Source organism: Lentzea kentuckyensis (genome assembly GCF_002150765.1).
Taxonomy (GTDB): Bacteria; Actinomycetota; Actinomycetes; order Mycobacteriales; family Pseudonocardiaceae; genus Lentzea; species Lentzea kentuckyensis.
On sequence record NZ_MUYM01000015.1, the window covers coordinates 167,034 to 224,704 of the forward strand.

Annotated in this window: 48 protein-coding genes and 1 tRNA gene (2 of these 49 cut by a window edge); 16 read left to right on the forward strand and 33 right to left on the reverse strand. The window is 69.7% G+C overall.

Features of this window, described 5'->3' with window-relative positions:
• The 6 genes from B0F77_RS09165 to B0F77_RS09195 all read right to left on the reverse strand — a co-directional run.
• Positions 1-87, reverse strand: partial view of a YbaB/EbfC family nucleoid-associated protein gene (locus B0F77_RS09165; protein WP_086662366.1) — the beginning only. It extends 315 nt beyond the left edge of the window; 87 of the gene's 402 nt are visible here — the first part of the coding sequence; its start codon is at positions 85-87; its stop codon lies off the left edge, out of view.
• 7 nt (positions 88-94) lie between these two features.
• Entirely contained in the window at positions 95-541 is a 447-nt protein-coding gene (locus tag B0F77_RS09170; RefSeq protein ID WP_086662367.1) for a hypothetical protein, read from the reverse strand.
• Entirely contained in the window at positions 538-1,467 is a 930-nt protein-coding gene (locus B0F77_RS09175) for a lipase family protein (RefSeq protein WP_143466649.1), read from the reverse strand. The genes B0F77_RS09170 and B0F77_RS09175 overlap by 4 nt, the downstream gene beginning before the upstream one ends.
• Positions 1,468-1,688: 221 nt before the next feature.
• A tRNA-Pro gene (locus tag B0F77_RS09185) sits at positions 1,689-1,762 on the reverse strand.
• A gap of 182 nt (positions 1,763-1,944) precedes the next feature.
• Positions 1,945-3,060 carry a sensor histidine kinase gene (locus tag B0F77_RS09190; protein ID WP_245847908.1) on the reverse strand — a complete coding sequence of 372 codons (1,116 nt, stop codon included), beginning with the start codon at positions 3,058-3,060 and terminating at the stop codon, positions 1,945-1,947.
• Positions 3,054-3,686 (reverse strand): response regulator, encoded by a 633-nt coding sequence (locus tag B0F77_RS09195; protein ID WP_169730906.1) that lies wholly within the window; start codon positions 3,684-3,686, stop codon positions 3,054-3,056. Before B0F77_RS09195 ends, B0F77_RS09190 begins: the two co-directional genes overlap by 7 nt.
• Positions 3,687-3,800: 114 nt before the next feature.
• Between B0F77_RS09195 and B0F77_RS09200 the strand changes: the two genes are divergently transcribed.
• The 3 genes from B0F77_RS09200 to B0F77_RS48945 are packed head-to-tail and all read left to right on the forward strand — an operon-like array spanning position 3,801 to position 6,704.
• A complete protein-coding gene (locus tag B0F77_RS09200) occupies positions 3,801-4,298 on the forward strand; it encodes a hypothetical protein (RefSeq protein ID WP_086662370.1) in 498 nt (165 codons plus the stop codon).
• Positions 4,295-5,278: a hypothetical protein gene (locus tag B0F77_RS09205; protein WP_086662371.1), complete on the forward strand. Its 984-nt coding sequence runs from the start codon at positions 4,295-4,297 to the stop codon at positions 5,276-5,278. The genes B0F77_RS09200 and B0F77_RS09205 overlap by 4 nt, the downstream gene beginning before the upstream one ends.
• 37 nt (positions 5,279-5,315) lie before the next feature.
• Positions 5,316-6,704: a toll/interleukin-1 receptor domain-containing protein gene (locus B0F77_RS48945; protein ID WP_086662372.1), complete on the forward strand. Its 1,389-nt coding sequence runs from the start codon at positions 5,316-5,318 to the stop codon at positions 6,702-6,704.
• A gap of 3 nt (positions 6,705-6,707) precedes the next feature.
• Here B0F77_RS48945 and B0F77_RS09215 read toward each other — a convergent pair whose 3' ends face one another.
• The 11 genes from B0F77_RS09215 to B0F77_RS09265 all read right to left on the reverse strand — a co-directional run bounded on the left by B0F77_RS09215 (position 6,708) and on the right by B0F77_RS09265 (position 25,265).
• The gene (locus B0F77_RS09215) at positions 6,708-9,335 is read right to left on the reverse strand and encodes a PKD domain-containing protein (protein WP_086662373.1); all 2,628 of its coding nucleotides are present in this window, start codon (positions 9,333-9,335) and stop codon (positions 6,708-6,710) included.
• A gap of 19 nt (positions 9,336-9,354) precedes the next feature.
• Positions 9,355-11,937, reverse strand: coding sequence for a PKD domain-containing protein (locus B0F77_RS09220; RefSeq protein ID WP_086662374.1), 2,583 nt, complete (start codon positions 11,935-11,937; stop codon positions 9,355-9,357).
• An 8-nt stretch (positions 11,938-11,945) separates the two neighbouring features.
• Positions 11,946-14,534 (reverse strand): PKD domain-containing protein, encoded by a 2,589-nt coding sequence (locus tag B0F77_RS09225; protein ID WP_086662375.1) that lies wholly within the window; start codon positions 14,532-14,534, stop codon positions 11,946-11,948.
• Positions 14,531-16,744, reverse strand: coding sequence for a transglutaminase TgpA family protein (locus tag B0F77_RS09230; protein WP_086662376.1), 2,214 nt, complete (start codon positions 16,742-16,744; stop codon positions 14,531-14,533). Before B0F77_RS09230 ends, B0F77_RS09225 begins: the two co-directional genes overlap by 4 nt.
• A complete protein-coding gene (locus tag B0F77_RS09235) occupies positions 16,741-17,868 on the reverse strand; it encodes a DUF58 domain-containing protein (RefSeq protein ID WP_086662377.1) in 1,128 nt (375 codons plus the stop codon). The genes B0F77_RS09230 and B0F77_RS09235 overlap by 4 nt, the downstream gene beginning before the upstream one ends.
• Positions 17,869-17,874: 6 nt before the next feature.
• Entirely contained in the window at positions 17,875-18,831 is a 957-nt protein-coding gene (locus B0F77_RS09240) for an AAA family ATPase (protein WP_086662378.1), read from the reverse strand.
• Between the two features lie 75 nt (positions 18,832-18,906).
• Positions 18,907-20,208: a helix-turn-helix domain-containing protein gene (locus B0F77_RS09245; RefSeq protein WP_086662379.1), complete on the reverse strand. Its 1,302-nt coding sequence runs from the start codon at positions 20,206-20,208 to the stop codon at positions 18,907-18,909.
• A gap of 381 nt (positions 20,209-20,589) precedes the next feature.
• Positions 20,590-21,480 carry a dioxygenase gene (locus tag B0F77_RS09250; RefSeq protein WP_086662380.1) on the reverse strand — a complete coding sequence of 297 codons (891 nt, stop codon included), beginning with the start codon at positions 21,478-21,480 and terminating at the stop codon, positions 20,590-20,592.
• The gene (locus tag B0F77_RS09255; protein ID WP_086662381.1) at positions 21,477-22,487 is read right to left on the reverse strand and encodes a maleylacetate reductase; all 1,011 of its coding nucleotides are present in this window, start codon (positions 22,485-22,487) and stop codon (positions 21,477-21,479) included. The genes B0F77_RS09250 and B0F77_RS09255 overlap by 4 nt, the downstream gene beginning before the upstream one ends.
• Positions 22,484-24,286 carry an FAD-dependent oxidoreductase gene (locus B0F77_RS09260; RefSeq protein ID WP_086662382.1) on the reverse strand — a complete coding sequence of 601 codons (1,803 nt, stop codon included), beginning with the start codon at positions 24,284-24,286 and terminating at the stop codon, positions 22,484-22,486. Before B0F77_RS09260 ends, B0F77_RS09255 begins: the two co-directional genes overlap by 4 nt.
• Before the next feature lie 73 nt (positions 24,287-24,359).
• Positions 24,360-25,265 (reverse strand): helix-turn-helix transcriptional regulator, encoded by a 906-nt coding sequence (locus B0F77_RS09265; protein ID WP_169730907.1) that lies wholly within the window; start codon positions 25,263-25,265, stop codon positions 24,360-24,362.
• Positions 25,266-25,785: 520 nt separating this feature from the next.
• On the opposite strand from B0F77_RS09265, the gene B0F77_RS09270 reads away from it, so the two are divergent.
• The 4 genes from B0F77_RS09270 to B0F77_RS09285 are packed head-to-tail and all read left to right on the forward strand — an operon-like array spanning position 25,786 to position 29,521.
• A complete protein-coding gene (locus B0F77_RS09270) occupies positions 25,786-28,104 on the forward strand; it encodes a sensor histidine kinase (protein ID WP_086662478.1) in 2,319 nt (772 codons plus the stop codon).
• 28 nt (positions 28,105-28,132) lie between these two features.
• Positions 28,133-28,573, forward strand: coding sequence for a roadblock/LC7 domain-containing protein (locus B0F77_RS09275; protein WP_211293729.1), 441 nt, complete (start codon positions 28,133-28,135; stop codon positions 28,571-28,573).
• Positions 28,570-28,944 carry a DUF742 domain-containing protein gene (locus tag B0F77_RS09280; RefSeq protein ID WP_086662384.1) on the forward strand — a complete coding sequence of 125 codons (375 nt, stop codon included), beginning with the start codon at positions 28,570-28,572 and terminating at the stop codon, positions 28,942-28,944. The genes B0F77_RS09275 and B0F77_RS09280 overlap by 4 nt, the downstream gene beginning before the upstream one ends.
• Entirely contained in the window at positions 28,925-29,521 is a 597-nt protein-coding gene (locus B0F77_RS09285) for a GTP-binding protein (protein WP_086662385.1), read from the forward strand. The genes B0F77_RS09280 and B0F77_RS09285 overlap by 20 nt, the downstream gene beginning before the upstream one ends.
• 154 nt (positions 29,522-29,675) lie before the next feature.
• Here B0F77_RS09285 and B0F77_RS09290 read toward each other — a convergent pair whose 3' ends face one another.
• The 5 genes from B0F77_RS09290 to B0F77_RS09310 all read right to left on the reverse strand — a co-directional run bounded on the left by B0F77_RS09290 (position 29,676) and on the right by B0F77_RS09310 (position 35,594).
• The gene (locus B0F77_RS09290; protein ID WP_086662386.1) at positions 29,676-31,034 is read right to left on the reverse strand and encodes a tryptophanase; all 1,359 of its coding nucleotides are present in this window, start codon (positions 31,032-31,034) and stop codon (positions 29,676-29,678) included.
• Positions 31,035-31,046: 12 nt separating this feature from the next.
• Entirely contained in the window at positions 31,047-32,141 is a 1,095-nt protein-coding gene (locus B0F77_RS09295) for a tryptophan dimethylallyltransferase family protein (RefSeq protein ID WP_342746783.1), read from the reverse strand.
• Positions 32,142-32,491: 350 nt separating this feature from the next.
• Positions 32,492-33,448, reverse strand: a complete 957-nt coding sequence (locus B0F77_RS09300; RefSeq protein ID WP_086662388.1) for a lysyl oxidase family protein — start codon at positions 33,446-33,448, stop codon at positions 32,492-32,494.
• Positions 33,424-34,770 (reverse strand): NAD(P)/FAD-dependent oxidoreductase, encoded by a 1,347-nt coding sequence (locus tag B0F77_RS09305; RefSeq protein ID WP_086662389.1) that lies wholly within the window; start codon positions 34,768-34,770, stop codon positions 33,424-33,426. The genes B0F77_RS09300 and B0F77_RS09305 overlap by 25 nt, the downstream gene beginning before the upstream one ends.
• Positions 34,770-35,594, reverse strand: a complete 825-nt coding sequence (locus B0F77_RS09310) for a glycosyltransferase (RefSeq protein WP_086662390.1) — start codon at positions 35,592-35,594, stop codon at positions 34,770-34,772. The genes B0F77_RS09305 and B0F77_RS09310 overlap by 1 nt, the downstream gene beginning before the upstream one ends.
• A gap of 237 nt (positions 35,595-35,831) precedes the next feature.
• Between B0F77_RS09310 and B0F77_RS09315 the strand changes: the two genes are divergently transcribed.
• Both B0F77_RS09315 and B0F77_RS09320 read left to right on the forward strand, forming a co-directional pair.
• Complete coding sequence (locus B0F77_RS09315) at positions 35,832-37,280, forward strand: sugar transferase (protein WP_086662391.1); 1,449 nt, start codon at positions 35,832-35,834, stop codon at positions 37,278-37,280.
• A complete protein-coding gene (locus B0F77_RS09320; RefSeq protein ID WP_245847910.1) occupies positions 37,262-38,494 on the forward strand; it encodes a putative glycoside hydrolase family 15 protein in 1,233 nt (410 codons plus the stop codon). Before B0F77_RS09315 ends, B0F77_RS09320 begins: the two co-directional genes overlap by 19 nt.
• Here the strand turns inward: B0F77_RS09320 and B0F77_RS09325 are convergent.
• From B0F77_RS09325 to B0F77_RS09365, 9 genes are read right to left on the reverse strand one after another with little or no spacing between them, the layout of a single operon-like run.
• The gene (locus B0F77_RS09325) at positions 38,475-39,572 is read right to left on the reverse strand and encodes a glycosyltransferase family 4 protein (protein WP_086662393.1); all 1,098 of its coding nucleotides are present in this window, start codon (positions 39,570-39,572) and stop codon (positions 38,475-38,477) included. The genes B0F77_RS09320 and B0F77_RS09325 overlap by 20 nt on opposite strands.
• Positions 39,569-40,633, reverse strand: coding sequence for a glycosyltransferase (locus B0F77_RS09330; protein ID WP_086662394.1), 1,065 nt, complete (start codon positions 40,631-40,633; stop codon positions 39,569-39,571). The genes B0F77_RS09325 and B0F77_RS09330 overlap by 4 nt, the downstream gene beginning before the upstream one ends.
• Complete coding sequence (locus tag B0F77_RS09335) at positions 40,630-42,030, reverse strand: oligosaccharide flippase family protein (RefSeq protein ID WP_086662395.1); 1,401 nt, start codon at positions 42,028-42,030, stop codon at positions 40,630-40,632. Before B0F77_RS09335 ends, B0F77_RS09330 begins: the two co-directional genes overlap by 4 nt.
• On the reverse strand, positions 42,027-43,277 hold the full coding sequence (locus B0F77_RS09340; protein ID WP_245847911.1) for a glycosyltransferase 87 family protein: 1,251 nt from the start codon (positions 43,275-43,277) through the stop codon (positions 42,027-42,029). Before B0F77_RS09340 ends, B0F77_RS09335 begins: the two co-directional genes overlap by 4 nt.
• Positions 43,274-44,128: a hypothetical protein gene (locus tag B0F77_RS09345; RefSeq protein WP_086662396.1), complete on the reverse strand. Its 855-nt coding sequence runs from the start codon at positions 44,126-44,128 to the stop codon at positions 43,274-43,276. Before B0F77_RS09345 ends, B0F77_RS09340 begins: the two co-directional genes overlap by 4 nt.
• Positions 44,125-45,159, reverse strand: a complete 1,035-nt coding sequence (locus tag B0F77_RS09350; RefSeq protein ID WP_086662397.1) for a glycosyltransferase — start codon at positions 45,157-45,159, stop codon at positions 44,125-44,127. The genes B0F77_RS09345 and B0F77_RS09350 overlap by 4 nt, the downstream gene beginning before the upstream one ends.
• Entirely contained in the window at positions 45,141-46,328 is a 1,188-nt protein-coding gene (locus B0F77_RS09355) for an O-antigen ligase family protein (RefSeq protein WP_086662398.1), read from the reverse strand. Before B0F77_RS09355 ends, B0F77_RS09350 begins: the two co-directional genes overlap by 19 nt.
• Positions 46,319-47,263 (reverse strand): polysaccharide deacetylase family protein, encoded by a 945-nt coding sequence (locus B0F77_RS09360; RefSeq protein ID WP_086662399.1) that lies wholly within the window; start codon positions 47,261-47,263, stop codon positions 46,319-46,321. Before B0F77_RS09360 ends, B0F77_RS09355 begins: the two co-directional genes overlap by 10 nt.
• Complete coding sequence (locus tag B0F77_RS09365; protein ID WP_086662400.1) at positions 47,260-48,078, reverse strand: hypothetical protein; 819 nt, start codon at positions 48,076-48,078, stop codon at positions 47,260-47,262. Before B0F77_RS09365 ends, B0F77_RS09360 begins: the two co-directional genes overlap by 4 nt.
• A 93-nt stretch (positions 48,079-48,171) precedes the next feature.
• Here B0F77_RS09365 and wecB point away from each other — a divergent pair, with 93 nt between their 5' ends.
• Positions 48,172-49,281 (forward strand): non-hydrolyzing UDP-N-acetylglucosamine 2-epimerase, encoded by a 1,110-nt coding sequence (gene wecB / locus B0F77_RS09370; RefSeq protein WP_086662401.1) that lies wholly within the window; start codon positions 48,172-48,174, stop codon positions 49,279-49,281.
• Here the strand turns inward: wecB and B0F77_RS09375 are convergent, their stop codons facing one another.
• Entirely contained in the window at positions 49,282-51,741 is a 2,460-nt protein-coding gene (locus tag B0F77_RS09375; protein ID WP_086662402.1) for a tetratricopeptide repeat protein, read from the reverse strand. It abuts the gene before it with no gap.
• Between the two features lie 181 nt (positions 51,742-51,922).
• Between B0F77_RS09375 and B0F77_RS47780 the strand changes: the two genes are divergently transcribed.
• From B0F77_RS47780 to B0F77_RS09390, 4 genes are read left to right on the forward strand one after another with little or no spacing between them, the layout of a single operon-like run.
• Entirely contained in the window at positions 51,923-52,084 is a 162-nt protein-coding gene (locus B0F77_RS47780; RefSeq protein ID WP_158102653.1) for a hypothetical protein, read from the forward strand.
• A gap of 56 nt (positions 52,085-52,140) precedes the next feature.
• Complete coding sequence (locus B0F77_RS09380) at positions 52,141-53,070, forward strand: MauE/DoxX family redox-associated membrane protein (protein ID WP_086662403.1); 930 nt, start codon at positions 52,141-52,143, stop codon at positions 53,068-53,070.
• On the forward strand, positions 53,067-54,848 hold the full coding sequence (locus tag B0F77_RS09385) for an ABC transporter ATP-binding protein (protein ID WP_086662404.1): 1,782 nt from the start codon (positions 53,067-53,069) through the stop codon (positions 54,846-54,848). The genes B0F77_RS09380 and B0F77_RS09385 overlap by 4 nt, the downstream gene beginning before the upstream one ends.
• Positions 54,848-55,180 (forward strand): S26 family signal peptidase, encoded by a 333-nt coding sequence (locus B0F77_RS09390; protein WP_086662405.1) that lies wholly within the window; start codon positions 54,848-54,850, stop codon positions 55,178-55,180. The genes B0F77_RS09385 and B0F77_RS09390 overlap by 1 nt, the downstream gene beginning before the upstream one ends.
• On the opposite strand, the gene B0F77_RS09395 is transcribed toward B0F77_RS09390, so the two are convergent.
• Positions 55,112-55,414: a helix-turn-helix domain-containing protein gene (locus B0F77_RS09395; RefSeq protein WP_086662406.1), complete on the reverse strand. Its 303-nt coding sequence runs from the start codon at positions 55,412-55,414 to the stop codon at positions 55,112-55,114. The two genes, B0F77_RS09390 and B0F77_RS09395, sit on opposite strands and share 69 nt — an antisense overlap.
• A gap of 52 nt (positions 55,415-55,466) precedes the next feature.
• On the opposite strand from B0F77_RS09395, the gene B0F77_RS47785 reads away from it, so the two are divergent.
• Both B0F77_RS47785 and B0F77_RS09400 read left to right on the forward strand, forming a co-directional pair.
• Complete coding sequence (locus B0F77_RS47785; protein ID WP_158102654.1) at positions 55,467-55,604, forward strand: hypothetical protein; 138 nt, start codon at positions 55,467-55,469, stop codon at positions 55,602-55,604.
• 132 nt (positions 55,605-55,736) lie between these two features.
• Positions 55,737-57,671: the 5' portion of an NACHT domain-containing protein gene (locus B0F77_RS09400; protein ID WP_086662407.1), read on the forward strand. Its footprint extends 1,272 nt past the window's final position; the window shows 1,935 of its 3,207 coding nt (coding positions 1-1,935); it begins with the start codon at positions 55,737-55,739; the stop codon falls past the right edge of the window.

Genomic DNA, 57,671 nt, shown 5'->3' on the forward strand with positions numbered 1-57,671 from the left:
CTCCAAGTGGCGGCGGAACGCGACCGCGTTGCGCTGCAGTTCCGCGGCCTTGGCCTCAAAATCGGCCAGCCATTCGTCCGGAGTCATCGTCCATTCACCTCGTCGGCCTCGGCCCGTACTTCTCCAACCCGACTTCCTTGGAAACACCGAGCCCGGCACGGTGTATCGCCGTATCAGGCCCTGATTGAGTCGGCGGAGGGTTGTCCGAGGAATAAGCGGCGAACCGCAAAGGCATGCTGCCGCGGTCGTAGGCGGTGCTCTGCCAGTAGTCACGGCTCCCGATGTCCTTCAGCTTGTCGATGAGCTCGTCCGAGACCGACTCAGCACGGATGACAACCTCGAAGTCCAGCTGCTGCCCCGAGTCGATGCCATGCTGGTAGCGGTAGCTGGCGTCGGTGACTTCGGGCAACTCCTTCCAGTCCGCCACGATCTTCTTGCCGAGGTCGTCGACGTCCTCGTAGTACTGCACGACGCTGTTGCACCCGGTCAGCAGCCCGACCAGGAGCACGACCAGAGCCGCCGCCCTCGTGGCCGCACTCATTTCACGCCTTCCCTCGACACTCGATAACGCAGCAACTGCGACTCATCGCTACCTTGAGTGAATGCGCCAGTGCTGTCCATGAACCGCCGCACCGATGGATCCGGTCCCTCGTCCAGCTGCTTGGCCACGGCGACGTAGTTCTGATCGACTCGAGGCTTGTTCGGATCATTCTCGTCGTACCGGTAGCCGCCAATGCTGTGGTTGTCGCCGAAGTTTCCGGTCTGGTTGTCGAAGGTGACCGTCGTGCGGTTATCAGTGTTCGGGTTGTCGGTGGCATCGAGGTGCGGAACGATGTCGCCCTTGTTCTCCAGCGACAGCATCTGCACATTGTCGGGAATGTCGATCCGGCCCACCGGGGAACCGGCGGTGACCACGTGCGTCACGTTGTACCCACCCGAGACGAGGTCGTTGGTCGACTGGGCGGCCACGATGCCGCCCTGGCTGTGGCCGACCAGCATCACGGGGACACCGCTACCCTGTGCACCGGCCTCATGCAGTGCCTTCTCGATGCCTTGCTGAAGCACGGTTCGGTTGCCCGCCATCGCGTCGATGTTGACACCGGAGTCGTTGGCGCTCTTGGGATCCCACGGTGCGTTCCAGTCCTTGGTGCCGGGAATGTCCACCACATAGCCCGTCACCTTGCCGCTGGCGTCCTTGATGACTCGCACATCGATGTTGCTCTGGTCGCCGTCGTCACGTGGCCTGTTGCGTTCATCGAGGCCCAGCATGATGTCGCGCAAGCTGTGCGGGCCGGTGTCCGGCAGAGGATCGAAAGAGGTGACGACCGCCGTGCCGTCCGCGTACGTCGCGGCCAGCAGGTCCAACGTGGTAGCCAGGTCGACAGGCAGCTTCGTGTCGGTCCTGTCTGCGTCTGGTGTGAAGATTGAGGACATCGCTCGACTGGTCGGCCACAGCAGCACAAACATCACGGAGACGGTCTACCGGCACCAAATCCGGCCCGTCCTGCTGGAGGCAGCGACAGCGATGGACGACCTGTTCCCGCTCGCTGGCTAGGCCGTAGTCACTCAATTAGTCACTCAGGTCCACAAATGGCCCTCGGCAAGATCACGAGCATGATCGAACCGCTGACATGCGAAAAGCCCTCTGATCAGGCGTTATGCCACGATCAGAGGGCCTTTCTAGACCGTCGGGACGACAGGATTTGAACCTGCGACCCCTTGACCCCCAGTCAAGTGCGCTACCAAACTGCGCCACGTCCCGGCCACACTTCCGGTCTCCCGGCGTGCAGAAAGAATCCTACAGCACCCCGGACGGAGATCAAAAACGGCCCCTCGCACAGCGGTCTAGCTGCGGAAACTCGGGAAATACGGCGGGGACCCGGCGTACGGGTCCCCGCGTCCCTCGGTCCGACCGATCCCCCGATCCTCGACCGACAGCTAGAACTATGCGTTGGCCGAGGATCGGGCACCACCTCCGAAAGTCGAGTCTTGTCCGTCAACCTTCGACTTACCGGGCGGTAGGACGGCGGACACGCTGAAGCCGCCGTCCGCGCGGTACGAGGTGGTCAGGGTGCCGCCGGCCAGGCGGACTCGTTCGGACAGGCCGTGCAGGCCGGCGCCGCCTCCGTCACCCAGGGGTGGGAGCTCGGCCGGGCCGTTCACGACCGACACCCGGACTGGGGAGGTTCGGTCGACGGTCACCGTCACGGTGGCGCCTGGGGCGTGTTTTGTCACATTGGTCAGGGCTTCTTGGACTACGCGGAACAACGCCCTGGAGACCGCGGGGGAGAGGGCTGTGTCGCCCGTTTCCGACAGGGTTACGGACACGCCTGCGACGCGGGCGCGGTCGATCAGTTCCTGCAGGGACGGGTAGGAGGTGTCGGAGTTCAGCAGGCCCAGGGCGGCGCGCATTTCTGCCAGGGATTCCTTTGCCAGGGCCCGTAGACGCAACGCTGTTTCGCGTACGGAGGGGTCTGGGGCGGTTGCGGCCAGGGCGGCGGACTCGACGGCGATCAGGGTGGCGTGATGGCCCACGGCGTCGTGGATTTCGCGGGCGATTCTGGCTCGTTCCGCGGCTCTGGCTGAGGTTTCTTGGGCTTCCAGTTCGGCGGCTCGGGCTCGGCGGGCCTCGTAGAGCGACTGGGTCAGTTCCTTGCGGGTGGTGACTAGGGCGCCGAGTGCGGTGGGGGCGGCGGCCAGGCCGAAGACGAAGGCGGTGGTCAGGAGCAGGGGGCCGAGTGGGATGGACTCGGTCAGCAGGACCGGGGCTACCGCGGCGACCGTCATGAGGAGCACCCAGAAGACCTGGACCGGAATGGACTTCTCCTTGCGCCCCAAGTGGTACTGGGCCACCAGGGCGGGGGCCCAGCCCAGGCCGCCGGCGATGGCCGGGATGCAGAGCAGGGAGGCGAGCCACGGCCAGCGCAGGCGGACGGACAGCAGCAAGGAGGCGCCCACGGCGGTCCAGAGGGACCACGGGAACGGGCGGTCCTGGGTCAGCAGGACGACGCCGGTGGTGATGCCGACGGTGAGGATTTCGCGGTAGAGCGGCTTCACCACACACCGACCTGGTGCGCGACGAGAGCCGCCTGCACCCGATTTTCCACGCCCAGCTTGGTCAGGACGGTGGAGACGTAGCTCTTCACGGTCGCCTCGGACAGGCAGAGTTCCTCGGCGATCGAGTGGTTCGAACGGCCGCCGGCCACCAGTTCCAGCACCTGGCGTTCGCGCGCTGAGAGGGAGTCCAGTTGCCGGTTGGCGCGGAAGCCGCGCAGGCGGGGGAGCAGGCGGGCGGTGATGCGCGGGTCCAGGACGGCGCCGCCGGCCGCGAGATCGACCACGGCGCGGACCAGGGTGTCGGGTTCGGCGTCCTTCAACAGGAAGCCCTGTGCGCCCAGGTCCAGGGCGGTGGCCACGTAGTCGTCGAGGTCGAACGTGGTCAGCACGGCGATGGCGGGCGGGGTGGCCCACTGGCGCAGGCGGCGGACCGCTTCCAGGCCGTCCACGCCGGGCATCTGCACGTCCACCAGCACCACGTCCGGTAGATGGGCCAGCACTTCGTCGACCAGTTCAGCGCCGTCGGCCGCCTCGCCGACCACCTCAACCCGTCCGTCGGCCTCCAGGAGGACCTTCAGACCCCGCCGCAGCAGGGCCTCGTCATCGGCTAGCACCACTCGTACGGCCACTACTCCAACCAACCGCACCCCATGCCAAAGGGCAACCAGATCACCCGTGCGCGCGCCCGATGCCCGGTTCGTTCGGGCTGTAACGCTCTGTGCGGCCGGGTGGATGAACGTGCCATGGATCTGGTCACCGTCGAGGGCAACCAAGTCAGGTTCAGCGAGGCGGTGTCGCGGGTCGCCGACTCGCTGGGCCCGCTCGGTCCCGCCGCCCAGTGCGTCGCCGAGTCGTACGCGCTGGCCACCGAGATCGACCGGGTCGGGCAGGCGCGGGGCTCGCACGACCGGGAGATCAAGCTGGCGGTGCTGGACCAGCGCCGCCGGGAGTCCTCCGCGACGTTGCGCAGCATGCAGAAGGAGCTGGGCCGCGCCGACAAGAGTGCGGTGGCGTTGCGGGAGTGCATGGTCAACATGCAGCGCGCGACCGTGAAGCCGGGGCTGGAGCTCGCCGAACGCCGCGCGTACATCGACCTGACCCGGCACTTCACCACGATGCTCGTTCAGCACCACACGGAGCTCACCGGCGGCGTCGCGAACGTCATCGACAAGGTGCTCAACGGGTCCGGCGCGACCGCTCTCGCACCCAAGCGGAACACGAGCCGCGGCCGGCGCCGGTGAGTCGCAACCGTGGCGGCCGCGGAGGCTGCGCGCTCGCGTTTCTCGCGCTGTTCTTCGGGATGCCGCTGGCGATGGTGCTGGTGTCACCGGCGATCGCGGCGCGCATCGTGGCCGACGGCCTGCCCGAACACGCCGCCTACCTGTCGGAATGGTTGTGGGGCGCGGCCGTCTCGGTGCCGCTGGGCGTGCTGTCGTCCCGGTTCGCGTTGAAGAGGAACGGTCGCGTTCGCCGGGCGGCGCCGTTGCGGCGGTGGCTGGGGCTGCTGGTGCGGGGCCTCACGCTGCTCGCCGTCATGAACGTGTTCGTGTTCGTCACGAAGAAGCCGGCCGTTCCCGGTGAACACGTCATCGACGACGGCATGGGGCTCTTCGTCAACGCGGCGCTGATCGGCGCCGCCGTCCTCGTCGCGATGAGGTTGTGGGACCGTCGCGCGCGTCGCGTCACCGTCGAGGAAGTGCGCGCGGCGGCCGCGGAGGCCGACCGGACGGTGAAACGCGTCCGGGCCCAGAACGAGCGAGTGCGCCGCCAGGCCGAACAGGTGCGGGCGCGCCTGGTGACGCTCCAGGCCCGGTCCGACGTGGAGTTCCACGGCCTGCGCGTCTTCCATCGCGAGTCCTACCAGTGCGCCGACACCGCGCACATCGCCTACCACTCCGCGCAGACGTCGTTGCACATGATGTCGAGCCTGGTCCGCCGGGCCCGGCGCGCGCCGCACCAACTGGTCGCGAGCAGGAAGGCGCGAGCCGAGATGCACGCCGCCGCGACCCATCTGGCCCGGTCCCAGGGGGAACTGCGGGAGCAGGTCGACCAGGGGCTGAGCATGGTGCGCACGTTGAACGCCAACACCTCCGAACTCAAGCACGAGATCCGCGACAGCTGCGGCCGGCCGGGGCGGGAGTGGTTCGAGGCGCTGGAGGAACGCATCGAGCAGGCCCGTGAGGAACGCCGGGTTGGAAACCGCGTTGGCGGTGGTCAGTAATCTCCACGCAGAGCCTCACCATGAGAGGGTTTGGGCGATGCCTGGCGTGTTCGTCAACTACCGCACCGGTGACGGTGAGTGGGCCGCTGCCCTGGTCAAGCGGGAGTTGAGCGCGCGCTTCGGAGCTGACCAGGTCTTCTACGCCAGCCAGTCGATCCGTCTGGGCGAGGACTTCTCCCGCGAGATCCTGAGCGGGCTGCGCCGGTGCGAGGTGTTGCTGGCGCTCATCGGACCCCGTTGGGTGCACGCGGTCGACCGCGAGGGCGTGCGCAGGCTCGACAAGCCCGACGACTGGGTGCGTCGCGAGATCACCGAGGCCTTCCAGTGCGGGCTGCGGGTGATCCCGGTGTTGATGGACGGCATCGACCCGCTCACCGAGGCGGACCTGCCGGACGTGTTGAAGCGCCTTGCCCGGTGCCAGTACCTGCGGATTCACCACCGCAGCGACGACCTCGACCTGCCGCGGCTGGTCGACGAGCTGGTCGAGCTGGTGCCCGAACTGGTCGCCGCCAGGCCTGCCGCGCCGGTCCAGCGTCCGGACCGGCCGGCCGAGGGCGAGCTGCGGAGCACCGTCACCGAGTTCCGGCAGGCGCTGGCCGAGCCGGTGGGGCAGACGGTGCACGAGCGCGTGCAGGCCTCGGCCTCGGCGGTGCTCGAACTGCTGACGGAATCGCGCTACCCCACCTCCGGGCATCTGGACGAGAGTGATCTGCCTGCCGCGCTGGAGAAGCGGCTCACGGGCTACGAACACGACATGGCGCCGTTGCTGCGGCTGGTCGCCATCGGCGTGCGGTCCGGCGACCGGCGCCACGACGAGCTGTGGACCGCTCTCGTCGAACGCTTCCTGCGCCCCGAGTCGTGGCACCGCGGCGCCCAGGACGTGTGGGTCAACGCTTCGGCGTACCCGGCGTTGCTGCTGACCTACGTGATCGGCGTCGCGGGCGTGGCCGCGGGTCGCGAAGATCTGCTGCACCGGCTGTTGTGCCGTACCGCGGCCACCGGTGCCGACGGACGGTCGACGCTCGTGTTGCGGGCGCTGGCTTTGCGCAACGTGGTCGACCCGCGGCACGCAGCGGCGCTTCCCGCGTGGGGCGGTACGCCTCCTCATCAGGCCTTGAGTGTGCAACTGCGGCAGGTGCTCAGCCGCGTGTTCTTCAACGTCGTCGACGGCGCCGCGTTCGAGTGGGCGTTCGCGGACTACGAATTCCTGCGCAGCCTGCTCGAACTGCACGACGCGCCGTTCTCGTCGCTTGGCGAGTTCGCCGTGCGGCTCGAGCACGACGACTCCGTCATCTACCAACGCAACGCGGCGCGGTTGGACGCCGACTCGGCACTGCTGCGCGCGGGGGCGTTCGGTGGTGAACCCGGCCAGGTCGCGGCGGCCTGGCGCGAGCTGCGCCAGGCCACCCGAGCCCGCTACTCGTAGCCGTCACTCGGGGGCCGAGTCCAGCAGGACCACGCTGAAGCCGTCACCGACGGAGACGGCTCGCGCGCCGGAGCCGTACTGGGGTGGTACTGACGCCTCGCCGCTGGCGTTGTGACCCCACCCGATGACCGACCCGTCCGCCTTCAGGGCCAGGACGTGCCGATCCCTCGCATCGATCGCGACGACGCCGCTCTTCGCCGAGTCCGGTACGTCCGGCGTTCCCCATCTCGGGTTGCCCCAGCCGAAGACCGAGCCGTTCGTCCTCAACACGAAGGAACATTCGAACCCCGCGGCAACGGCCTGCACACCGCCAACGGTCGCCTCGGCCGGTATCGACTGCTCGCCCGCGCGGTTCTCACTGCCCCAGGCGAGGACGGAACCGTCCGACTTCACCGCCAAGGTGTGCGCGGTACCGGTCACGATCGACCTGACACCGCTGCTCGCCGCCGGCGGCGGTATCGACCTCCCCTCGTCCTCGTTGCCCCAGCCGATGACGGACCCGTTCGCTGTCAGCACCTGGCTGTACGCCGTTCCGGCGGCGATCGCGATCACGTCACGGGGGGCGGAAGGCGGGGCCGACGCCTCGCCGTTGTCGTTGAAGCCCCAGCCGATGACGGTCCCGTCCGCCTTCAGCGCCAGGCTGTACGCACCCCCGGCGGAGATCGCGACGACGCCGCTGGACGCCTCCGGAGGTACTGCTGTCTGCGCGTAGTCGTTGGCCCCCCAGGCGAGGACGGAGCCGTCCGACTTCAGCGCCAGGACGTGGTGGAATCCCGCGTCGATCGCGATCACCCCGCTCGCGGCACCTGCCGGAACCTCCAGCGCACCGTGGGTGTTGGAACCCCAGGCCTTCACCGCACCCTGCGCGACGGTGACCTGTCGTGAGGACTGCGCGGTCCGGATCCCCTTGGTGATGGTGAGTGAGACGGTGTACACGCCCGGCGTGCGGAAGGAGTGGTCGAACTCGGAGGTTCGCGCGGTGACCTCCGGAGCCGGCGCGCCCGGTTTGGTGACGGTCCAGGTCCAGCTGTCCGGCTCCGCGGTGGTGTCGGCGCTGAAGTGCACCGACTCACCGATCACGGGCTTCGGCCGTCGGACGACGAGCTGCGCTATGGACGGAGGCGCGTTCGCCGCATCCACGGTGATCGTGGTCTCCGCGCGCGTCTTCGCCCCGGTGCCGAGGACGGCCTCGGCGCGGACGGTGAACAGGCCCGGCTGGTGCCAGCGGTGGTGGACGGTGGTGCCGGTCGCCTCGGTCCCGTCGCCGAATGCCCAGCGGACCGTGGCGGGACCGGGCTGTCGCAGTGCCATCGTCAGCTCGAACTCGGTCCCGGCCTCACCGCGGTTGCCGGGACTGACCGAGATGGAGGCCGCGGGGGTCGGTGCCGGTGGTGGCGGGTTCGGCTGTGACGTCCGCTTCGGTTGCCAGGGAAGTCCCACACCGGGTGGCAGGTCGCGCTGACCGGCTGTCGCCACCTGATCCGTCTGGACACCGGGAACAGGGGTGGGCGGTACGTCGCCCTCAAGCCCTCCGGTGTACTTGGTGATCGTCCGGACGTCTCCGGCGAGGTTCAGCACGCCGGCGATGTTCCCGTTGGGGTCGTTGAAGAAGACGATGCCGTCGCGAACGACGATCTCGAACCGGGTCGGCCGGCCGAAGAGTTCGTGCTCGGCGACGACTCGCGCGGTGGCGAGGTCGACGACGACGGCCCGTCCGGTGGAGTGGTCGGGGACGACGGCGTAGGCGCCGATCTCCAGCGGCGTTCCCAGTTCGGCGCCCGGCGCGGAGATCCGCACGGGAGCGGAACAGGAGCCGGTGTCGAACGTGCACGTGATCAGCTCACCGCGGGTGCTGGACGCGATCAGCAGTCTCGGCCGATCGGCGGAACCACCCACGAGCACGGTGTGGTCGTCCTTCAGACCGGTCTCGACGGAACGGGTGACGGCGCCGGTCTCCGGAGAGAGCAGCTCGGCCGTGCCTCGCCCAGGATCGACGATGGCCGGCCGGTCTCCGGTGATCGCGAGGCGGGCGGTCCCGGTCGCGGCCGGACGCGTCCGCCGCTCGGCGCCGCTCAGCCAGACCAGGTCACCGGTCTTCTCGTCGATCGCCCACAACCGGCCGTGGCTGTCCACCGCGAGGTCCTCCGGCCTGATCGACTCGGCCAGCCGGACCGGTTCGCCCCGTGCCTCCAGCGTGCCGGCGTCGACCGAGGTGACCAGTCCACTGTGGACGTCGGCGCCGTAGATCACGTCTGGCGCGGCTTTCAGCACGGTCACTGTGTTCCTGGGCAGGGAAACAGGCGCCCGGGAGACCTTCAGGGTGGCGCTGTCGACACGGCTCAGCGCACCGGTCAGCTGGTTCAGGACCAAGGCCGCGTCGCCGTGCTGGGCGATGCTCAGCGGGCCGGGCGACTCACCGAGCGGCACCTTGGCGGCCACCTCGGCGGAGGCGCCGTCGACCAGCGTCGCCTCGCCGGTCAGGTTGGACGCGAGCCACGCCGTGCCGGAGTGCATCCGCATCCGCGCGGAGTGGTAGCCCGGCTCGGCCACGAGCACGACCGCGACGGACGCGGTTGCGGCGACCACCGCGATCAGCAGCTGTGCGCGCCTCGTCAGCGGTGTCACCGGCATCGGCCCCCATTCTCCTGTCTCACAACAGAACCATGCTGTAGCGCGCGCCGGCGGCGACGGCGAGCACGCCGGTGCTGTACTCGGGAGGCACAGCCGGCCCGCCGTTTCCGCCCCAGCCGATCACCGAGCCGTCCGCCTTCAACGCCAGCACGTGCCTCTCCAAGCTGACGGCGACGACGCCGCTCATCGCGTTGCCCGGTACCGGGAGCACCTGATCACGGCTGCTGCCCCAGCCGATGACCGAGCCGTCGGACTTCACCGCCATGCCGACGTACCACCCCGCCGCGATCGCGACCACACCGCTCCCGGGCCCCACCGGTACTGGCGGCACGTTCGGTTCGGCACGCCCCCAGAGAACGACGGAGCCGTCCGCCTTCAACGCCATGCTGTGCAGCCTCCCGGCGGCGATCGCGGTGACGCCGCTCATCGCCTCCGGCGGCACCCTGGACTGATAGCTCCCGTTGCCGCCCCAGGCGACCACCGAGCCGTCCTTGCGCAACGCCAGACTGTGGTCGTGACCGGCGGCGATCGCGATGACGTCGTGCTCGGCAGACAGTGGCACGTCGGTTTGCGACGCGTCGTTGGCACCCCAGGCGACCACGGAGCCATCGGCCTTCAACGCCAGGCTGTGGAAGGTGCCGGCGGAGATCGCGATGACCCCCGAGGTGGCCCGTTGAGGCACCACGGCCTGTCCGCGTTCGTCGCTGCCCCAGCCGATCACGGAGCCGTCCGACTTCAACGCCAGGCAGTGCATGGCGCCGGCCGCGATCGCGACGACCCCGCTTCCCGCTGACGACGGCACCGCCGTCTGACCGTGGGTGTCCGTGCCCCAGGCTTTGACCGCGCCTCTCGCGACGGTGAAATGTCCGGTGGAACTAGTCGTCCGCGCGCCCTTGGTGACGGTGAGCGTGACGGTGTAGGTGCCCGGAGTGCCGAAGGCGTGCCTGAACTCGGGCGCCTGCGAGGTGACCTCGGGCGTCGACCTGCCTGGCTTGGTCACGGTCCACGCCCAGCTGTCCGGCTGCCCCGTCGAGGTGGCGCTGAAGCGGACCGACTCGCCGACCACGGGCTTGGGTCGCTGGACGGTGAGCGCGGTGATGCGGGGCGGCGCCTCCGGCAGTTCGACCGTCACCACGGCCTCCGCCAACACCCTCGCTCCGGTGGCGAAGTCGGCGGTCGCTTGGACGGTGAAGACGCCCGGCTGCCGCCAGCGATGGCGGATGGTCGTGCCGGACAGCTCGGTGCCGTCACCGAGCCGCCACCGCGCGTTCCACCCGCCCGCCGGCGACCGGAGCACGACGGTCAGCTCGAACTCTTCCCCGACCACGCCGTGGCTGTCCGGGCTGATCGCGATGGACGCCCCGGAGGCGGGCAACGGGGGCGCCGGGCTGGTCGTGGCGGGCTGGACGGCCGGCCGGGCGATCCCCAGTCCCGGCGGCTGTACGCGCTGACCGGTCTTCGGCACCTGAATCGCCAGCGCGCGGGGGTCCGGTGTCGGCGGCGCCTCGGCGTCGGCGGGTCCGTCCGCGTACTTGACGATCGTCCGCACGCCACCCGTGAGGTCCAGCACTCCGGCGGTGTCCCCGTTGGGGTCGTTGAAGAAGACGATGCCGTCGCGGGTGAACAGCTCGAACCGGGTCGGCCGGGCGAAGAGCTCGCGCTGGGCGACGACCCGTGCGGTGGCGAGGTCGACGACGGTGGCCTGCCCGGTGGAGTGGTCGGGGACGACCGCGTGGTTGTCGATCTCGACCGGGTTCCCGAACTCGGCGCCGGGCGTGCCGACCCGCACGGGCTCGGCGCAGGTGCCGGTGTCGAACGTGCAGGTGATCAGCTCGCCGCGGGTGCTGTTCGCGATGAGCACCCGTGACCGTTCGGTAGAGCCGATGACGGTCACGGCGTCGTTCGGCCGCAGGCCCACCGGCGAACTCCGCACGACAGCACCGGATTCGGGGGAGAGCAGGTCGACCCTGCCGTGCTCGGGATCCACCACCACCGGCTGGTCCAAGGTGATCGCCAGGCGGCCGTGCTCGCCGGCGGCCGAACTCCTGCGCCGCTCACCCTCTGCCAGCCAGACGAGGTCGCCGGCCTCGTCGAGCGCCCACAGCCGACCGCGGCCGTCCACCACGACATCGTCCGGCTTGACGGCCCTGGCCAGCCGCCGGGATTCGCCTCGCGACGCGAGGGTGTTCAGGTCGGCCGAGGCGATCGTTCCACTGTGGACGTCGAGCACGTGCAGTGCGTCCGGCGCGGGTTTCACGATGAGCCCGTCGCTCGCGGGCAGCACGGACACCGGTCGTGACGCCTGTTCGGCGGCGCTGTCGACGCGGCTCAGCCGGCCGGTCCGCTGGTTCAGCGCGTAGGCGGTGCTGCCCTGCTGGACGACGCTCAGCGCGGTACCCGGCTCGGCGACCTGCACCTTGGTCCTCACCTCGGCGGTCGCACCGTCCATCAGCGTGAGCTGTCCGGTGTGGACGGAGGCCAGCCAGATCCCCCCGGAGTGCATGCGCACCCGCGCGGCGTCATATCCCGGCCCCGCCACGAGAACGGCAGCGGCGGCCACGGTCGCGGCGACGGCCAGCGCGGTCAGCGTTCTCGGCGTCATCCGTTGCCTCACACCAGGACCATGGTGTACCCGCGGCCCGCCGAGACGCTCAGGACACCGCTGCTGTACCGCGGCGGCACCGTCACCGGTCCGAGACCGTCCTCGCCCCAGGCGATGACGGCGCCGTTCGACTTCAGTGCCACGCTGTGCTGGATGGAGGCGTCGATCGCGATCACGCCGCTCTTGGCCTCCTGCGGTATCGAGGCCTGACCCCAGTCGTTGTCACCCCAGCCGATGACCGAGCCGTCGGACTTCAACGCCAGCGAAATCCAGCCCCCCGCGGCAATGGCGACCACATCCGCGCGGGCCTCGAGCGGTGGCTTGAGCAAGTCTTCGATCCAGCTTTCGCCGGGCGTCCAGACGATGACCGAGCCGTCCGCTTTCAGCGCCGCGCAATGGATCATCCCACCCCTGATCGCGATCACACCGGACCTGGCCGCCGCCGGCACCTCCACCTGCCCCGTCGAGCCGCCCCAGGTGACCACGGAACCGTCCTTCTTCAACGCCATGCTGAAGTCGTGACCGGCGTCGATCGCGATCACATCGCGCTGGGCGGCAGGCGGTACCACGTCCAGCCCTGCTATGTCCTTGCCGCCCCAGGTGATGACGGTGCCGTCCGCTTTCAGCGCCAGGCTGTGCACGAACCCGGCATCGATGGCGACCACGCCGCTGGACGCCTCCGGCGGCACCTGCAGCTGTCCCGAGGAGCTCTCACCCCAGGCGATCACGGAGCCGTCGGCCTTCAACGCCAGAGCGTGCGAGCCTCCCGCCGCGACCGCGATCACGCCGCTCGTCGCCGCCGCCGGTATGCCCAGCACCCCGGACCTGTCCCGGCCCCAGCCCTCCACGGCTCCGCGTGCGACCGTGAGCTCCTGCGAGGAGGTGGCCGTCGCCGTGCCTCTCGTGACGGTGAGCGAGACGGTGTACTGGCCCGCTGCGGGGAAGCTGTGGCTGAACTCGGCTGTGCCGGCGGTGGCCTCTGGCCGGCTCCTGCCTGACCTGGTGACGGTCCACGCCCACGTGTCCGGACGACCTGAGGTGCCCGCGCTGAATCGCACGAGCTCCCCGACGACCGGCTTGGGACGCTGGACGGAGAGTCCGGTGATCTGCGGGGGTGCTCCGACGGGATCCACGATGACCGTGGTCTTCGCCGTCACGCGCCTGCCAGAGCCGAGGACGGCGACGGCTTCGACGGTGTGCACGCCGGGTTGCTGCCACCTGTGGCGGACCGTCGCCCCGTGGCCGGCGGTTCCGTCGCCGAACTGCCAGTCGGCCTCGGCGTTCACCTCCGGCTGGAGCGTCATGGTCAGCTCGAGCTCGTCGCCGACCTCGGCCCGGTTGCCGGGTTTGACCACGATGGACGCCTTCGGCTCCAGCGCAGGGGCGTCCGGTCGTCTCGTGAGTCCGGGGGCCAGGACGCGCTCCGGCTGATCGATCTTCGTCACCTGCTGGGCCCGCTGTGCCCGTGGATCGGATTGCTGCGGGATGTCGTCGTCCCCGGTGGGAGCATCGGTGTGCTTGGTGATCGTCATGACGTCACCGGTCAGCTTCAGCACTCCGGCCGCGTTGCCACCGGGGTCGTTGAAGAAGACGACGTCGTCGTGAACGACCAGCTCGAACCGGATCGGCTCGGCGAAGAGCAGGCGTTGCGAGACCACGCTCCCGTCGGTGAGATCGACGATGACGGCTTCTCCGGTGGAGTAGTCCGGCACCACCGCGTGGTCGCCGACCTCGACCGGCGTCCCGAGGTCGGCGCCCGGGGTGGTGACCTTCACCGGTGCCGCGCAGGAGCGGGTGTCGAACGCGCACACGACCAGTTCGCCGCGGGTGCTGTTCGCGATGAGCACTCTCGACCGGTCGGCGGAGCCGCTGACGGTGACCACGTCGCCCGCGTTCAGGCCCGGCCGCACGGTGGTGGCGACGACTCCGGTTCCGGGGTGGAGGAGTTCGGCGACGTCCCGTTCGGGATCCACGAGTGCCGGCCGGCCCGTGGTGACTGTCAGGCGGCTGTTCCCGGCTTTGGCGGGACGGGACCGTCGTTGCCCGTCAGCGAGCCAGACCAGGTCACCGGTGCCGGCGTCGATCGCCCACAGCCGGCCCCTGCCGTCCACGACCACGCTGTCCGGCTGAAGCCGCTCGGCCAGCCGTGTCCGGTCACCGGACGATCGCATCGTGTGCGGGTCGACCGACACGACCGTTCCACTGTGGACGTCGACGCCGTAGACGACGTTCGGAGCGGTCTTCACCACGAGCCCGTTGCTCGCGGGAAGGTCGGCCCCCGACGGGGTGAGCTTCTCGGTGGCGCTGTCGATGCGGCTGAGCTGCCCGGTCTTCTGGTTCGCGAGGTAGGCGGCGGAGTTCTGCTGGGAGACGCTCAGCGCGGTTCCGGGCTCGGCGACTTTGGTGTGCGCCCGGACTTCGCCGGTGGTGCCGTCGACCAGTGACATCTCGCCGGTCCGGGTGGACGCGAGCCAGACCGCGCCGGAGTGCATGCGCACCCGCGCGGCGTCATATCCCGGCCCCGCCACGAGAACGGCAGCGGTGATCGACGCGGCGGCCATCGTCGCGACGAGTGCGCTGGTACGTCGCCGGGTCATCGATATCTCCCCACTTCCAGGCGTTCGCCGGCCTGACGTCGTTGCCGCGCGGTGCTCCAGACCGTCCACAGTGGACGTGGATCCACCGTCGCGCGCAGCCGGGTCACGGACACGCGCCGGCGGTGGAGCCGGGTGTGCAGCTGGGCCACCAGGCGCCAGGCCTCGTCGGCGTCGGACTCGTCGACGTGTTCCGGCGCGTAGATCGCCGTGGTCGCCAGTTCCGCCGACGCCTCGACCAGCCCGGCGGCGTCGCCGAGGACGCCGCGGACCTGCTGGGCGACCTCGTGGAACGTCAGCGACACCGGCGCCGCGATGCCCCGTTCGGTGAGCCGGTCGATCTGTTCCTGCCACGCGCCGAGCACGCGTGCCGCGGGATCGGGGTGCCGCCGCCGTCGTCTGCGGCGGTGGGCCTTGACGACCGCGACGAACCCGCAGGCCAGCAGGACCAACAGGATCGCGGCGAGCACGACCGGCACGGTGCTGTCGCGGACGCTGTGCCAGCCGAACCCCCGCCCGTCCGCGGCCTCGGCACGTCGTGACTCGGCCGGCGGTGCGGTGGTCGGCGGGGCTGGTTGCGGCGGAACCACCCGGGGTGCCTCCGCCTGCTGGTTCTGCGAAGGGGTGTAGTCCGCGCTGGTGGGCTCGAACGCCACCCAGCCGTAGCCGGCGAAGTGCACCTCCGGCCAGGCGTGGGCGTCGGCGGTGCTGACCTGGAAAGCGCCACCCCGGTAGGTGCGCAGGCGATAACCGACGGCGACCCTGGCCGGGAACCCCATCGACCTGGCGACCACGGTGAACGCGGCGGCGTGCTGTTCGGCGTAGCCACCGTTGGTGTTCGAGCCGGACAGCAGGCGGCTGATGGCGGCGTAGGAGTGTCCTGGCGGCCCGTCCGGGTCGGTCCCGAGCCCCCGGAAGCTGTTCTCGAGGTCGACGAGCTTTTCGTAACTGGTGAGACCCTCGCGATCGGTGGCCATCGCGCGGACGGCTTCCGGCAGACCGTCCGGAAGGGACCGCGAGTGCCCGGACGTCGCGGTGGCCTGTGCCAGGCCCTCGTCCCGGACGCCGATCTCACCCGTCACGTCGTAGCTGAGCCCCTGCAGTTTCGGCGCGGTGCTGATGAGCACGCCCGAGTTCGGGGCGAACCCGAGCAGGCCCCGGTTGCCGCCGGTCGCCTCCAGCCGGGACGGCCAGCCGATGACGGGCAGGTACGGGCCGGCGAGGTCTTTCAGTTCGATGTGGGCCTTCACCTGCTTGCCGTTGGTCAGCGCGGCGTCGCCGGTGAGGTGGCTGCCCGCCACGCGATAGGTGTCCTCGGAGGTCCAGATGGTGCCGTCGAACACGTCCAGCGCGGCGGTGCGGATGCGGTCGACCTGGGTGTAGGACTCGACGTCGAGGCGCACGGTGAACAGCTCGCGGGCGGGTTTGTCGTTGAGCTGGCTCTTCAACCGCGCCAGCGGGGTGAGGGTGTCGGTGCCCGTGACCGGTGGCGCGAGCAGGTCGCGGATGTCGAAGCGGTGCTGGCCTGACGCGATCGGCAGCACCTGACCGCCCACGATTCCGAACAACACGCTGGCGGCGACCACCAGGCCCGCGACGCCGAAGGCGCCGGCGGATCGGGGTGACCGCCGTTCGGTCCGGACGGTGCCGGTGCCGGCGGAGCGCTGCGCGCGGACGGCGATCAGCGACAGGGCCGCTGCCAGGAACACGACAGTGGCGATCGCGTGCCCGCCCGCCTGGTTGCCGACGACGAACACGGCGAACAGGAAACCGGCCAGGGACGGCGCCAGTGGTGCCAGCACGGTCCGCGTTCGCCGGGCGAGCGCGACCGATGTGAACGCCGCCGCCCACATCACCAGGGTGGGGACCACCAGCAGTTCGCCCCACGGGTCCGCCGGCACCACCACGGCGAGCAGGCGGTTCCAGCTGCCGCGCGTGCCGTCGAGGACCTCGGAGCCCGCGCCGCGGAACACCCCGAAGACCAGGACCAGTGCCAGCCCCGCGACGGCCAGCACCGGGGTGGTCCACGCACGCCGGCTCGGCACCGCCGTCACGCCGCCGACGAGGCACGCCAGCCCCAGTGTCAGCAGGTAGCCCGGCGTGGCGAAGAACTCGTGGTACACGAGTGCCCCGGCGGCGGACGCGGCGAGCGCCAGCGTCACCTCGACGACGGCCGTGCCCGGAGCGAACGCGCTCAGCTTCAGCCGGCTCATCGCAGCACCAGCCGGTTCCAGCCGGCGGCGAACTGGTCGCTGGTCGGCGCGGCGACGGCGAGCACGCCGCGTGGGCGCGGCACCGGGTCCGCGGTGGTCAGCTGGGCGAGGCTGATCGAGAGGAAGCGGGGGCGCAGCAACATCAGCAGCTGGGCGATCTCGGCGTCCACTCGACCGGTGACCACGGTCAGGGCGATGCCCTGGGTGTCGGAGACCACGTCGTGCAGCTGTGCGGGGAGCGTCGCGAGACCGAGGCCGGAAGTGTCTACTGTGGACAGGAACTCCAGGGCTGTGCTGCTCGACTCCCGTTTCAGGGCACCGGTTGTGCGGAGCTGGAACGGGAGACCCGTGGATTCGGCCGCGACGCAGAACGACGCGGCGACGCGGACGGCGTCCTCGAACGACGAACCGGCGTAGGGGGCGGCGCTCGTGTCGAGGACGACCAGCTGGCGCGGTTCGTCGGGCACGACCACCTGGCGGGCCATCACCGTGCCGGTGCGGGCGGTGGCGCCCCAGTGGATGCGGCGCCAGTCGTCGCCCGGCACGTACTCCCGCAGGCTGTGGAACGCCGCGCCGCCCAGAGGGGCGCTGCTGTTCGTCGGGCCTTCGGCGTCCTGCGGGCCGCCGGTCGCGATCAGGGCGAGCGGGTGCACGCGCGGGTAGACGTGCACGACGAGTTCGCTGCCGCGGGGCCGGCCGCGGTGCAGGAGGCGCAGCGGGTCGGAGTGGCCCAGTTCCACCGGGGGGATCAGGTAACGGCCGCGTTTGGTGGCCGGCAGCGCGTAGCCCACCGTGCAGCTGTCGCCGGTGGCGAGGGCGGGCACCGGCACGGTGGTGCGGTGGCCGCCGACGGTTTCGGTGACCAGCAGCGGTGGGCTGCGGCGGCGGCCGATGTTCGTGACGGTCAGGGTGCCTTGGGCGGCGCTGCCCTCGAAGACGCGGTGTGGCCGGACCTCGCGCACGACGGTCAGGCGGGGTGCGGCCACCAGCCACACGGCCGCGAGCAGCAGGGTCGCCGCGGCGGCGAGGCCCAGGGTCACCAGCTCGGGGTAGTCGGCCCAGACGCCGAGGGCCACCAGGGCGACGGCGGTGCAGGCCATCGCCGCGCCGGTTCTGGTCAGCACCTCGGATCACCCACCGGCCGGCACCGGCGCGGCGGCGAGGACCTCGGTGAGGATCGACTCGGCGGTGCGTTGCTGGATGCGGGCTTCTGGCGTGAGCAGCAGACGGTGGTTGAGGACCGGGACCGCGACCGCCTTGACGTCGTCGGCGGTCACGAACGGGCGGCCGGCGGCCAGCGCGTAGGCCTGCGCGGCGGTCACCAGTGCGATGCCGCCGCGGGGGCTCACGCCCAGTTCGACGTCGGGGTGCACCCTGGTCGCCCGGATCAGCCGGGCGACGTACTCGCGGAGGTTGTCGGCCACCCGCTGGTCGCGCACCGCGCGGATCATGAGACGCAGGTCGTCGAGCTCCATCACGGACTTGAGTTCGTCCGGGCGGCGCCGGGTGACGCCGTAGGACAGGATGCTGACCTCGTCGTCCAGGTTCTCGGGATAGCCGATGCTGATGCGCATCATGAACCTGTCCAGCTGCGCTTCCGGCAGGGCGTAGGTGCCCTGGTGTTCCACCGGGTTCTGGGTGGCGATGCACAGGAACGGGTACGGGACCGGGACGGGGCGGCCGTCCACGGTCACCTGGCCCTCGGCCATCACCTCGAGCAGCGCGGACTGGGTTTTGGGGGAGGCGCGGTTGATCTCGTCGCCGAGCAGGATGTGGGTGAAGACCGGGCCTTGGCGGAACTCGAAGCGCGAGCGGCCCTGGTCGTAGACCTGCACGCCGGTCACGTCGGACGGCAGCAGGTCCGGGGTGAACTGGATCCGCTTGACCTCCGCGCCCGCCACCGAGCGGGCGATGGCCTTGGCCAGCGAGGTCTTCGCGACGCCCGGTACGTCCTCGATCAGCAGGTGGCCCTCGGCGAGCAGGCACACCAGTGCCAGCCGGACCACCTCGGGCTTGCCCCGGATGAAGTCCTCGACGTTCGCGGCCAGCGCCTCGAACCGACGCTGGAAAATGGCCGCATCGGACACTTCAAAGCCCCCATCGTGCGTGCATCAGCGGTTTTCTCGCCCCCGCCGAAATGAATCAGGCCAGAGTGAATCAGGTCAGTGAATCGGGCTGCGCAGGGCGGCGTTGAGCCGGGGGTACACGTCGCGGACGGCGGCGTGGTCGCGTTCGCGGCCGAGCAGGCGGGCCAGGCGCTTCAGGTCCTGCCGGACGGTGGCCGAGTCGACCAGGTCGGCGGCGTCGAGGACCTTCGTGGCCAGGGCGCTCGCGTGGTCGATGTCGCCGGCGGCGGCGTAGGCGAGGGCGCGGCGGGCACCGAAGCGCGCGTGGGTGCGGTGGGCGGTGTCGGGCACCAGGGACAGCTGCCGGTCGAAGACGTCCGCCGCCTCGCGGGACCGGCCCAGGTCGTGCATGCACCAGGCGGCGACCAGGCTGTTCAGGTCGGCGCCGCTGACCGAGGCCGAGCCGATCGTCATGCCGCTGGCGGCGTCGGCCTTGTCGAGCAGGGCGGCGGCGCGGTCGAGTGCGCGCTGGCAGTTGTCGTAGTCGCAGGCCAGGGCGTGTCCCTGTGCCTCGCGCAACGCGGCGAGTCCCTGGACCCGCGGCGACGTGCCGGGCGCGGCCTGCGCCTGCTGGGCCAGGTCGACGGTGCCCACGGCGTCGTCGCGGTAGAGCGTGATCAACGCCTGCCTGATCAGCGAGTACGTGGCCAGTTCGGTGTCACCGGCCGCGGCGCCCATCTCGACGGCGTTGCGGGTCCACCACATCGCGGCCCGGTCGTCGCCCGCCTCCTGGGCCATCCACCCCGCGTACTCGCTGTAGCGGGCGGCCAGGCCGAGCAACTGCTCACGGACCGGCGTGGGCGCGCCGTTCGCCATCCCGCGCAGGGTGTGGGTGTGCACGGTGACCATCGGCAGCACGACGCTGGGGCTCGTGGTCTGTCCGAGCTGCCTGACCTGGGCGAACAGTGAACGGAACGCCGCGAGCGTGCCGTCGTGCGCCGCCGACGCCGAAGCGCTGCGGGGAGCGCCCAGGGTCAGCCCGAGCAACGAGGCCGCGCCCGTCGCGATCGCCTCGCGCCGAGGCATCGGAACCATCCAGCTCGAACCATCCGGAGCCATGCTCATCACCCACACTTCGCCGTCGCCGTCGGCCGCGACGGCTGCCGGCGGGCTCGCGGGTGTGGGCTGGTCCACGAGGCAGGCCAGCCGTCCACCGGCTCCGAGAACCGCGTCACAGCGCCGGGCCAGATCAACACCTGGTTGCTTCAGTCCAGTCTCGATCTTGCCCAGATAGCCCTTGCTGTAGTGGACCTGCTGCGCCAGCGTCGCCAGCGACAGGCCCGCCGCGGTGCGCAGGCGCCGCAGTTCCACACCAAAGACATCCGACTGCTCAGCCATGAGTCCCCGCCCCCACACCCCTCAGCACCCGCCTGACCACCAGCGGCGGTCGTTGCAGACTACTGAGCCGGTTGTCGCAGGCCCAGTCCCGAGGGCGTCGGTGCGGGCAGACGTCTGGCTGCACAGTTCGAAGTCTGCTGGGCCGCCCGGCCGATTCCCAGGCGTCTCCCGTCGCCTGCCCGATCGGGAGACGGGAGACCCCTGCCGTGCTGCTCCTGGCGGCGCGATGCTGGTTCCAGACGGGGACTTGGTCGGTCACCGTCGGGTTCTGGGGGGTTGTGGCGGCAGGACGGGGCTGGGGGCCTGGTCCTGCCGTCACAAGTAACTGGTGAAGGGGGAGTGGCAACGTGAACAGGGACTGGACGGGCGCGCCCTCCTGAGTCAGCGGGGTGCCAGCACGACGTCGAAGCGGGTACGGGTCCACGCCAGGTCGGCGAGGGCCCTGCCGTCGGGAGCGGGGGTTCCCGGTGGCTGTTCGGCGAACCGCTTGACGAGGGATTCCTTCACGCCGAACACGGAGTCGCCGATCTCCAACTGCGGATCGCCCTCGACGAAGACGTGCGTGACGAGGGTGCGGAAGCCGTCCGCGGTGACCATGAAGTGCAGGTGGGCGGCGCGCATCGGGGACCGGCGCGTCGCCTCCAGCAGGGTGCCGACCGGGCCGTCGTCCGGGATCGGGTACGGCGTCGGGGTCACGCCCCAGAACGCGAACGTGCCGTCGGGCTCGGAGAACAGGTGGCCGCGGCCGGACACGCGGTCGTCGGGGTACTGCACGTCGTAGCGGCCGTCCTCGTCGGCCTCCCACGCCTCGATCCGGGCGCCCGCGATCGGGTTCCCGTCGGTGTCGCGGACCGATCCCTCGACCCAGCACGGGGTTCCGGGGGCGCCCGCGGCGATGTTGCCGCCGTTGCCCACCAGTGGCGACCGCTCCACGAAGAACGGCCCGAAGACGGTCGCCTCGGTGGCGTTCCCGTGCGCCTCGTTGTTCACCGCGATCGTCTGCATCGACGCGCCGAGCACGTCGGACAGCAGGATGAACTCCTGCCGCTTCTCGTCGGTGATGTGGCCGGCCGCGGTCAGGAACTCGATGGCCCGAGTCCATTCTTCTTCCGTCAGGCGCACTTCGCGGATGAACGCGTGCAGGTGCCGCGTCAACGACTCCAGCAGTTCCTTCAGCCGCGGGTCCGGGGTCCGGGAGAACGACGCGACGACCTCAGCGGTGAGGCGTTCCTCGATCTGTTGCTGCGCCTGAACTTCGGCAGAGACGGTCATGCTCGGCTCCACGGGTTCCGGCCCGCCTGCGCGGCGGCGAGCAGTGCGGTCAGGTCGTCCTCGGTGACCGGGCGGGGGTTCGACGGGGGCACGGACGGCAGGATCAGCCGGGCGGCTTCGGCGACGTCGGGCACACCGCGCAGCACGTGGGAGGCGCCGATGTCGTCGTAGAAGGAGATCAGGTCGGTGCCGAGCGCTTCGGCGATCCGGCCGGCTGCCTGTGGTGCCGCGGAAGCGTTGAACGCCAGCACGTACGGGAGAATCGCCGTGTGGGTCGCGGCGTGCGGGAGGTCGTAGGCGCCGCCCAGGACGTGGCAGATCTTGTGGTGCAGCCCGGATCCCGCGGAGGCGAACGCCACGGCGGACAGGTAGGCGCCGTAAAGGGTCTGCTCGCGGCCGTCCGGGGTGGTGATCCGCCGAAGCCCGCTGCTCAACGCGCGAATGCCTTCCACCGCAAGGGCTTGGTTGATCGGGTCGGTGCGTGGAGCCCACATCGAGTCGACGCAGTGCGCGAGCGCGTTGCAGCCGGAGGCGATCGCCATGTCGCCGGGCAACGACTCGGTGAGCGCCGCGTCGTAGATGACGGTCACGGGCAGCACTCGGTCGTCGGTGCCGGTGGTCTTGCGCGCGGACTCGGTCAGGCCCCAGACGTTGGTCGCCTCGGAACCCGCGTAGGTGGTGGGCACGGCGACGATCGGCAGGCCGGTGGTCAGCGCGACGGCTTTGGCCAGTCCGGTCGTGGATCCGCCACCGACGCTCACCAGCAGGTCCGCGCCGGACGAGGCGGCCTGTGCCCGAGCGCGTTCGGCGTTGGCGACGGGGACGTGCGGCGCCACGTCCGCGCAGTGCGCCACCACGTCGATCTTCGAGGTCACCTCGTGCGCGTCCTCGGCGATCAGCAGGACGCGCCGGGCACCCAGCCGTTCGACCTCCGCGGCGAGGTTCGCGGCCGCCTCGCCCGTGCCGAACAGGACGCGCTGGCCGAGGGTGGTGTGCTCGAACTTCACGCGCTCTCCTCCCGGCTGAGGATCGTGGTCAGAACGGACATCAGTTCGGCTTCGGGATCGGTGGGCAGCGCCTGGCTGCGCCAGGCGACGTGCTTGTCCGGACGCACCAGCACCGCCCCGTCCTCGTCCACACCGGACAGTCGCGACCAGTCGAAGTAGAGGTCCGTCACCGCGCGTCCGGGACCGATGACCACGGCCCGCACCGGCACGCCGAGCCGGTCGGCCGCCTTCTGCGCCGCGTCGGCCCACGCCTCGCCGGTGATCCCGGTCAGCAACGTGAACTCGCCGTACGGCACCAGGTCGTGCGTGGAGTGCTTGCGCGTGCTGTCACCGACCCAGGCGTGCGGCAACCGGGCTCCCGGCCACGTCGACGGCTCGTAGTAGAGCTCCGGATCGCGCTCCGGTTCCGGGCGGGTCGTGCCGTCGGGAACCACGGCGCTGGACCGGTAGCTCTGGCCCATCTCCACGCCGTGGGCGTTGAACTCGTAGTTCTTCAGCTCCATGGCCTCCCGCACGGCGGCGCGCTTGGCGGCACCGGCCGGGCTGACGTCCTTGCGCTCCTCGATCTGCGCGTGCATCTGCTCGGCCGACTGGGCCGCGTCGAGACCGAGCGCCTCGAACAACGCGCCGAACTCGCGAGCGGACTTGTTGGCGCGCAACACGATCTGCTGTGCCACCGGAGCACGCTCCGCGGAGTAGGTGTCGAGCAACGACGGCCCCGCCTGTCCGTTGAGGACGGTCGCCAGCTTCCACGCCAGGTTGTAGGAGTCCTGGATCGAGGTGTTGGAGCCGAGCCCGTTGCTCGGCGGGTGCTTGTGCACCGCGTCGCCGGCGCAGAACACCCGCCCCTGCTGCAACCGGGTGGCGTACTGCTCGTTGTTGCCCCACAACGAGATCCCGGTGATCTCCGCGTCGAGGGCGGGATCGCCGACGAGGTTGCGCACGATCCGCAGCGCGTCGTCCTCGGTCACCTCGGGAACGCCCTGTGCGAGGTCGAAGCCCCAGACGATCAGCCATTCGTTCCACGGCCGCACCATCCGCACGAGGCCCGCGCCGATGCCGCCGACGTTCGCGCCGGGCTGGATCACCCAGTACAGCACCGAAGGACGGTGCCGGCAGAGGTCGGAGAGGTCCGCTTTGAAGGTGATGTTCATCGACCCGGCGACGTCCATCCGTCCCTCGTAAGGCAGGTCCAGATCGGCCGCCACCGCGGACCGGGCGCCGTCCGCACCGATGAGGTACTTCGCGCGGATCGTGTACTCGGCGCCGGTGAGCCGGTTCAGCACTCGCACGCTCACGCCGTCGGCGTCCTGCGAGTGGCCCAGGTACTCGGTGCTGAACTGCGTCTGCGTGCCGCGCGCCGTCGCGTTGCGGACGAGGATCGGTTCCAGGTAGGTCTGTGGGATGTCGCAGTTGAGCGACGGTGACGCGAGCGCGTGGTCGGCGTGCCGGGCGGGGTGGTTGCCCCACGTCAGGATGCGGCCGATCTCCTCGCCGGTGATCGAGGTGCAGAACACCGTGTCGCCGATCAGGTGGTGCGGCGTGGCGTCCGCGAGCACCTGGTCCTCGATGCCGACGTCGCGGAAGATCTCCATCGTGCGCTGGTTGGTGATGTGCGCGCGAGGGGTGTTGGCCGTCCACCGGTACTTCGTGATCATGATGTTCGGGACGCCGAGCGTCGACAGGAAGAGCGCCGCGGAGGCCCCTGCCGGGCCCGATCCCACGATCAGCACATCGGTCTCGACCACGGTGTGCGTCGGCGGGGACGTGTCGGCGAGACCGTCGTGGAAAGTCACCATGCCGCACACCGTGACAGCCCGGCGCCGCCGTGAGGGCCCCTGACGCCGGACGTGGCGGAAACAGGCAAAAACCCTAGTCGCGGCGGTCCTTGCACGGCGGGGTGCCGAACCGCGCCCGGTAGGTCCGCGAGAAGTGGGCCTGCGAGGCGAAACCGCTGCGGGAGGCGATCTCGGCCAGCGAGATCGGCTCGGCGAGCAGGCACCGGGCGGCGTCGAGCCGGGCCGTGAGCACCGCCTGCGGGACGCTCTGCCCGGACCGCGCGAACAACCGCGAGAGATGCCGTTCGGAGTACCCGATCGCGGCGGCGATCCGGCTCGCGGACAGGTCCTGGTCGGCCAGATGAGCGGCGATGTACGCGTGCGCCGCGGCCAGGTCGCCGGTGTCCGAGCGGTCACCGCCGAGCAACGTGCCGAGCAGGCTCGTCGCGACGTGGTCGAGGCCGTCCCAGTCCGCCGGGCCGCCGCGCAGGGCTGCGGACAGCGCGGTGACGAGCGCCTGCGCGTGCGCGTTGTCCTGGAAGCTGAACACCTGTGGCCGAACGGGCCTGGTCCGGCGCACAAGGGTGCGCGGCGCCTTCAGCACGAGTTCGGTCAGGCCGTGGGAGAAGGCCCGCTGGAACGGCTGGTCGCCGTCCACCACGAGCCCCTGCCCCGGCACGACCAGCTCACGGCCACCGCGGTGCTCGAACTCGCTCGCACCGGCCAGCGCGAAGTAGACGACCACGCCGTCGGCCGGGTGTTCGGCGATCTGCCGGACGTCCCGTTCGACGGCGTGCGGCGATCCGCTCACCCGCGCCAGTTGCAGCCGGGGCAGGGTGAGGTTGACCTCCGTGCCGTCGAACGGCCGGTCGCCGAAGGGGCGCGCCCGCAGGCCGACCAGCGCGCGGGCGTTGTGCTCCTCCCACCCGGCGAGCCGGCGCGAGCCCGGGAGGTCGTGCGTCCGGAACCTCGTCAGGCCGGGCGGGTGCACGGATGCCATTCCTCCACGATAAACCGAGGTCGGCTCGACTCCGACGACCTGCCGCACGGCGCACGCACGTTCGAATGTGTGGAAAGCCACCGGTGACGGAACGCGACACTCGGTTGCAATGCGTTATTGCGATAGAAGATTTCGCTCGGAATGTCAAGTTGGCTGCCAATAACACCGTGTTTGTCGAGTTCGGTTCGAGAAAGCCCAGTTGGCATCGTGCGTGCCCGAACAAGCATTGGTGACCGTTCTACCTGCGAGAGCGTGTTCACGCGCGACAAGAGCAGGTCAGGGATGAGGCCAGACCCGACGCCAGGGGGTGTTGCGGTGGTCATCCGACTGAGTACTCTCTACGCCAACCCCAAGATCATCGCCTGTTGATCGAGTTGATCTTGCAGTGCTATCTTTCCGTCGCCAATTCGGGTGGTCGTGGAGCGTTGTGAAGCTGAAGACTGCGCCTGATACGAATTACAAGACAATTCGTTCACGGCTCACTGGTGTGGTGGTCGTTCCCAGCATCGTCCTTCTGGCCATGTGGGCACTGTTCTCGTCCTACACCGTGTTCGAGGGTCTCTACCTGCAGCTGGTCGCCTCCGGTGTGCGAGACGCGTCGATCCCGGCGGTCCAGTCGTTCGCGTCGCTGCAGAAGGAACGCGAGCTCAGCATGACCAGCCTGAGCAAGCCCGGTTCCAGCACCACGGCGCTGATCAAGCAGCAGCAGGACACCGACGTGGACCTCGGCAAGATGAAGGCCGCCTTCGCCGAGCTCGCCTCCCAGGCGCCGCAGGAGGTCGTCGACGGGATCGGCAAGCTCAACGGGCTGCTGGACCAGCTTCCGCAGCAGCGGGCCGCGCTCGAGGCCGGTACCGCGTCCAAGCCCGAGATCTACCGCTACTACAACAGCGTGCTCGACGCCGGTGCGGCGCTGTTCAACACGCAGGCCCGCATCGTGCCGGACGCCGAGACGGTGCAGGGCGCGCTGGCCGCGGTGCAGTACTTCCAGGCCGCCGACTCGATGTCGCGCGCCGGTTCGGTCGCCGCGGGCGCGCTGGCGGTGGGCAGGTTCACGCCGGAGGAGCACCGCGAGTTCGTCTATCTCGTTGGCGCGTACCGGTCTTCGCTCAACTCGATCGAGCCCTACGCCCTGCCGAACGTGCGCGAGCACTTCAAGTCGGTCGTCGCCAGCGCCCAGTGGCAGCAGCTGGTGACCCTCGAGAACCGCCTGCTGCAGAACGCGGAACGACCCATCGGGCAGTCCGTCGGGGTGACCGACTGGGAGAACGCCGACCGCGCGGTGTCCGCCGAGCTGACCAAGCTGGTGCAGGAGCAGTCCGACGGCGCCGTGAACGTGGCCATGGCCAACGGCAAGAACAAGTTCACCACGGTGATGATCGGCAGTCTGATCGCGCTGATCGCCGTGATCGCGGGCATCTTCGTCGCCGTGCGGGTGTCCAGCCGGCTGGTCAACAAGGCGTTGATCGTCCGGCTCACCAGCCTGAAGAGCGACTCGCTCAAGCTCGCGCACGAACGGCTGCCGGACATCGTCGAGCGGTTGCGCGAGGGCAAGCACGTCGACGTCGCCGCCGAGGTTCCCGCGCTCGACTACGGCAACGACGAGATCGGTCAGGTGGCCGACGCGTTCAACGCCGCGCAGTACACCGCCGTCGCCGCGGCGGTGAAGGAGAGCCAGACCCGTGAGGGCGTCAACCGGGTCTTCCTCGACATCGCGCGCCGCAACCAGGGCCTGGTGCACCGCCAGCTCAAGATCCTCGACAAGCTGGAGCGCGAGGAGGAGAACCCCGACCACCTCGACGCGTTCTTCCAGCTCGACCACCTCGCCACCCGTGCGCGGCGCAACGCCGAGAACCTGATCATCCTGACCGGCGAGCAGCCGGGACGGCAGTGGCGCAAGCCCGTGCGCATGCTCGACGTCGTGCGCGCCGCGGTCGCCGAGACCGAGCAGTACGCCCGCGTGAAGGTGCACCCGGTGCCGGAGGTGGCGCTGGTCGGTGCCGCCGTCGCGGACACGATCCACCTGATCGCCGAGCTGGTCGACAACGCGACCTCGTTCTCCTCACCGCGGTCGCAGGTCGAGGTGCACAGCAGCGAGGTGCCGCAGGGTCTCGTCCTGGAGATCGAGGACCACGGTCTCGGCATCAAGCCCGATGACCGCGAGCAGCACAACAAGATGCTGGCCGCGCCGCCGGACTTCGAGGCGATGCGCCTGCGCGGCGAGTCCCGCCTCGGCCTGTTCGTCGTCGCCCGGCTGGCGGCCCGCCGCGGCATCCACGTCGAGCTGCGCGACTGCCCGTCCGGCGGCACGATCGCGCTGGTGCTGGTCCCGTCCGACCTGATCGTCGGCGACGCGGGCGTGGTCGACCCCGCGGAACCCGTGCAGATGCCCAAGCCGACGTTCCGGCAGCAGACGCTCGCGCAGACCGCGCTCCCGCAGGCCGAGGACGTCGTGCTCGACGCCAGGTCCACCCCGGGACTGGACGAGTTCTGGGCAGGGGGAGGAGTGGGAAACGTCCCGGACTCCCGCCGGGCCGAGGACCACGGCAGCGGCAGCATCGTCGGCGTGCTGCCCGTACCAGACCGCCAGCCCGACCCCTGGCCCGCCGAGGCCCCCCAGGCAGGTGAAGCGCCGCGTCAGGACACCCGGCCGGAGCTGCCTCGCCGCCGCCGGCAGCAGCACCTGGTGCCGCAGCTGGCGAACGACGACCACCGGCCGGAGCCCGACTTCACCGAGGTCAACACCGAGGAACGGGCGGAACGAACTCGCGACGGCATGTCGGCCTTCCAGCAGGGCACCCGTACTGCCCGCCAGGCCGACGACGCCGTCGAACCGTGATCACACCCACGACTGAAAGGCTGCTTCCGTGGACGACGACCTGACCGGCGGGCACCCCGAGCTCAACTGGCTGCTGGACGACCTCGTCGCAAGAGTGATCGGCGCAAGGCACGCGGTGGTGCTCTCCGCGGACGGCCTGTTGCTCGCCCGCTCTCCCGAACTGTCCAAGGACGACTCCGACCACCTCTCGGCGATGGCGTCGGCGTTCCAGTCGCTCGCCCGCGGCACCGGCCGGCACTTCGGCGGCGGCCAGGTCCGCCAGACCATCGTCGAGATGGAGCACGCGCACCTGTTCGTCACCGCGGCCGGGCAGGGCGCCTGCCTCGCCGTCGTCGGTGATGAGGACGCGGACATGGGCATGATCGCCTACGAGATGAACATGCTCGTGAAGCGCGTGGGCAGCTACCTGTCCTCGGCGCCGCGAACCATGGCTTCGCCGCGCGTCCCCGGCCACATCGGGTTGTCATGAGCCCGCGTTCCTCGGACTGGTGGTACGACGAGGCCGCGGGCCCGCTGGTTCGCCCCTACGCGTTGGTGAGCGGCCGCACCAGGCCGACGTGGGGCCGGCTGAACCTCGCCACCCAGGTCCGGTCGATCCGCACGTCGACCGAGACCAGCTCGCTGTCCGTCGAGCACCTCGAGATCATCAGACTGTGCCGGAAACCGTTGTCCGTGGCCGAAGTCGCCGCGTACCTGCACGCGCCGCTCGTCGTGGCGAAGGTGCTGCTGAGTGACCTGATCCAACGTGGCGACGTCATCACCAGCGATCCGTCCCGCTTGGCGACCGCGCCGGACCTGAACCTACTCCAGAAGGTGCTTGATGGTGTCCGTGCAATCTGAGCAGCCGAGAGAAGAGCTGCTCGTCCCGTCCTCCGTCAAGATCGTGGTGGCGGGCGGGTTCGGCGTCGGCAAGACGACGATGGTCGGCGCGGTCAGCGAGATCACGCCGCTGCGGACCGAGGAACTGCTCACCGAGGCGGGCACGCAGATCGACGACCTCGCCGGCGTCGAGGGCAAGACCACGACGACGGTCGCGCTGGACTTCGGCCGCATCACGATCAACCCCGAGGTCGTGCTGTACCTGTTCGGCACGCCGGGCCAGGACCGCTTCTGGTTCATGTGGGACGAGCTGTCCTACGGGGCGATCGGCGCGGTCGTGCTCGTGGACACCCGCAGGCTGGACGGCGGGTTCGGGGCGATCGACTTCTTCGAACGCCGCGGGATCCCGTTCGTGGTCGCGGTGAACTGCTTCGAGGGCGGCCACTCCTACAGCGAGGACGAGGTGCGGCACGCGCTCGACGTCGGCGACAACGTGCCGCTGGTGCTGTGCGACGCCCGCGACCGCGAGTCGTGCAAGACGGTTCTGGCCCGCGTGATCGAGCATGCGATGAGCAAGCTCGACCACGCGGTCGCCTGAAAGCGTCTGCAAGTACCACCAACTCTTGATCGAAACGCCGCTGACTACACCCAACTCGCTCTCCCGGTGGAGCGAGTTGGGTGTAGTCAGCGGCTTGTTGATGTTGGGTTGGTGGTACTTGCAGACGCCAAACGCCAACAGGGCGGTCGCTTAGTTACTTGACCTGTTCCAACCGGCAGCGGAACGGTCGCAGCATGACGGGTGCCTCGGTGAGCCGGTAACCGGGGACCCGCTCGGGATTCTTGGCGATCCCCGCGAGCGTCTCGGCCACGTACTCCAGGTGGCTGCGGGTGTAGACGCGGCGCGGGATCGCCAGGCGCACCAGTTCGAACGGCGCGGGCGTGATCAGCTCGCCGTCCTCGGTGATCTCCCCCAGGTAGAGCGAACCCAGTTCGGCACAACGGATCCCGCCCGCGAGGTACAGCTCCGAGGCCAACGCGTGGCCGGTGAACCGGTGCGGCGGGATGTGCGGCAACAGCTTGCCCGCGTTGAGGTACACGGCGTGCACGCCGGTCGGCTGCACACTGTCCACTCCGGCCTGTCGCGCGCACTCGGCGAGGTACGCGGTGGCGTCCGCGCGCTCGCGCAGGTACAGCGGGTCGGTGACCTCCATCAGGCCCTGCGCGCACATGTCGAGGTCGCGGCCGGAAAGCCCGCCGTAGGTGCGGAACCCCTCGGTGGCGATCAGCAGCAGCTCGCACTGCTTGGCCAGCTCGGTGTTGTTGAGGGCGAGCAACCCTCCGATGTGGACGATGCCGTCCTTCTTCAGGCTGACCACGCATCCGTCGGCCAGCCGGAACGCCTTCTTCGCGATGTCACGCGGGCTGTGGCCGCGGTACTTCTCTTCGCGTTGTGTGACGAGCCAGGCGTTCTCGGCGAACCGCGCCGCGTCGAGGATGAACGGCACCCCGTACTTGCGGCACAACTTGCTCGCCTTCTTGAGGTTCGCCATCGAGACGGGCTGCCCGCCGCCGCCGTTGTTGGTGATCGTCATGAGCACCAGGCCGACGTCGTCCGGTCCGCTCAACGCGTCTTCGAGCGCGACGAGGTCGATGTTGCCCTTGAACGGCTCGTCGCTCTCGAGGTCCTTGGCCTCCGGGCAGGGGAGGTCCCGCACCACGCCGCCCGCGATCTCGACGTTGGCGCGGGTCGTGTCGAAATGTGTGTTGCTGATGGAGATCTGGCCGGGCTTGAGCAGCGCGGTGAACAGGATCCGTTCCGCCGCACGGCCCTGGTGCACCGGGAAGATGTGTTCGAAGCCGGTGAGCTCCGCGACCACCTCGCGGAACCGGAACCACGACCGCGCACCGGCGTAGGTCTCGTCGCCGCGCATGCCGGCCGCCTGCTGCTCCGCCGAGAGGGCACCCGTGCCGGAGTCGCTCAGCAGGTCGATCGTGACGTCGTCCGCGGTGAGGTTGAACTGGTTGTACCCGCCTTCGGCGTACCTGCGTTCCCGGTAGTCGCGGGTGGTGATGGGGATGGGCTCGACGACCTTGATCCGGTAGGGCTCCACGGCGCGCCTTTCCTAACTCGACATGGCTTTTGTTCGTGGTGGTGTGACGTCGTACGCCTCCGACGACAGGTACACCGTCACTCCAGGTCGAGGTTTGCCCAGGCGCAGCGACACATGGGCGATCAGACCGACCCCCTCGCCCAGTGGCCGGCGGACGATGCTCGCCAGTGCCAGCACGAAAGGAGTCGTGTCGAGCCCGCACCTGGTCATGATCGTGAGAACCCTCTCACACGCTTCCAGGTCGTCCTGCACGTAGTCCCGCACGGGGATGTAGAGCGAGTAGCCGCTCGGCCGGTCGCTGTCGCCGGCCAGGAAGTTGTAGCTGGACATGAGCGGGCGGCGGGTGAACGGTCCCGTGCTGCCGCACGCCAGCTTGACCACGTCCGCCAGGAGGTCCAGATCCACGTCGGGTGCCGCGGAGGCCGCGTGCACCACGTCCGCGGTCTCGGCGTTGTCATGCGACACGTAGGTCTTCACGCGCGCCCGCTGCTCGTCCATGAGGTCGAGGGCGAAGAAGGAGAACCGGTCGAGCCCCTCGCGCCGCAACGCGTGCTCGGCCACGGTGGCGTAGGCCGCGCCGAGCCCGAGCCGGTCGAGTGCCTCGCGGACCAGCCCGGTCGCGTGCTCAGGGCCGCGCACCTCGGGGTTGAGATAGACCTTGATCGCGGGCGCCACGTCCGGCTGGACGATCAGTGCGTACCAGAACGCGAAGTCGCCTTGGGGGTCTGCCGGCAGGAACAGGTCACGCACCATGTCGAGCCGTCGGACGTCCAGCTGGTACTGCTCGCTGAGCCGGTCGAGGACGCCCAGTGCCGCGGCGAGGTTGGCCCGCCGGTCCGGCTCGTCCGCGATCGACTCGACGATCATGCGGACGGCGGGGGGTTCGTTCTGGGCCAAAGCAACCGAGAATTCAACGGGAGTGTGATCGTCGGCCACGTTCGACGGCCAATGGGGAACTGCCGAAAGCGGACGTAAACACCCTGGTCCCAATGCCTCACCCAGCAACTTTGTGGACCTGTCCGCCGACTTTGCCAATCCAACGGCGCGCAATAGGTTGTTTAGTTGGCCGACAGCGAAATCGCGTAATGAGACGCTTGTGGCACTCAAGTGGGGGTCTCCTGTTTGGCAGGGGAAACAGGTTGATCCCTGTCCTGTTGGGGTGGAATCGCGACGTGAATTCTCTCAACTCGATACCTGGCCTGGTCAAGAGCCAGTGGGGTTGCGTGCGGCACCTCGCGCTGTGATCAATATTGCACCGCTCGGCCTATTGACATGATTGAAAATTTGATGTTCCCGAGGGGGAATTGCGCGATTGCCCGCACGCGTGCTATGCGTGATCGCTTTCGGTTCCGCAGAGTTAGGATTGTGTCTTTAGTTACCTGCGTGCTAAAGGCCCCATACGAACAAGAGGGGTACTCGTCGTACGAGTACCCCTCTTGTTCGTATAGTGAATTGCGCTAACCAAGCGACTCCGCGCAGCGGACCTTGCCCGGACAGCTGCGGATCAGGCGCACGGTCGGCGGGGCCTCGATCGGCGAGGGCGCTTCCGTCGCGCCTCGCGGCCACTGGAGGTGGATCGCGATCGACGACGCGTTGTTGTCGTAGTTCTTCTCCAGCAACATCCGGTCGGAGTTCACGATGTTGACCACGTCGTACACACCGGACGGCACATGGGTCAGCTCCAGCCACTGGAAGTCGACCTCGCGCTTGTAGTCGTCACCGGACCCGACGGAGATCCCGAACATCACGTTCAGCGCGGCCGGGTTGTGGTGCTCGCACATGTGACCGTCCAGGCTCTGCGCGAGGAGACCGGCCGGGCTCGCCGGATCGTCCGGCCGGTGGTCGAGCTCGTCGTCCAGGACGTAGCGGTCGCCGAGGCAGAAGCCGTTCTTGCGGTCCGTCACCACGGTTTCGCCGTCCGGCTTGCGCAGCTGGAAGTACTCGAACCCGAGCAGGTGCCAGTGCTCGTGGGTCTCGGCCGGTTCGTAGTAGGCGCCGGCCGGGGTGTCGCGCTGCGCCAGGTCGAACGAGCGCGGGATCGATCCGTCCACACCGGACTGGATGGCCTGCCGGACCCTCATCGTCGGCTCGTTGACGCTCGAACGGCGGGCCTGCAGCAGCAACGGGCCGTCGCCGATGTTGTCGATCGACGTGGTGAACCGGAGGCGGACCGAGCTGATCGGGCCGCCGGAGTGCACGCACCCGCCACGGGTCTGCGTGCTGTCCTGCACCATGCAGACGTCCCAGGCGCGGCACGTGAGCGGGTTGCCGGAGAAGCCTCCGGGGCAGCCGACGGGTGCCTGCCGGAGATCGGGCAGCAGCGGCGCCGGGTCGGCCTGAACGGCTTGGGAGGAAACGAGGTTGACCGCAGTGATCGTGAGTGCTGCGATCACCGCGCCGATTCTGCTGACCATGCGGTGTGCTCCTGAGTCGATGATCTGCTGATGTCGTGCAGGAGGCGGGCCGTCACCGTGCCGGCGAGCTCGACGCTCGAGTTCCAGCTCGTGACGTTCGGGTAGACGTGGGCCGTGGTGGCGAGCAGCAGCCGGGTGCCGGGCACCTCGACGGCGGGCCGCTCGGTGAGGTAGCCGAGCGGGTAGACCGGTTCGACGAACGGCGCCTTGAACACGCGGACCTCGTCGACGTCGGCGCGCGTCAGTCCTTTGTGGAGGCTGAGCAGCTGGTCGGTCCACCTGGCGGCGATCGCGTCGTCGTCCTCGCGGTACAGCGCGGACTCGCGGTCGGTGTAGTGCATGACGTACACGAGGTACCGGCCGTCGTAGCGCTCGGTGCCGGTGAGCGCGGACATCTCGATCACGCCGTCGAACTCCGTGCTCGACCGCAGCACCGGCGCCCAGTAGTGGCCGGACAACGGCTTGCGGAGGAAGAACAGCGTGTTGACGACACCCTGGTAGGGCAGGCGCACGTCGGGCAGCCGCGGCGCGAGGTCGGGGTCCGCGATGGCCCGCAACGCCGGCAGCGGGACCGTGGAGACCACGTGGTCCGCCTCGATCGTCTCGCCGTCGGCCAGCGTGACGAGCGCGCGGTCAGGTCCGGCCTCCAGCAGCCGCACGGGCGCGCAGGTGCGGACCTCGCCACCGCCGGCCTCGATGGACGCGCGCAGGGCGTCGATCACGCTCTGGTAGCCGCCGCCGGGGTAACCGCGGACGGACTTGTTGCTCTCCCGGCCGAGCCGCTCCCAGAGGTACAGCGCGGGCACGTCGCCGAACGCCGAACCGAACTTGGCGCCGAACATCGGGGCGAGCAGCAGGCTCCAGACCTTGTCGCCGTACAGGCCGCGCAACCAGTCCTCGGTGCGCATCCGGTCGAGGTCCTTGCCCTTGCCGAGCCTGCGCAGCAGCAACGAGATCACGCCGAACCGGATCCGGTTCGCCAGGCTCAGCGGGCGGAACCGCAGCAGGTCCAGCGCGGAGTTGAACGGGCGGTGGACGCCGTCGACGATCATGCCCATCCGGGTCGGGCGCCAGTCGACGCTCTCGCGCACGCCGACCTCGTCCAGCAGCGCGAGCAGGGCCGAGTCGGTCGGCATCACGCAGTGGTAGAAGCGTTCCACCGAGCGACCCCGCGAGGAGAAGAACGTGCCGAGGCCGCCGAGCTGGTCGCCGGCTTCGAGCAGGGTGACGGCCACGCCGGCGCGGACGAGCCGGTGCGCGGTGGCGAGGCCGCAGATGCCCCCGCCGATGACGGTGACGCGGGCGGGGACGCGGGGTGTCATCAGAGCTTCCGGTAGGGGACGGGCGTGAGTCGGTCACGCGTGAGCAGGCGCAGGTACTGCGCGAGCGTGCGGCCGAGCTTGAGCTTGCTGGGGCTGGGCTTGCGGTCGTAGCGCAGCTTCAGCGGGATCTCGGTGACCACCGGCGCGCAGTGCCGGAGCTTCATCAGCAGCTCGACCATGCAGGCGAACCCGCGTTCCTCGACCAGGCGCTCGCCCCAGTGCGCGGCGGCCCGGTTGAGCAGGCTCACCCGGTAGGCGCGGAACCCGCTGGTGAAGTCCTGGATGCCCTCGAACCGCACCACGCGGCTGAAGACGGCGGTGGCGCCGCGGGAGAGCACCCGGCGCCAGCGCGGTGCCGTCGAGTCGTCGCCGCCCTCGACGAACCGGGAGCAGATCACGACGTCCGCGCCGTTCGAGATCTCCTTGAGCAGAGCGGGAATCACCGCCGGATCGTGCGTGTCGTCGGCGTCCATGACGATGGCGACGTGGTCGGGCGCGGCCTCGGCGAGCACCGCCCGCAGTCCTGATTGGACGGCCTGGCCGAGCCCGAGGTTCACCGGGTGGCGCACCAGCCGGACGTCGAGCCCGCGCGCCCCGGCCACGCAGTCGCCGGTGCCGTCGGACGAGCCGTCGTCGACCACCCAGACCGTGATCCGGTCGGCGAGCTCGACTTCGGCGATGCGCCGCAGCAACGGCGGGAGCGCCGCCGCCTCGTTGTAGGCGGGGAGGACGACGTGGATGTCGCCGCACGTGCGGACGTCGTGCTGCACGGCTGTCGCCGGGGCCCCGGCAGAATGCCGGACGCCGTGTTCGTCGACTCTCACTCAATACCCCCCACTTCGGTGGTCCACGGTTGGTGGAGGGAATTATTGACACGGCGTGATAAAGCTTTGAGGCGGCCCTGGCAAGTTCAGGGCGGGAACCACGTCGAAACCTCACCAACCGCGTTCGTCTGGAACACCAAAGGGGGAATGTTGGCACTCGAAATGATGGTTTCACTGTTCAAGTTCACTCTTTCGCGCAGTTCCACTGTCAAAACTCCTTCGATCGGATGATCTTCAATGAGGCGATTCTCGGCGGTGGCCGTTCAGACCGCACCAGTGCAGGCGGACGACGTGCCGGAGGTCGGCCACCGACGACCGCCGCTGCCCCACCACCGGCCGCGCCGGGCTCGCGACCTGCTCAGCCGGGTGAACGCGGTCGCGGTGCTGCTCGTTCTCGTCGACAGCGCCACGCTCGCGGCGGTGTGCCTGGACCGCGGGACCGGGTGGGCCTGGGGCGGGGCGATCGCGGCGACGGTGCTCACGATCAGGGCGGCCTCGCGGGTCTACCGGCGGCGCCTGTGGCTGTCGTGGCTGCAGGACCTGCCCCGGTCCGCGGCGAGCACGGCGCTGGCGTTCGCGCTGCTCACCGGCATCGGTCTGATCAGCTCCGCACCCGCTGACGAGGTCGCCGCCGTGCAGCGGGCGATGATCACGTTCGCGCTGGTCATCGAGCCGGTCAGGTGGTGCGTGTTCGCGTTCGGCCGGTGGTGCCGCCGGCGGTTCGACCGCTGTGACCGCACGATCATCGTCGGCGCGGGCGAGGTCGGCGTGAATCTCGCCAAGACGATGCTGGAGCACCCTCAGTTCGGGCTGCGGCCGGTCGCGTTCGCCGACTCCGGGCCCGATCCCGACCGGCACCACCCCGGTCTGGAGGTCGTGGACGGCGACCTGGCCGACGCGATCGTCAGGCTGCGGGCGGGCACCGTGGTGCTCGCGTTCTCGCACACCCGCGACTCACCGCTGGTCGAAGCGGCCATCACGGCTCATCGGCTGGGGTGCTCGACGCTCGTCGTGCCCCGGATGTACGAGCTGCACCCGGACGGTCCTGGCATCGAACGGCTGCGCAGCTACCCGCTGATGCGCCTGGGCACCGCGCCGACCAGCAGGCCCACCTGGTGGATCAAGCGCGCCGCTGACCTGCTGCTCGCGGCGGTCGCCCTGGTGGTGTTGGCGCCGATCATCGGCCTGTGCGCGCTCGCGGTGCTGGTCGAGAGCGGCCGGCCGCTGTTCTTCCGGCAGGTCCGCGTCGGCATGAACGACCGCACGTTCGTCCTCTACAAGATCCGCAGCGTCCGGCAGTCCGGCGAGGACGACTCGCAGGTCAAGTGGTCGGTCGAGGGCGATTCCCGGGTCGGGCCGGTCGGGCGGTTCCTGCGCAGGACGTCGCTGGACGAGCTGCCCCAGTTGTGGAACGTCCTGCGCGGGGACATGTGCGTGGTCGGGCCGCGTCCGGAGCGTCCCGGTTTCGTTCGCGAGTTTTCCGCCATTCACGAGCTATATTGGGCTCGCCATCGCGTTCCAACCGGCCTGACTGGACTTGCGCAGGTACACGGGTTGCGCGGTGACACCTCAATCGCAGACAGGTCTCGATACGACAACTACTACATCGCGAATTGGTCGTTGTGGCTGGACCTGAGGATTCTACTGATGACAGCGGGTGAGTTGTGTTGCCGCAGAAATCGCTGATCCGACGATTCGCCGGTGTCGTTCTGGCGTTGTGCACGACCGCCGCGTGTTCGGCCGGCGCGGCGTCCGAGCCCATCATCACCGGCCCGGTGCCGAAGCCCCTCGCGCCCTGCGCGTGGTGGTACGGGATCGGCGACTCGCCGGCGCAGTGGGAGATCCGGGCCGCCGCCGAGCACTACGACGTCGTGGTGCTCAACGCGTGGGAGACGGCGGCCATGCGCAAGATCCACGAGCTGAACCGGAACGTGAAGGTCCTGGTGTACAAGGACTTCTCCAGCTCCCGCAACTACTCGGGAGCTGTCGAGGGCAGCCGGGACGCCAAGTACCTGCCCACCGGCGTCGGGTTCTACGCGGCGGAGCAGCATCCCGAGTGGTTCGCCCAGGACACCGCCGGGAAGCGCATCGAGTGGACCGGTTACCCGAAGCACTGGCAGATGGCCGTGTGGGACAAGGCCTACCAGCAGGCGTGGACGGACGCCGTGGTCGGTGAGGTGCTCCGCGAGGGCTGGGACGGAGTGCTGGCGGACAACGACTTCAGCTCGCTGAAGTACTACTCGCCCGCCGTGCTGAAGGGCACCGCCGACGCCGCGGCGACCGACCGGCTGCTGCGCGACGGCCTCGACGGCCTGCTCGCGCTCGCGGGCGACACCCTGGAGAAGTCCGGGAAGATGCTGGTGCCCAACGTGTCCGAGTCGCAGCTGACGCCGGGCCGGTGGTCGGCGCACTCCCGGTACGCGGGCGCGATGGAGGAGAACTTCGGCCTGCGCGGCGACGACGGCACTGGCGAGCTGATCACGTTCCAGGGCAACCAGTTCAAGGAGCAGCGTGCCCAGGCCGCGCTCGGCGAGTCGTGGCTGCTGCTGATCACGCACACGAAGTCGGACCAGGAGGAACGCGTCGGGTACGCCTCCGCCGCGCTGCTCGCGAGTCCGCACACGTGCTGGACCAGGGCGAACCCCGACTACAAGAGCCCGTACTGGTCGCTGTACCAGGACGCGCGGCTCGGTCAGGCCCGGGAGTCGGCCAACCGCATGCCGTCCGGGGTGTGGACGCGGCTCTACACCGGCGGCTGGGTGGCCGTGAACCCGACGAAGACCGCCGTGCGACTGACCCCGCCGGCGGGCCTGTTCACGATGCAGGGCGAGCCGGTCCCGCCGCAGCTGGACCTGCCCGCCGCCGATGCCGCCGTGCTGGTCAGCTCGCTGAGGCGGTGAGCTTGCGGTACAGGTCGAGGTGACGCCGCGCGCACACCTCCGCCGTGAACCGCTCGCGTGCCCTGAACGCCAGTTTCTGGCCCGTTTCGCCGGGATTGGGGTCGTGGAACAGCGCGCTGAGCTTCGCGGCGAGGGCGGTCACGTCGCCGGGACGCGGGCAGTCGGCGCCGGGAATGCCCAGCATGTCCGCCACACCACCGGTGTCCGTCGCCACCACGGGTTTGCCCGCCGCCATGGCCTCCGCGACGACGAGCGGTTGCTGTTCCATTGTGGACGGCAGCACCAGCGCGTCGTGCTCCAGCAACAGTTCGGGGACGTCGGTTCGGAAGCCGAGGAACCGCACTCGGTTCGCTATGCCCTTGCGCACCGCCCTGCCCTCTGCCTGTGTCCTCAGTGGACCGTCCCCGATGACCGTGAGCGTCGCGTCCTCCGGCATCGTGGTCTCCAGCGCGTCCAGCAACGTCAGCAAGCCCTTGCGCTCGACCAGCAGGCCGACGAACACCAGTTTGCGGACCGGGCCTGCCGGCGGGTTCGCGGCGCCGACGTCGACACAGTTGTCGATGTGGGTCATGCGGTGTGGCGGCACGTACAGCCGTTCGCGCAGGAACCGGCCCATCTCCCTGGCGGGCACCACGGTCCGGTGCACGACACGGGCGACCGCGGCGTCGGCGGCGAGCACGGCCCGTGTGTAGGCCGGTGGGGGTTCCGCGCCCCGCACGTTGCGGAACCACTGCTCACCCACGTCGTCCGGGACGCCGTGGTAGGTGTGCGCGATCTTGGTGCCGGTGGTGGCGAGGGCCGCGCTGACCAGTCCGGCCCTGCGGTCCTGGGCGTGCACGACGTCCGGCCGCCACGCTTTGATCGCGGCGCGCGCCTGCCGGGCGGCCCGCATGTCTCCCTTGCGCGGGACGAGGATCTCCTCCAGGTACGGGTCGACCAGCTCGGCGCCGCGCCGGGGCCGTGGGCCGAACACGCGCACGTCGGCGTCGCCGGACTTGGCGAGCGCGGCGGCCAGGCGCACCGTGACGTCCACCGGCCCGCCACTGTCCTGGGTGAGCAGGTAGGCGATCCGTGTCATCGTCGTCCTTCCGTGGAGACCAGGTTCTGGCTGAGCGCCACGATCTGGTCGGTCATGCGGTCGCGGTCGAACAGGGTCTCGGCCCTGAGGCGCCCGCGTTTGCCTTCCGCGTTGGCGAGTTCGGGGTCCGCGAGCCTGAGCGCAATCGCTTGCGCCAGGGCTTTCGTGTCGTTTCTGGGCACTACTTCGCCGGCGTCCGCAAGGCTTTGACTCACGCCTTCCACGTCGAACGCGACCACCGAGCGTCCGCAGGCCATGGCTTCCAGCGGCACCAACGCCATGCCTTCGGCGCGTGACGGCAGGACGACCACATCTGCTTCGGTGTAGAAGCCGGCCACGGTGTCGCTGTGTCCGAGCCACCGCACACTCTTGGGGCTGGTGGCTCGGAGGGTCTCGGCCATCGGGCCGTCGCCGACGATCAGGAGTTGGGCGTCCGGCACGGCTTCGAGCACCTGGGGCCAGGCCTGGAGCAGCAGGTCCTGGCCTTTCTGATGGGCTACCCGGCCGACGCACACCGCGGTCGGGGTGTCGTCCTCTTTGGGTTTGGGCTGGAGCCGTCGGGTGTCGACGCCGTTGCAGACGACCTCGGCCGGCGCGGTCACTCCGGCGTCGCGGCCGGCTGCGAGCTCGTCGTCGCTGACGCACACGAGCAGGTGGGTCCAGCGGGAGGCCAGTGCTTCCCACCGGCGGCAGGCACGGGCCAGCAGGCCTTCGGCGATGCGGAACGACCACAGGTGCGGCTGGAAGACCGTGGGGGTCCTGCCTCTGGTGACGAGCCTGCCGAGTCCGGCTTTGGAGCTGTGCAGGTGGACGAGGTCCGGCTGAAGTGCGCGGAGCGTTCTGCGCAGGTCCAGGAGTTCTCGTGCGTTGCGGGGGCCGGGGGAGCGGGTCGCGTGCCAGGGCTGGACCGGGATTCCTCTGCTGTGTGCCTGGACGGCCAGCCAGCCCGGTGGGCAGGTGATGGTGACGTCCCATCCGCGTTCCTGCTGGGCTGTGGCCAGTTCCAGCACCACGACGGCGACCCCGGCCTCGACCGGTTGCGTCACGTGGACGATCTTCACGCGCGCTCCTTCAGTCCGATGAGGACGGTGCGGTTCGCTGGTAGTGCCATCGCGCAGTAGGCGGCGAGCAGGAGCAGGCCGGTGGCGGCGAGGCCGGCCACGCTGGTGGTGTCCGGCAGGAGTTCGCTCAGGCCCAGGCTGAGGAGTCCACCGGCCACGACGCTCGCCGCCGTGCGGGCGAGCCGGGGGAGGGGGAACGCGAGGCCGTTGCGGGCCAGCACCAGCCAGGCCACCGGGACCAGGAGCCAGACGACGGTGAGCTGCGTGATGGCGACCGCTTCGACGCCGTGCCGGGTGGTGAACGCCAGCGCGGTCAGCAGCGTGACGAGGTGGGCGGCTTCGAGGGCGAGGTACTGGCGGGCGTGTCCGGCGGCCCTGATCACCTGGTACCAGACGTGCAGCAGGCTCAGCCCGAGTCCGTAACCGCACAGCAGGACCAGCGTTTTCGTGGCGCTCGCCCATTGCTCGCCGAGGATGGTGAGGCCGTTGGAGAGCAAGGCAACGGTGACGTACAGGCCGCCGGTGATCACCAGTGTCGCCACGGTGAAGCGGTGCAGCGGAAGTTCGTCGCGGCGGCCGTTGCGGACGAGGTCGGCGCAGATCGGGAACAGCACGCCGCCCAGCACGACCGCGACCATGATGTACGGGACCCAGGCGATCCGGAACGCGAGCGAGTACCCGCCGACGGCCTCCGGCCCGAGCACGTGCCCGATGGCGAGGTAGTCGACGTTGATCAGCAGCACCGCGATCAACGCGCCGGGTCCCACCACCGCGATCCATTGGGCCGCTTCGGTTGCGGCTTGCTTGTCCCAGGTCGGGCGGATCCGCGCGCCGGCGACGACTGCGAGGATCGGTTGCGCCACGGCCGTGCACAGCAGACCGAGGACGAGTGCCGTGGGGCCGGTGCCGGTCGCCGCGAGCGACACGGTCGTGATGGCGCCGAGCAGCATGCCGCCCGCGTCGGGGAGCATGCGCCGGCGGAAGTCGAGGTTGCGGTGCATCAACGCCATCTGCACCCCGCCCGCCGCGGTGAACGGCAGGGTGAGCGCGGCCAGCCGCAGCATCTGGTTCGCCTCGGGCGCGCCGAGGGCGTTCGTGATCGGGTCCGCGGTGGCGATCAACGTCGCGGCGATGAGCGTTCCGGCCGCGATGCTCATCGTGAGCACGGTTCCCGCGGTCCTGGCCGGGTCCAGGGCGGTGCGGCTGACGATGTCGTACACACCCATCGCCTGGACGACCTGGCCGATGTTGACCACCGACACGACCAGCGCCACCGCCCCGAGGTCGGCCTCGGTGAGGAACAGGGCGAGCGCCAGCGTCACCACGATCTGGCTGCTCTTGCTGACCAGGTTGACCGCGAAGAGCCACAACGAGCCCCGCACCGCCACGTCTGTCATGCGGCGCGCCGGGTGAGCTTCGCCGCGAACACCGCGAGCACCAGCCAGGCCGCGACGACGGCCACCCCGTCCAGCGTCACGGCGGCTCGTGCACCCAGGAGTGTCTTGACCGCCGTGTCGACGAAGTACAGGTGCGCGAACGGAACCAGGAGCAGCAGCGTCGCCGCGCCCGCCCACCACCAGTGCTTCTCCTCGCGCCGGCGGTAGGCGGTGACCGCGAGCGCCGTGAGGGCAGGGACCGCGATCAGCACGTCACCCGGCTGGTGCACCAACGCGACCACGACGCCGAGGCACGTCAACACGTCCGCCGCCGCCGAACCCTGTTCGTGCCGGTCGAGTTTGCGCGCCAGCAGCGCGGTCGCGGTGAGGACGCCGCACAGCGCCAGGGGTTCCGCCGCGGGCGGCAGCCATCCGGTGGTGCGGAAGAACACGGCGGGCAGGTCGACGCGTTGCGCGGTCATCGAGTCGACCGCCCCGTAACCGGTGTGGCTGGCCCACTGGAGGTTGCGCGAGATGACGTCGAGGAACTGGCTTACTCCGCCGCCGCGCAGGATCAGTGTTACCGCCACGGGCAAGCTGGCCGCGGCGGCGATCCCGGTGCCCATGAGCGCGACCTTCCGGTCGCCCCTGATGAACATCAGCAGCGCCAACGGAAGTCCGAACTGCGGCTTCAGCCACGCCAGCGCGAGGGCCGCCGACGCCCAGCCAGGGTTCTTGGTGCGCAACAGCAACGTCCCGGCCGCGCCGACCGCGATCAGCGGGTTGACCTGACCGACGTACATCTGCGCCTTGCCGACCTGGCTCGTCACCAGCAGCGTGCTGATCACGACGGTGCCCGCGATCATCGGCAGCCGTGCCCTGCCCGAGGCCATGACGGCGAGCGTGATCAGCAGCATGAGGCAGGCCAGCGCGAACGCCACCGCACCGACCCGGTAGTCCGGCAGCGCGAACGGCAGGTGCAGCACCAGGTGGTAGGGCTGGTAGAGGTTGAAGTTCTGGCGCACCGGCCAGTGCGCGAACATCACCGCGGGGTCGTACGGGTTGCCGCCGTTGAGGAACTCGCGGATGGGGAAGTACAGCGCGTCGCGGAAGTCCTGCATGCGCTCTTCCGGCAGGTTCGCCTCGGTGGGGAGCGGGGCTTCCCACGACGGCTTCAGGGCGCGGACGGCGCTGATGGTGCCGGCGAGGGCGGTCAGGGCGACGAGGACGGTCCTGGCGAGGCCCGCGCGGTTGGTCGTGGTGATCACGCCAGCACCACCGCCACCACCACCGACGATGCCGGCAGCACCGCGAGGGCCGTCGCGAGGTCGTTGCGCCGTGCCCGGTCGATCGCCGCCACCGCGATCACCGCCGTGCCGTCCGCGGGCTCGGAGGCCTTGTCCGGCAACGTTCGTGCCAGTTCTTCGGCGCGTTCGGCCAGTTCGGGGCTCACCGGCAGTACCCGCACCGGACGCGCCGCCGCCGCGCACAACGCAGTGAGGCGTTCCACCAACGCGGGATCGTCGTCGTGTGCGACGACGACGGGGTGGTCGATGCCCGCGGTCGCGAGGACGCCGCGGACCGGGTTGCCGCTCAGGCGGCGCAGGGCGAACATGGCCACGCCCGCGATCACCGCGGCGACCAGCGCGAGACCAGAGACGAGGCGCCAGTCCGGTACCACCGAGGTGGTTTCGGGGCGGGCGTCGACCAGGCGGAAGCGGGCGGCGGGGGCCAGCAGGTCGGCATCGATCACGGCCTTGGCCACCGCGGTGACCGCCGCCGCGGCGTGGTCGGCAGAGTCGGCGCGCACGGAGATGCGGGCCACGCCGGACGCGGGGACCAGTTCGACGGCGATGGCGTCGGCCAGGCGGTTCGGCGTGGTGCCGGCCGCCGCCGCGGCCGCGTCCAGGACCGAGGGGCTGCGGACCAGTTGCACCACGGCCGGCACGGCCAGGGAGGTGACCTCGCCGAACTGGGCGCTGTCCGGTGTGGACGGTGTGGCCAGCAGGGCCAGCCTGCCCTCGCTCTCGCTGCCGCGCAGGGACACCGCCAGCAGCACGAGCGCGCCGACCGCGATGGCGGCGAGCAGCCCTTCCAGAACGGCTCTGGAAACCTTCATCGTCCCTCCAGGACGGTACGGAGAAGTTCGTCGTAGGACTTCATCAACGCGTGCGCGTCGGCCGAGCCGTCGCGCGAAGTGGCAACCGCACGGGCGACCGGCGAATAAAGCAGGTCGCGCAATGCTTTTGCGGCCGAAGCGGGGTCCCGGCGCGGCACCAGGACGCCGCCGCCGCCGGACAGCACCTCCCGCACACCGTCCACATCGGTCGCGACGATCGGGCGTTCGGCGGCCAGTGACTCGAGCAGCGCGATCGGCATGCCCTCCCAGTCGCTGGTGAGCACGGTGACGTCCGCCGCCTCCAGGAGATCGCGGACGTCGGTGCGGGTGCCGAGAAACCGGACACGAGAGGGCTGCCGGGCTTCTAGTTGCGACCGCAGGCTGCCGTCGCCGGCCAGCCACAGCTCGGCGTTGCCGGGGACCTGCGCCCACGCGTCGAGCAGCACGTCGTGGCGTTTCTGCGGCTCCAGCCGGGCAGGGCACAGCGCGACGGGCACGTCCGGACCGGTGCCGATGGACTTCCGCACGGTCGCGCGATCCACCTTCGCCGCGGACGGGAAGACCGCGTTGGGGATCACGGTGACGGAGTCCAGTCCGGCGTCCAGAAGCCTTGTGGCCGAAGCCGAAGCGACGGCGACAACGGCGTCCGAAACGCGGCGCAGCACCCGGACGGCACCGGCGACGTCAGCGTCGGCGACACCGTGGAACACCGTCACCAGGGGCCGCCGCGGTGCCGCGATCCGGGCGACCAGGCTCGCGGACACGTTGTGCGCCAGGACGACATCGGGCCGGAACCGGCGCACGGCCTTGCGAGTCGCCCACGCCGCGCGCAACACACCCACTCCGGACCTGCGGGCCAGCGGCACGTCGAACACGGCCACGCCACCGGCCGCCACGGCGTCGGCACGGAAACCACCGCCGCTCGCCACGGCCGACTCCCAGCCGACGTCAGAACCCGCGAGCGCCATGCCGGCCACGAGCGCCTCCGCACCGCCCGCGCCCATCTCGCTGATCACGTGGAGGACGCGCATCGACTCTCCTTCGCCCTGGCCTCGATCGCGACGGCGATCGCGACCAGAGACCACACGGGCAGGTAGTACTGCTCGGACAGGAAGATCGACGCGACCAGCACGGCGATCAGCGCCGCCTGCACCGCCACCGCCTCACGCCGACCGGTCGTGGCATGGCCCTGGCTCGCGGTGCGCAAGGCCCGTTCGCTGGCCACGAAGCCGATCGCGATCAACCCGATCAGCACTGCGAAACCGGGCAGCCCGAGCTCCGCCGCCACCTCCAGGAACAGGTTGTGCGCCACCGGGGTCTGCTCGTCGATCTCCGCGTTGTGCGACGCCGCCGCGTACTCCTGGCGGAACCCGCCCGGCCCGACGCCGACCAGCGGCGAGTCGGCCAGCATTCGCGCGGCCGCCTGCCAGCGCAGCATCCTGGTGTCGGCGTTGGTGCCCGCGATGTGGCTCTTCTCCTGGAACGCCCGCGACAGCTCGGCCTGGGCCACGCCGGCGAACACCAGCGCCGCCACGCCCGCCACGGCAGCGGTGATGGCCACCGCGCGGATCGGCAGTGCCCTGCGCGCGATCAGCCACGTCAGCGCGCAGGCCAGCGCGATCCCGCCGCCGCGGGAGAAGGTCGCCGCCGTCCCGGCCACCAACACCGCGCCCAGCAACAACAACACGATTCGCGACCTGCCCCGGGCGGGCAGCGCCACCAGCAGCGGCAGCGCGCCCACGAGGAAGAACGCCAGGTCGTTGGGGTCCTCCAGCGGACCGGTCGCGCGCAGCTCCCCGCCGAACAGGCTGATCAACCCGCCGGCCGCTGCCACGACCGCGCCGGCGACGCAGGCGGCGAGCAGGGCCTTGACCGGGACCTCGCGCGCGGCCACGTCGGCGAGCACCACCGTGATCACCAGGAACGGCACCCACCGCACCAGGTACTCGAGCGTGAACGGCTCGGCCACGTGGATCGCGGACGTGGTGAGCAGCACCACCGCGAGCAACGCCAGCAGCAGGTGCAACGGGTGCGGTGCGGGCAACCTTCGTTGCCGCACCAGGGAAGTCGCCCACACCGCGATCAATGCGGCGGGCACGGCCTTGGCCAGCTGACCGTGCACCTGCAGCAGATAGCCCTCCAGCGGGGCCAGCGCCACCGTCGCGCAGGCGAGCACGCGCAGCAGGGAGGTCAGCCACATGCGACGGGATCCCGTTCGCGCAGACCGGAAACCGCGACGCGGGCGACGTGCTCGCCGGTGCCGACCACGTCGAAGTGCTTGCGCAGCAACGACAACACCCACTCCAGCAGCGCGACCTTCGCGGCGCCGGGCACCGCCATGCCGGGAAAGAACTCCATGCCGGGCGCCTCGGCGGCCGTCAGCACGTCGGTCGGGTGCAGCAGCAGCGACGGGGACACGTTCCTGACGAGGCACAACCGCAGCGCCGCGCGGAAGTACCCGCGCGCCAGCCGTGGTGAGATCTGGTGGAGCTGCAACAGGTACGCGCCGTGGATCGGCACCCTCAGCAACGGCATCGTCGTCACCGGAAGCTCGACCAGACCGTTGTCGCGCCAGCGATACGCCTTGTTCGGCGCGCGCACCCTGCCGAACCCGCCGAACAGGTCCTCGCCGCCGGCGGTCGAGCCCGCCGTCCGGTTGTGGTACGCGCGGGCGAGCGGGCCGATCCACGTCGGCAGCACGCTCGCGTCGTAGCGGTAGCCGCGCCGGCTCAGCAGGTCGAGCAGTTGCGGTGTGACGCTGTAGCCAGGACCGCGGAACCCGACGGGGCGCGGTGCGCCGGCCGCGACGATCGCCTCTTCCGCGCGCACGATCTCGGCTTCGAGTTCGGTGTCGGAATACCTGTGCAGCCACGGCTCGTGCCGGAACGAGTGGTTCGCCACCTCGTGCCCGGCCGCGACGATCGCCGCGACGGCCGCGGCGCCGTCGTCCCGTTCCGCGTCCGCGCCGACGACGAAAACCGTTGTGGTCAACCGTTGTTCGCCGAAGACGTCCAGCAACCGGGGCACCGCGGACGGCAGGAAGCTCGGCCGGTGCTCCCAACGCGGGTCGCCGTGCGTCTTCAGGTACGCCCAGAGGTTGTCGAGGTCCAGCGACACGCTGGCGACGGGCTTCATCGCGCGTCCACCAGCTCAGCGGCAGGCTTCGGCACGCGGCCGAGCACCAGCACACCCGTCACCACCAGCGACACGCCCAGCCCGACCCACCACTCCCGGCCCGGCGCGATCCGGTCGCCCATCAGCGCGAGACCCGCCACCGAGCTGATCACCACGGTCGTCGCGTCCATCGACGCCACCGCGGACGTGGCCGAGCCCCGCTGCAACGCCGTGGCCAGACAGGCCTGGCCGACGAACGCCGCGATCACCATCACCCAGGTCAGCGGGTGCAGCACCAGTTCCAGCAACGGCTTTCCGGACACCGTCCTGGCGGCCACCGCGACCACGGCGTAGGCGATGCCGGCCAGCACCGGGACCGCGCCCTTGAACACACGGGCCAGCGGGAGCACCGCCAGCGTGAGCAGTCCCAGCACGATCACCGCTGGCAGCAAAGGAAGTTCGTGCGCCGTGGACGGCGCCGCGGCACCCGTCAGCAACAGCAGCCCGCACGCCATCACGATCAGGACCGCGATCTCGACCCGCCGGATCCGCCAGCCGAGCAGCAGCACGCCGATCACCGCCGCCACCCCGACCGCGCACGACGACCCGGCCTGCACCAGGTAGAGCGGCAGCGACTCGCGGGCGAGGAACGCGAACAGGAACCCGCCGACCTGACCGGTGAAACCCAGCAGGTACAACCGATCCGAGGCCAGCCGCGCGAGCAGTCCCACGCCGGTGCCCGGACGTTCGTCGGCCCGGCGCGCGGCAACGGTCTGGGCGACTATCCCCAGCCCGTAAAGGACAGTCGACACCGCAAGAACCAGATGACCGGACATGGGCGGGACAGTACGACACGCCTGTACCGCAACACTTTCGAGCGATAGCCCAAGCAACGCTTTCGAGTGAATGACGGCAGCACAACGGGATCGATGAAGTACCTTGCCGCGGTGCGGGAAACCAACACCGTGACGATCGTGTGCGGCACCAGGCCCGAGCTGATCAAGCTGGCCCCCCTGATCGACCACTTCGGCAGCGCGTGCACCATGATCTACACCGGTCAGCACTACGACCGCTCGATGTACTCGCTCATCCGCCGTGATGTGCCGGAACCGGGCGCCTTCCACGAACTGAAGCTCGGCGGCCTGCGCCGCGGCGACCAGCTGGGCCGCGCGATCGCGGCGGTCGACGAGGTGTTCGCCGCGGACCGCCCGGCCGCCGTGATCGTGCAGGGCGACACGACCTCCGCCCTGGCCGGAGCGTTGGCGGCCAACGCCTGCGACGTGCCGCTGGTGCACGTGGAAGCCGGCCTGCGCAGCTACGACCGCGCGATGCCGGAGGAGCACAACCGAGTGCTCATCGACCACCTGTCCGAACTCTGCTGCGCGCCGACGTCGTTGAACCGCCACAACCTCCTCGCCGAAGGCGTCGCGGAGGGCCGGATCGTGGTCACCGGCAACACCGTGGTCGAAGCGCTGGCCCACGCGCTGCCCGGCGCGGACGAGGAAGACACCGCGCTGGCCGACCTGGGCCTGAAGCGCGACCGGTACGTGCTGGCGACCATCCACCGTCCGGAGAACGTCGACGACGCGGACAACCTCGCGACGATCCTGCGCGAGCTCGGCGAGTTGCCGCTTCCGGTCGTGCTGCCGCTGCACCCGCGGACCGCCGCGAGGGTCGCCGCGTTCGGTCTCGACGGGTTGCTGCACGGGCTGCAGGTGATCGAACCCCAGCCGTATCGGACCTTCTTGGCGTTGGCGCACGCTTCGGCCGTGATCGTGTCGGATTCCGGGGGGATCCAGGAGGAGGTCAGCGTGCTGAAGCGGCCGGTGGTCGTGGTGCGGCGGAGTACCGAACGGCCGGAGATCGAGGGCACGTTCGGGACTCTGGTTCCTCCCGGGCCTGGGGTGGGGGAAGCGGTGTTGCCCTGGCTGGACGACGTGGAACGGCACCGGACTGCGTTGCGGGAGATCGCGTCGCCGTACGGGACGGGTTCGCCGTCGGCGCTGATCGCGGACGCGGTGCGTGCGATGCTCGGTTGATCAGCGCTTCCGCCGTGCCGGGCCGGATGCCCTGACGTTGTTCAAGCCTTCCTCCAACTTCACCAGGAGCGGGTCGTTCTTTCCCAGGGTGTCGCGGATGCGGCTCAGTGTGCGGAGCAGCATGTTCCTCGCCAGTTTCGGATTCCCGGCTTTCGCGGTCCACACGGCCAGCGGAATCGAGGTGAAGAGCGTCATGCGGTCGTATTGGCCACGATGTTCTGCGTACTGCGCGACGATCTGGGAGTAGAGGTCGCGTGCAGCGGCTGGTTGACCCGCTTGGCCGAGGATTTCACCCCACTCGATCCAGGAGGCCGTCATTCGCAGATCCGGCTCGCCGAACTCAGTGGTCGCGGCGGCTATGACCTCCCGTCCGATGGCCATCGCCTCGTCGAAACGGCCGCGTTCGGCCAGCACGGTCGCGCAGCGCATGCGAGTGGTGAGCGTGTGTTCATGGTCGGGACCGAGGACTCGCACGTGGATGGGCAGCAACTCGTCGAGCACACGGCGAGCGCTGTCGAGCTCCCCCAGGGTGAGCTGTGTGCGAGCCAGATCGCGCCCGGTCTCCATGGTGTCGGGGTGCTCGGCACCCAGAACCCTGGTTTGAGCTTCCCGGAGTTCGGACAGCAGCTTGAGACTCTGATGGGGGTCGTACGGGTTCGACCAGTACGCCACACCGTACCGCGCGCGCAACACCCGCTCGTTCTCGAGTCCGAGGACTGGGGACATGTCGTCGACGAGTGTCGTCAACTGGGCGATGGCGCCACGCATGTCGCCCATTTCGCCGAGCGAGATCGCCCGCAGGTAGCGCAGGTCAAACGTCTGTGGATCGGTGGCAGGCAAGTGGTCGATGACTGTCGAGACGTGGTTGCGGAGCCGTTTCCAGGTGCTCATCGAGTGCAGGTTGAAGGGACGCCGCGGTAGTGCGGCGGTGATGAGATCGCGTGCCAGGGCCGCATGCTCCGGTGCGTCGCCCAGGCCGTGGCGGGTGACGGCCTGGATCAGGCGGTGGATGGTGATCGTGTCCTCGGCGCCTCGGGCCACCAGGCTGTGCGAATGAAGCTCGCCGATCACCCTGGTGAGTGCGAGTTCGTCGCCTGCCAGCGGGTGCAGCACCGAGATCGGGATCGAGTCCGGGGCGAAGTAGGCCATGGTGTTGAGGGCCAGCCGCGCGGGCGGCGACATCTTCTCGATGGCCAGGAGCCAGGTCGTGGCAACGGTGTGCGGATAGTCGTCGGGCTGGCCGTCGGCATGCAACTCGGCGCTGCGGTCCTGGTAGAAGCGCAGATAGTTCGCGAGGCTGGTTCCGTTGGTGAAGGTGAAGGACGCGGCCTGGGTGAGAGCCAGGGGCAGGCCGCCGAGCTCTGTGGCGAGTTTGGTCGCTGCTTCGACGTCGTCGTCCTGGGAGAGCGTGGCCAGCAACCCCACCGCGTCGTCCGTGTCCAGGGGATCGATGCGGTGGACGGCACCGGGATTGGGCCAGCTACTCGCCTGGCTGGTGACCAGGACGTGGCCGTTGCCCTTCGCCGGGTAGAGGCCCTGCAGCGACTTGGCGTCCTGGACGTTGTCCAGGACTAGCAGCCACGGCTTGGTGCGTTGGGACAGCCAGGTGTTGGCGACCTGCACGGCGTTGCGGACCAGCTTGGCCTCGGCGGCGGAGTGGGCCTCTTCCAGGAGACTTCGATACTCACCGTCGACCGTGGTCGGGTCCTCCGCGCGGACCCACCAGACCACCTCGTAGTCGTCGAGGTGGCGTTGGGCGTAGGCGCGGGCGAGGCTGGTCTTGCCGACGCCGCCCATGCCGGTGAGCACCTGGACCACCGGGGTCCTGGACTTCCGCTGGGCGGTGAACGCCGCACGCAGGTCAGCCAGTTCCTCGTCCCGGCCGATCACCTCGGCCATGCCCGCCACCTGCGGGGACACGATGCTGTTGAGTCCGCTGGTGGTCACCGACGGGGTCACGGTGTCGAAGTCCGGCTCGTCGCCGAGCGGAGTCGCGGCGTACTTGGGCTTGTGCCACAGGAGGCGCAGCAGGTCCTCGGCGCCCTGCTTGGAGAAGTCCTCGACGAAGTAGACCGTGGTGGTTTCCGGGGCGAGGAAGTCCGGGACCCCGTAGACGGTCTGGCCGGGTAGTACGACCGGAACGAACTTCTGCAGCTTGCGCTGGGACTTGTAGAAGGCGGCGCGGATCAGGCGGGCTTCCCACTGCACGCCCTTGCCGACCTGTTCGTCGGATTGACCTTCGGCGCGGAGCCGGTACTGCTCGGAGGCGACGCACAGCACGACGTCGGCCTCTCGGATCTGGTCGGCCATCCAGAGCGACCAGTCATGCCGTTCACCAGCGGCGATCTGATCGACGTGTGCGTCGATCCCGTGCTCCCGGAGCAGGGCGTACAGGTTCAGCACCTCGGCGCGATGTTCTGGGGACTCCTGTGCGTAGGAGATGAACACACGCCGCGCCATTGGCCACCCCTATCTCTGCCTGCCAACTAGACATCGTGCCTACAGGCGGATGTGTTGCATCCGCCGTACGGGGTAGCGGCAGTCCGACCCCGTCCGACTCTGTCCGACTCGTCTTCCGTTCCCGGCCGCGGCGAGCGAGCGTGGGCGGTGTTCATGGTGATCAACTGGGAGGAGCGGACCCGTGAAGCGATTCGCGAAGCTGGCCGGCGAGCGGCTTGTCGGACTCGTGCTGCCGAAGATCGACGCCGGTGCCTGCGTGCCGGAGCACGGGCAGTGTTGCAAGAAGGGCTACCGCTTCAACTGCAACGGCATCTGCTCGTCGGCGAGCAGCACCTGTAAGTGACACAACGGGGTGCCGGCGAGCGCGCGTCGCCGGCACCCCGCACTTGGAGGCCTGACGTGGTCGATCTGTTCGCACGGGTGTTGCTCGCGGTGGTGTTCCTCGCGGCGTTCGTGGGCAAAGTGCGTACCAACGAAGGATTTGCGGAGTTCCGGGACTCGGTCGCGGCCATCGTGCCGCGGTTGCCCGCCCGGCTGGTCGCCTGTGTGGTTCTCGCGGGCGAGGCTGTTGCCGTTGTGCTGCTTGCGGTTCCAGGGACGAGGCTCGGGTACGCGGCCGCGATCGGGCTGCTCGCGGTGTTCTGCGGCGGGATCCTGCTGGGCATGCAGAGCCGGGAGCCGGTGCGTTGCCGGTGTTTCGGTGCGGGCGGCGATGTGCTGGGGCCCAAGCATCTTGTTCGCAACGGGGCGTTGATCGCCGTTGCTGTCGCCGGCGCGTTCGTCACGACGCCCGCCTCTTGGGAGGAACCGTTGACCCTGCTCACGATTGCGGTTGTGCTGCTCGCCGTTGTGGTGGCGTTGCACGTGCTGTTCACGTACGGGCTGGTGGCCAGGGTCCGGGAACTGCAGGAGAACTCACGACCGCCGCGCAACACGAACCTGCCGCAACCCGGCATGGTGATCCGTCCGTTCGAGGTCGTCGACACCAACGGGATCGCGTTCACCGAGACTGATCTCGACGGGCCGGTGCAGGTCGGGTTCTTCTCGGTGGGGTGCGGCCCGTGCCGGACGCTCACCGACGCGCTGCTGGCCGATCCGCCGAAGGACCGGTTCGTGTCCATTGTGGACGGAGATCTGAGTGATCCCGACGCGACGGCACGGCTGGCCGAGAAGGTCAGCGGGCTGGGGCGGGTCGTGGTGGTCGAGACCGACGATCCGGTGTTGTCCGCGTTCGAGGTCATGGCGTTTCCGACGTTGGTGCACACGCACGGCGGTGTGGTCACCGCGGCCGGGATCAAGCTCGCCGACATGCCGGCGCCGGTGGCATGATCCGGAACGCCGTGGCGGCGCTGGCGTTGCCGTTCCGGGCGGCGCCGGTGGTCGCCGGTCTCACGCTGGTGTTGACGGTGCTGGCCGGTGCGGCGCCGGCAAGTGGTGCCTGGCTGACGATGTTGCTGGTCGACGAACTCACGTCGGGCTCGGCGACACCGGGCAGGGCGGCGTTTCTCGCGGTCGCGTCGGCGCTGGTCGGCGGGCTGGCGATCGCGATGTTGTACCTCTGCGGGTATCTCGGGGAGGTGGTGCGGCAACAGGTCGCGCTCACCGTCGAGAGCAGGTTGTTCCGGCGCGTCGCCACGCTGCCGGGGTTGCGGCACATCGAGGATCCCGCGTTCCACGACCGGTTGCGGCTGGCCGAGCAGGCGGCGCAGGAGGCGCCGGGCACGATCTCGCAGTTCACGCAGGAGTTGGTCCGGTCCGTCGTGCTGCTGGCCAGTTTCACCGGCGCGCTGCTGGTGGTGTGGCCGCCGATGACGTTGCTGCTGCTCGCGTCGGTGGTGACGGCGGTGTTCGCGCGGCTGGCGACGGCGCGGCGTGAGGCGGCGACCGAGGAAGCGTGGGTGGCGACGGATCGGCGGCGGCTGTTCTACCGGGCGTTGCTCACGGATGTGCGGGCGGCCAAGGAGATTCGGCTGTTCGGGCTCGGAGAGTTGTTGCACGGCAGGATGGTCGGCTCGTTGGCGACGGTCAGCGGGGCGCGGCTCACGGCACAGCGCAGGGGCACGGTGGTGCAGAGCGCGCTGGCGTTGCTCGGGGCTGTCGTGGCCGGGGCCGGCACGGTCGTGGTGGCGCTCAACGTGGCCGCCGGACGGTCGTCGGTCGGTGATCTCGTGTTGTTCCTCGGGGCGGTGGCCGGGGTGCAGACCGGCCTGTCCGGCGTGGTGCTGCAACTCGGCGAGGCCGGGCGCGCGGTGCGGTTGTTCGGGCACTACCTCGACGTCATCGGCACCCAGGACGACCTTCCCCCAGGCACGCGCACACCGTCGCACGGAACGATCGAGCTGCGGGACGTCTGGTTCCGGTACGCGGAGGACGGGCCGTGGGTGTTGCGCGGGGTGAACCTGACCATTCCGGCGGGTGCGGCCGTGGGACTGGTCGGGGTCAACGGCGCGGGCAAGAGCACGCTGGTGAAGCTGTTGTGCCGCTTCTACGACCCGCAGCGGGGCTCGATCACGTGGGACGGCGTGGACGTCCGCGACCTGGACGTGTCGTTGCTGCGGGCACGGATCGGCGTGGTGTTCCAGGAGTTCATGGCCTACGACCTGACCGCGGCGGAGAACATCGGCATCGGGCAGACGCGCGACCTGGGCAACCGGGCGCGGGTCGTCGCCGCGGCCGAGACCGCGCGCATCGCCGACACCATCAACGCCCTGCCGGACGGGTTCGACACCGTGTTGTCGCGGACACACGCCGACGAGGAACGGACGGGCGTCACGTTGTCCGGCGGGCAGTGGCAGCGGGTGGCCCTGGCGCGGTGCCTGATGCGCACCGACGCCGAGTTGATGATCCTCGACGAGCCGACGTCCGGGCTGGACGCCGAAGGGGAACAACGGGTCCACGACACGCTGCGGCGGCACGCGGAGGGCAGGACCCGGCTGCTGATCTCCCACCGGATGGCGGCGCTGCGAGGTGCCGATCTCATCGTGACGCTGGCCGGCGGGCGGATCGCCGAGCAGGGCAGCCACGACGAGCTGATGGACGCCGGCGGCGAGTACGCGCGCCTGTTCCGGTTGCAGGCGGGCGGCTACCAGGATGCGAGGGTCAGCTGATGTGGATCAGGGTCACGGTGCGCGGCAACAGCATGTCGCCGACGTTGCACGACGGCCAGAAGCTGGTGGCCCGCATGCGCCTGCGGGCACCGCGCCGCCGTGAGGTGATCGTGTTCCGGGTGCCGGACCCCGAACTACCTCATCGGATCAAGAGGGTGGCGGCCGTCGCCGGGGATCCGCTGCCGGACTGGCTCGCCCCGACGTTGCCCGGCGTCGTGCTGGTGCCGGCCGGATTCGTCGCGGTGGTGGGGGACAACCCGCGTTCACAGGACTCCCGTCAGCTTGGCCTGATCGACTGCCGAGACATCGTCGGCACGGTTCGTGCTGGTTGAGTTGCGCCTGCACGCTGCCACCCAGCGCAAACGCCAGCGCACGGTGTCCCCGCCGCAGGCCTTCGCGATGGCCAGCACCGTGTCGAGCTTGGGAAAACGGCGACCGGTCAACGCGTCGTGCAACGTGCTGCGGGCACACCCGGTGCGGCGTGCCAGTTCGCGATAGGACATGCCGACCAGCAGACGCAACTCGTCCAGGTCGACGCCGAGCTCTGTCCTGCACCCTGTGGTCATTCAGCCTCCCCGTGTCGTCGGTCCTCCGTTCCTCTCCTCTTCAGCCCACTGCATGGTTACCGGAGCGAGACCAAGTTCGCCACCATGCTCCGAGCGACTGGGCCCCGGCCTGAACCACGTGGCGTTCGCGCACCTCGGCCCGTCGACCGGCCTGCTCGTCGAGCTGGTGGACCTCGGCAAGCGCGCTTGAGTTTCGACGGGTGGTTGCTGTCGCTGCGGCGATGGCGACCACCTGTTGAACTCATGGGCAATTCGTATGTGTGTTGCGACATTCAGGTGATCGTTTTCGGCAAACGCATCCTGGTGCGGAATCATGTCGCGGATGCGTTCTGAGTTCAGCTACCGCGAAGCAGCCGAACTGTTCGGTAGCGACTGCGGTCTCAGCGCGCTGATCGACCGGGTTTCCGCGTCAGGCGTCCCTGTCCTGTGCGGCCTCGAACTGCTCGCCGCCCACACCGAGATCAGCGTTGCGGGGGAACGGCTGATCCTCGACCTTCCGAGGCGACTCGCGGGACTCCGGCGGATCGACCGGACCAGGTTGCTGGTGGCGGCCCACAGCGTCATCGTGACCACTGCCTTCTTCCAGGCTCTTGGCGAGATGTCTCTCCCGGTCAACGTCGACAAGCTGAGGCTGACCAAGTCCGACCAGGCGCTGATCCTGCTGGCGGAGCGCATGGGCCCCACCGCCAACCAGAATCTGCTGGACATCTTGAGCTCACGGCCGGTGACTCCTCGAGCTGACATGCGCGCCGATGCGCTGTTCGGCTATTGGGAAAGCCAGTACAGCGTGTATGAGGTGTGTCTCCGCCAATTTCTCCGGTCGCTGGCCGCGTGGGAGCGACTGAGCGAGTTGCGGAAGGCGAAGTTCACCGAAGAAGCCTCCGAGAAACTACCGCGTCGCGCTCGTGCGCGATACCAGCGTCTGTACAAGGACCTTGCCCGCGGTTGTCCGGAATTCTCGGTGTGGTCGACCGCGGACGAGTCTCCCGTTGTCCGGTCGAGCCTGGGCGGGCTGCGTGCCACGTTGACGACCATGACGTCGGGGGAGTCTCCGGACTCGCGCAGGGAAGGGCTGGCGAGGACGTACGACGCGGCGCTGGACCGGCCGCTGGTCGAGACCGGAGACCTGCCGCGCGATCTCGTCGTGCCGCGGTTGCGCGAGGCGTACGTCGCATCCCTGTACAAGGTGCAGAGGGTCGCAAAAGACGACGACATCAGCCTCGACTCGTGGTGGTGCGACGTCCCGCTACGAGGTGACATCCAGGACTACCTGGCCGGCTACTTCACGTCCGCGCAGGCCGTGGTCGCTCCGCTGGTCGTGCTGGGGCAACCGGGTTCCGGCAAGTCGGTGCTCACCAAGATGCTCGCCGCGTTGCTGCCGCCGAGCGACTTCCTCCCCGTCCGAGTCGTGCTGCGCGACGTCAAGGCGGAGGCGGATCTGCAGGAACAGATCGAGTACGCGATCAAGGACGCGACCGGGGAACGACTCGAGTGGGTCGAACTCGCGCGGTCGGCGGGCAAAGCCGTTCCCGTGGTCATGCTCGACGGGTTCGACGAGCTCCTCCAAGCCACCGGCGTGAGCAGGTCCGACTACCTCATGAAGATCCGCGACTTCCAGCGCAGGGAACTCGACCAGGGCCGGGCCGTCGTCGTCGTGGTCACCAGCCGCACCGCGGTGGCGAACCGCGCCCGTCTGCCCGCAGACACGATGGCACTGCGCCTGGAACCGTTCGGAGACGCGCAGATCACCAGCTGGCTCGAAGTCTGGAACAAAGCGAACGCCGAGTACTTCGGCAAGAAGAAGATCCAGGAGCTGGAACCGGCGCGGGTGCTGCGGAACAAGGCACACAGAGCGTTGGCAGGGCAGCCGTTGCTGCTGTTCATGCTGGCGCTGTTCGACCTCGACGGAAACGCGCTGGGGTCGTCCGAGAAGCAGGAACTCGGCCGGGCCGAGCTGTACGAGGCGTTGCTCCGCAGGTTCGCGCGCCGGGAGGTGGTCAAGACAGGTGCACACCTGCCGGACGACGCGATCGACCGACAAGTCGAGCAGGAGCTGGTGCGCCTTTCGGTCGTGGCCTTCGCGATGTTCAACCGCGGCGCGCAGTGGGTCACCGAGGACGACCTGAACCAGGATCTCGGTGGGTTGTTCGGCGACAAGACCACGCACGCTGAAGCGGACATGCGCGCACGTCTCACCGCCGCACAGCTCGTGCTTGGCCGATTCTTCTTCGTGCATCAGGCATTTGCCACTCGCGAC

Coding starts and splice junctions, on each gene's coding strand:
- B0F77_RS09365 (WP_086662400.1), bottom strand. CDS start 48,078: ATGTCCGGTCATCTGGTTCTTGCGGTGTCGACTGTCCTTTACGGGCTG.
- B0F77_RS09215 (WP_086662373.1), bottom strand. CDS start 9,335: ATGCCGGTGACACCGCTGACGAGGCGCGCACAGCTGCTGATCGCGGTG.
- B0F77_RS09230 (WP_086662376.1), bottom strand. CDS start 16,744: ATGAGCCGGCTGAAGCTGAGCGCGTTCGCTCCGGGCACGGCCGTCGTC.
- B0F77_RS09390 (WP_086662405.1), top strand. CDS start 54,848: ATGTGGATCAGGGTCACGGTGCGCGGCAACAGCATGTCGCCGACGTTG.
- B0F77_RS09170 (WP_086662367.1), bottom strand. CDS start 541: ATGAGTGCGGCCACGAGGGCGGCGGCTCTGGTCGTGCTCCTGGTCGGG.
- B0F77_RS09245 (WP_086662379.1), bottom strand. CDS start 20,208: ATGGCTGAGCAGTCGGATGTCTTTGGTGTGGAACTGCGGCGCCTGCGC.
- B0F77_RS09270 (WP_086662478.1), top strand. CDS start 25,786: ATGTGGGCACTGTTCTCGTCCTACACCGTGTTCGAGGGTCTCTACCTG.
- B0F77_RS09350 (WP_086662397.1), bottom strand. CDS start 45,159: ATGCGCGTCCTCCACGTGATCAGCGAGATGGGCGCGGGCGGTGCGGAG.
- B0F77_RS09300 (WP_086662388.1), bottom strand. CDS start 33,448: ATGGTCAGCAGAATCGGCGCGGTGATCGCAGCACTCACGATCACTGCG.
- B0F77_RS09385 (WP_086662404.1), top strand. CDS start 53,067: ATGATCCGGAACGCCGTGGCGGCGCTGGCGTTGCCGTTCCGGGCGGCG.
- B0F77_RS48945 (WP_086662372.1), top strand. CDS start 5,316: ATGCCTGGCGTGTTCGTCAACTACCGCACCGGTGACGGTGAGTGGGCC.
- B0F77_RS09345 (WP_086662396.1), bottom strand. CDS start 44,128: ATGAAGGTTTCCAGAGCCGTTCTGGAAGGGCTGCTCGCCGCCATCGCG.
- B0F77_RS09285 (WP_086662385.1), top strand. CDS start 28,925: ATGGTGTCCGTGCAATCTGAGCAGCCGAGAGAAGAGCTGCTCGTCCCG.
- B0F77_RS47785 (WP_158102654.1), top strand. CDS start 55,467: ATGGTTACCGGAGCGAGACCAAGTTCGCCACCATGCTCCGAGCGACTG.
- B0F77_RS09250 (WP_086662380.1), bottom strand. CDS start 21,480: ATGACCGTCTCTGCCGAAGTTCAGGCGCAGCAACAGATCGAGGAACGC.
- B0F77_RS09265 (WP_169730907.1), bottom strand. CDS start 25,265: ATGGCATCCGTGCACCCGCCCGGCCTGACGAGGTTCCGGACGCACGAC.
- wecB (WP_086662401.1), top strand. CDS start 48,172: ATGAAGTACCTTGCCGCGGTGCGGGAAACCAACACCGTGACGATCGTG.
- B0F77_RS09280 (WP_086662384.1), top strand. CDS start 28,570: ATGAGCCCGCGTTCCTCGGACTGGTGGTACGACGAGGCCGCGGGCCCG.
- B0F77_RS09375 (WP_086662402.1), bottom strand. CDS start 51,741: ATGGCGCGGCGTGTGTTCATCTCCTACGCACAGGAGTCCCCAGAACAT.
- B0F77_RS09220 (WP_086662374.1), bottom strand. CDS start 11,937: ATGACGCCGAGAACGCTGACCGCGCTGGCCGTCGCCGCGACCGTGGCC.
- B0F77_RS09360 (WP_086662399.1), bottom strand. CDS start 47,263: ATGAAGCCCGTCGCCAGCGTGTCGCTGGACCTCGACAACCTCTGGGCG.
- B0F77_RS09260 (WP_086662382.1), bottom strand. CDS start 24,286: ATGGTGACTTTCCACGACGGTCTCGCCGACACGTCCCCGCCGACGCAC.
- B0F77_RS09305 (WP_086662389.1), bottom strand. CDS start 34,770: ATGACACCCCGCGTCCCCGCCCGCGTCACCGTCATCGGCGGGGGCATC.
- B0F77_RS09225 (WP_086662375.1), bottom strand. CDS start 14,534: ATGACCCGGCGACGTACCAGCGCACTCGTCGCGACGATGGCCGCCGCG.
- B0F77_RS09325 (WP_086662393.1), bottom strand. CDS start 39,572: ATGACACGGATCGCCTACCTGCTCACCCAGGACAGTGGCGGGCCGGTG.
- B0F77_RS09315 (WP_086662391.1), top strand. CDS start 35,832: ATGAGGCGATTCTCGGCGGTGGCCGTTCAGACCGCACCAGTGCAGGCG.
- B0F77_RS09355 (WP_086662398.1), bottom strand. CDS start 46,328: ATGTGGCTGACCTCCCTGCTGCGCGTGCTCGCCTGCGCGACGGTGGCG.
- B0F77_RS09175 (WP_143466649.1), bottom strand. CDS start 1,467: ATGTTTGTGCTGCTGTGGCCGACCAGTCGAGCGATGTCCTCAATCTTC.
- B0F77_RS09200 (WP_086662370.1), top strand. CDS start 3,801: ATGGATCTGGTCACCGTCGAGGGCAACCAAGTCAGGTTCAGCGAGGCG.
- B0F77_RS09335 (WP_086662395.1), bottom strand. CDS start 42,030: ATGACAGACGTGGCGGTGCGGGGCTCGTTGTGGCTCTTCGCGGTCAAC.
- B0F77_RS09395 (WP_086662406.1), bottom strand. CDS start 55,414: ATGACCACAGGGTGCAGGACAGAGCTCGGCGTCGACCTGGACGAGTTG.